Here is a 54,440-nt window from a genome sequence, read left to right as displayed (position 1 = left end):
GCCGGAAAGACCTTCGCCGAAATGGAGAGCGGCAACCCGGCGATGAAAGTGCTGATCGCGAGGGTCGAAGCCTGCGTTGCCGCCGGTAGGCTCAAAGGCGATCCACGCGCCATCGCCACCATGCTATGGGCGGTCGGCCACGGCGCCATCTCGCTGCTGATCACCTTCCCGTTCTACCCGTTCGGCGACCAGACGACGTTCATCACACGGATCGGCGACATCATGCTCGAAGCCATCGCCGCGCACGAGATTGCGCCGCTCACGCCGCCGGTCAACTGCTGAAGAGCGGCGCTCCTCCCGATCTGCAGGATCTTCTCCGAACGATCTGCGCTGCGGCGCCAAGCGTTCGGCAATTCTCCGTACGCATACGATTTTGCTTGAACACCGGGAGTCCAGGGCGTATCTGTACGCAATGCCGTACATGTACGAATCCAATAACTGGAAACCGGAGACAGACCATGAAGAAGGCAATCCTCACGCTCGCCGCCCTGCTGGCGCTCTCTGGCGCCGCATTTGCCGGCAGCAATCAGTCAGCCAAGCAAGAAGTGACCTGCATCGATACCAAGACCGGTGCGAAGCTCGATTGCGCGCCGACCGGATCGCTTGAAAACGCCGATGTCGCGGCCCACCAGGCCGGCAGCAAGGGCCCGAGGCTCGGCATGGGCATCGACCCGTGGATCGTGCCAAGCAGCTTCTGAGCCGATCGGGTGACAATACGCGGTGAGGAAACGAAAGGGCGGCAGCAATTTCCGGCCGCCCATCGTGCCGGCCTCAGCCCTGCTTTTTGTCACCCCGCGCAGATCATTTCTTGCGCTTCTGTCCCAACACGCTTTTGGGCTTGCCGGGTCTTGCCGGTGCGCCGGGAATGGCCGTTCCGGTGATCGACACCGGATCGCTGGCCGGGAATGTATCCTCGAGGCCTTCCTCGAGTTCCTCTTCGATATCCGTCCCAGTGCGCTGCTCGTCTTCGAAAGAGCGCACGGCCGGCGTCTTGACCGGCGACTTCGGCGCGGAGTTCGGCGGCATTTGCATTCTCCCTCGGCTCGCTGTCGCAGAACGGTCGGGCGCGGCGAACATGCCTATGCTGCCGCGTCGCGCGCTGCCTCCGACAGAAAAGTAAAGACATAATCGGAAAAGGAACGCCAGCATTCGACGCGGAACGCGTCGGCCGCCGTGCGCAACAGCACGATTTCGACCTTGCCGAGAATGGTACGCGACGCCGCCCCGACCGGAAAGGCGTCGAGCGACAGATCCTGCGGGCAGCCGGCATTGATCGTCGCCGCGGCAGCCGGACCGGTAACCGACATGGCGACGTTGCGGTGCGAGATGCCGACCGCCGAATGCAGTACGGAAATGCTGGCGCAGTCGGCGAGCGGATCTTTTCCGCTCTCGTCGATGACCAGCCATTCGTCCGGCCCGAGCCATAAGGCCGTGCGTCCGGCCTTTGCCGCCGAGGTTTTCGGCCTTTGTGGCAGGACGACGCCGAGCGCTTTCGAAAGTGCCGCAATCGAGGCTTCCGGCGCGCGCAGCGATATGCGCTCGGCCGGCGGCAGCACGGCAAGTGTAACGCCGGCTGCGGAAAGCGACTGGCCGGCGAGAGCCGGACGGCGTTCGACTGAGGGTCCGGCGGCGTCGGTTTTCAAAGCGGCCTTAGCCATTGAGGCGCTCCCCCTTCTCGTCGAAGAACACCATGCCGGTGACCTCCACCTCGATCACCCCGTTCGGCATCGGCACATAGAGCGTCTCGCCCGTGCGATCGCGGCCGCCGGCGACCAGCCCCAGCGCGATCGAGCGGCCGCAATTTTGCGACCAATAGCTCGAGGTGACATGGCCAATCATCTTCATCGGGATTGCCTGCTTCGGGTCCGCGACGATCTGCGCGCCCTCCTCCAGCACCACCTTGGGATCCCTGGTCTTCAGGCCGACAAGCTGCTTGCGGCCCTTGGCGACCAGATCCGGCCGCGCCATGCCGCGAATGCCGACGAAGTCGGTCTTCTTCTTGCCGACCGCCCAGTCGAGCCCGGCGTCGTTCGGCGTCACCGTGCCGTCGGTATCCTGGCCGACGATGATGTAGCCCTTTTCAGCGCGCAGCACATGCATGGACTCGGTGCCGTAAGCACAGGCGCCATGCTTCTGGCCCTCGGCCCATAGCGCTTCCCAGACTGCCTCGCCGTAATCCGCCGGCACGTTGACCTCGAAGCCGCGCTCACCGCTGAACGACATGCGAAACAGCCTGGTCGGCACGCCGCAAATCCGGCCTTCGCGCACCGACATATGCGGCAGCGCCTCATCCGACATGTCGATGCCCTCGACCAGCGGCGCAATGATGTCGCGAGACTTGGGTCCCTGCACGGCAATCACCGCCCACTGCTCGGTGATCGAGGTCAGCCAGACGTGGAGATGCGGGAACTCGGTCTGGAGATAGTCTTCCATATGGTTCATGACGCGCGGCGCGCCGCCGGTCGTCGTCGTCACATGGAAACGGTCGGGTGCAAGCCTGCCGACGACACCGTCGTCATAGATGAAGCCGTCCTCGCGCAGCATGATGCCGTAACGGCAGCGGCCGGGCTCGAGCTTCTCCCATGGATTGGTGTAGAGCAGTTCCATGAATTTGGCCGCATCCGGCCCGACCACCTCGATCTTGCCCAGCGTCGAGGCGTCAAACAGGCCGGCCGTCTTGCGCACCGTGACGCATTCGCGGTCGACGGCGGCATGTATGTCCTCGCCCGGCTTCGGGAAATACCAGGCGCGCTTCCATTGGCCGACATCCTCGAACATCGCGCCTTGACGCTCTGCCCAGGGATGGATCGCCGTCTTGCGGGTCGGGTCGAACAGCGGACCCCGCGCGTGGCCGACGATCGAGCCGAATGTCACCGGCGTATAGGGCGCGCGGAACGTCGTCAGCCCGACCTGCGGGATCGGCTTGCCCAACGTCTCGGCGGCAATCGCCAGGCCGTGCATGTTGGAGGTCTTGCCCTGGTCGGTCGCCATGCCATTGGTGGTGAAGCGCTTGACGTGCTCGATCGAGCGCATGCCCTCATGCACTGCCTGGCGGATGTCCTTGGCGGTGACGTCGTTCTGGAAGTCGACAAAGGCCTTGACCGTCGTATCCGATCCGGCACCGGGTGCTGCACCCAGCATGCCGCGCGACCAGCTCTCGCCGGCGTCGACCTTCGGCTTGGTGCCCTTGGCCGGCCTGCTGCCGGCGTCCTTGGCCGCCTTGGCGCCGGCCGCGTAGGCCTCGTCGATCGTCGCCGACAGCCCGTCGGTGCCGTTGCAGGCGCCGACCGAGACGCAGTCCTGCGCATAAATTCCGGGCACGAAGCGCTTGCTCTCGTCGTTGAAGGCAACTTTGCCGCGCGATTGCGAGAACAGATGCACCGACGGCGTCCAGCCGGCCGACATCAGGATTGCGTCAACCGGCATGGTGCGTTCGCCGCCGCCATTCTTCGGCTGCACAGTCATCGACGACACCCGCAATTTGCCGCCGGCGCGGATCACCGCGCGGCCGAAATTGACCTCGATGCCGAGCGCCCTCGCCTCGTCGATCGCCGGCCCGGTCGGGTTGTCGCGCAGGTCGACAATCGCCGCCACGTTGATGCCGGCCTTTTTCAGGTCGATCGCCGCCGCATAGGCGGAATCGTTCGCCGTATAGACGCCGATATTCCTGCCGACGGCGACGCCGTAATGGTTGAGATAGGTGCGCGCCGCCGACGCCAGCATGATGCCGGGCCGGTCGTTTTCGGCAAACACCATGTGGCGCTCGATGGCGCCGGTCGCCAGCACCACGCGGTTGGCGCGAACCTGCCACAGCCGCTCGCGCGGCAGGTCGCGGCCGGGATTCTGCAGATGGTCGCTGACGCGCTCGACCAGCCCGACGAAATTCTGCGCGTAATAGCCGAAGGCGGTGGTGCGCGGCAGCACGCGGACATTGTCCATCGTCCGGAGCTTGGCAACAGCGGACTGCGCCCAGGCAAAACCGTCCTGGCCTTCGATCCTGGCGCCGCTCTCGAAGCGCAGGCTGCCGCCGAATTCCGCCTGCTCGTCGGCAAGGATGACGCGCGCGCCGGTCTCGGCCGCGGCCAATGCCGCGGCGATGCCCGCGGCACCGCCGCCAAGCACCAGCACCTCGCAATGGGCGAAGCGCGCCGAATAGTGGTCGGGATCCGGCTGGTCAGGAGCGACGCCGAGACCGGCGGCGGCGCGGATCTTGGGCTCGTAGAGGTTTTTCCACGCGGCCTTCGGCCACATGAAGGTCTTGTAGTAGAAGCCGGCCGAAAGCATCGGCGAGGCAATACTGCTGACGGCACCGATGTCGAAAGCGAGCGACGGCCAGCAGTTCTGCGACTGTGCGGTCAATCCGTCATAGAGTTCCTGCACCGTGGCACGAACGTTCGGCGTCTTGCGTGCCGCGTCGCGCTTGATCTCGACCAGCGCGTTCGGCTCTTCGGCGCCGGCCGACAGAAAACCGCGCGGCCGGTGGTACTTGAACGAGCGGCCGACGAGATGGACGCCGTTTGCAAGCAGCGCCGAGGCCAACGTATCGCCCTCGATGCCGGTATAGGGGCGGCCGTCGAAGCTGAAGCCAGCTATCTTTGCCTGTTTGAGCCGCCCGGCGCCGGCAATGCGGAACGTGGCGCTCATTTGGCGGCTCCCGGCAGCTTGGTGGGCTTCGGTTCGCCGGCCTTGTAGGTCATCAGGAACCTGTCGCTGACGGTGTCGCGCACGGCATTGAAGAACCGCGCACAGCCATGCATGTGCCGCCAGCGCTCATAGATGATCCCCTTGGGATTGGAGCGGATGAAAAAGAACTTTTCAAAATCGTCGTCGCTCTCGCCGGCGATGTTTGGGGAACGCGCGATATGCGCCTCGCCGGCGTTGCGGAATTCGAGCTCCGGACGCTCTTCCTCGCAATAGGGGCAGCGGATGAGAAGCATGGTCGGTCCTACAGTTCGCCGTGGCCGACGCGAGCGCCGGCAGGTTGGTCGCAAAGCCTCTGGCCCATCGTCACGAAGGGCGCCACCAGCCGGATGCGCTCCTCGATGCTGGCTACCGGGCGGAAAAGGTCGCGATACGCCATATTGCCGACCGAAAGCGTCATCGGTTCGGTCGTCACGATGACGTAGCGCCGCTCGAATTTTTCGCCTTCCTCGAGATCGGCTGGCCGGTTCTCCATAAAGGTGACCACTCTCTGACCGGCGCTCCAGGCGCAGGCGAGTACACCCTCGTCGACGGAAAACGGCCAATCTGCTTCATTGCCGGCCCGGCTGATGGGCTGCAGGCGCACCTCCTCTGGCGTGGGGATATGGAACAGGCCTTGCTCGCCGGCGAGCATCAGCGGCATAGCGATGGCCATCTCGGTCATCATCAGTGCGCCACCGCTGCCGCCGCCGCCTCGTCGATGAGGCGGCCGGTGCGGAAGCGCTCGATGGTGAAGGGCGCGTTGATCGGGTGCGGATCGTCCCTGGCGATCGTATGGGCAAAGACATGGCCCGAACCCGGCGTCGCCTTGAAGCCGCCTGTGCCCCAGCCGCAATTGACATAGAGGCCGGGCACCGGCGTCTTGGCCAGGATCGGCGAACGGTCCGGCGTCACGTCGACGATGCCGCCCCATGAGCGCAGCATCTTCATGCGGGTGAAGATCGGGAACATCTCGCAGATGGCGTCGAGTGTGTGCTGGAGGATGTGCAGGCCGCCGGTCTGCGAATAGGAGACATACTGGTCGGTGCCGGCGCCGATGACCAGCTCGCCCTTGTCGGACTGTGAGATATAGGCATGCACCGTGTTCGACATCACCACGCAAGGCACCACCGGCTTGACCGGCTCCGATACCAGCGCCTGCAGCGGATAGCTTTCCAGCGGCATGCGCACGCCGGCCATGTTCATGATCACCGACGAATGCCCGGCGGCAACCACGCCGACCTTCCTGGCGCCGATGAAGCCGCGCGTCGTCTCGACACCGGTTACCGCGCCGTTCGGCGCCCGCTTGACGCCGGTGACCTCGCAATTCTGGATGATGTGGACGCCACGCGCCGAGGCGCCGCGCGCATAGCCCCAGGCGACCGCATCGTGGCGCGCCGTGCCGCCGCGGCGCTGCAGGGAGGCGCCCATAACCGGGTAGCGTGCATCGCGCGAAATGTTGAGCGGCGGGCAGAATTCCTTGGCCTGCTCCGGCGTCAGCCATTCATTGTCGATGCCGTTCAGCCGGTTGGCGTGGACGTGCCGCTTCAGCACCTGGATGTCATGGATGTTGTGGGCGAGCATCATGACGCCGCGCGGCGAATACATGACGTTGTAGTTGAGCTCCTGGCTGAGCCCGTCCCACAGCTTCAGCGCATGGTCGTAGATGCCGGCGCTCTCGTCGTAGAGATAGTTCGAGCGGATGATGGTGGTGTTGCGCCCGGTATTGCCGCCGCCGAGCCAGCCTTTTTCCAATACCGCGACGTTGGTGATGCCGTGCACGGTGGCGAGATAATAGGCGGTGGCCAGGCCGTGGCCGCCGGCGCCGACGATGATGACGTCGTACTCCTTCTTCGGCTCCGGCGAGGACCACTGTTCCTCCCAGCCTCTATGACCGCGCATGGCCTCGCGGGCGATGGCGAATACCGAGTATTTCTTCAACGTCGCAGGCCTCGCAAATGGCGGCAGGGCAGATCAGCCAGCCCCGGCGCGCGAGCTTGTATCACTAGCGAAACCGTGCTGCCAGCCTTGCACTGTTTGCGACGGCGCTTGCCGTTTTGCGCCGTGGTGAAAAAGCCGCATCCGGGCAGGTTGATGCAATTGCCTTCCACCGCTATCCGTCGCCTGACGATCGGAGGATTATGGCGGTGGCTAACGTCTGGTGGAATCTGACATTGCGCTTCTTGCTGGAGCTCGCCGCTTTGCTCGGCCTCGGCATGGCGGGCTGGAGCCTCTCAGCGGGCATGTGGCGCTGGATCCTTGCCGTGGCATTGCCGTTCGTTGCCGCCGCGCTCTGGGGAATCTTCGCGGTGCCGAACGATCCGAGCCGCTCGGGGCGGGCGCCGGTTCCGGTGCCGGGCGGTTTGCGGCTGGTGCTCGAACTCGTCATCCTGTTCGGCGGCGCTGCCGGATTCCACCTGGCCGGCTACACGACGGCCGGCATGGCCGTCGCCCTGCTGATCGCCGTCAGCTACGCATTTTCGCTCGATCGGCTCGGCTGGCTGCTTAGGCAATAGTGGCCTTGCACCGTTTGCGACGGCGCTTGCCGTTTGCGCCGTGCTTTCACTGGTCGCTGTTCTGAGCTTCGCTTTTCGTTGGGTCAGCCGGAGCACGCTTCACGATGCACGGCCCGATTGCATAGATCGATCGCAAATAACCCTCACGGCAATCGGCCGCGATTTTGCGAACTTCCGCGTCGTTCGACTGCTCCGCCATGGCAACGAAGCGCTCGACGATCACCTCGCGTGGCCTGATCGCCACTGCCGCCGCAAAGCGCCGCAAAACCGCATCCGGATGTTCGAGTAACCGTGGCAGGTCCTTGGAACTCGGCATGACATAGTGACCATAGGCGTCGACCAGTGTCGTGAAAGCTGAGTCCAGACGAAGCGCGGCGGCATTTTCCACCGCAAGCCTTAGCTGCCAGCGCTGTGCAAGGCAGATGAATTGGACGACCCTCCACCGAACGCCGGCATGTTCGTCATCCAGCCGCAGCATCACGCGGCCGAGAATGGTGCCGTCCGCAGGCGTGGTGCACCCTAGAAGCGCCTCGATCGCGTCGCACCGGATGCCCGAAGATTCGCTGTCGAGCAGATCGGCTATTTCCGCGACAACGCAATTCATCTTGTAGCTTGTTTTGGGACTGGCTTCGGCCACCAAGAAAGCGGCGGCGGCTTGGGTATGAAGGTTGCCGGACGTCAGCAGCGGCCGGAGATTTTCTATCGGAAAGCCTTTGCCAAATTCCGATTGAAGGGCGGACGTCAACTCGCTGTCGCCCTCGAAGCCGGGGGCCAACAACCTGCTCATTATGTCTTGGGGGGTCATTGGAATGGGTGGCGCGTCCACCCGCGAGTTTTGGATGACGATCCGTAGCCTGGTGGCAAGCGGACGTCAAGAAGGGCTGTCGAGGGCAGCGCAGGTATCGGGTGGCTCGCGCCGCCCCGATTTGCGACCAAGCATCCCGATTGCCGGCCAGAGCCGGCGCGAAAAAAGGATGCAGAAAATGTTCGCACTCACCAACAAGGTCGCCATCGTCACCGGCGCCAGTTCCGGGATCGGCCGCGCCACGGCAAAACTCTTTGCCGAGCAAGGCGCCAGGCTCGTCGTCGCCGCCCGCCGCCGGGCGGAACTCGATGCGCTGGTTGCCGAAATCGAAGACGCCGAGGGCACCGCCATTGCGCTTGCCGGCGACGTCCGCGACGAAGCCTACGCGAAAGTCCTGGTCGACCTGGCGGTCGAGAAATTCGGCGGGCTCGACATCGCCTTCAACAATGCCGGCTCGGTCGGTAAGATGGGGCCGGTTTCTGAGCTGTCGCTGGAGGGCTGGCGCGAGACGCTCGATACCAATCTGACCAGCGCCTTTCTCGGCGCGAAATACCAGGTGCCGGCGATGGTCGAACGCGGCGGCGGGTCGTTGATCTTCACCTCGACCTTCGTCGGCCACACGCTCGGCATGCCCGGCATGACCAGCTATGCCGCGAGCAAGGCCGGACTGATCGGATTGACGCAGGTGCTGGCCGCCGAATTTGGCGCCAAGGGCGTCCGGGTCAACGCGCTGCTGCCGGGCGGCACCGACACGCCTTCGGCGACATTCAACACACCTGAATCGCGGGCGTTCGTCGAAAACCTGCATGCCTTGAAGCGCGTCGCCGAGCCAGAGGAGATCGCCCGCTCGGCGCTTTACCTGGCTTCCGATGCATCGAGCTTCACCACCGGCACGGCACTGTTCGCCGACGGCGGTGTCTCGATCACCCGCACGTGAAGCGTTTCGCGGTTGGCGTCGGCCCGCCAGCCGCAATGTCAGCCCGCCAGCCGCAATGCCGGAAAAACCGGTCTTGCTTTTCCCGGCGATTTGACGATTCCGTCTTCGCCTCGAAGACGGATTGGAAACATGCTGCTGATCAGAACCTATATCGCCGCGAGCGCAATCGAAGGCGTCGGCGTGTTCGCCGCCGAGCCGATCCGGAAAGGGGCGCAGATCTGGCGGCTCGATCCGGACTTCGACCGGCTGATCCCGATGGAAAGATACGAGACGGCGCCGCCGCACCTCAAGGAATTGCTCGACAGATATGCCTATCCCAGTCCGGACCGGCCGGGCTTCATGGTCTATGAGGTCGACAATGGCCGCTTCATGAACCACGCCGACAAGCCGAACACCGACTTTTCGCAATATGGCGGGGCCACCGCAACCCGCGACATCGCCGCCGGCGAGGAGATAACCTGCGACTACGGCGAGTTCTTCGAGGGTTTCGAGCAGCTCCACCTGGCCACCGCGTAGCGGCGCCTATCTGGCCCGAGGCGAATTTTGTTCTTGCTTTGTGCCGGCAGCTATGCTACTAAACTCGATATGGTGCTGATTCACACCAACGACCCCCGCCGAGGCGGGTTTTTCGTTTCGGGATCGGCACCGCCTCTCAATCGGCTGTGGACAGCGCCCCTTGATTCTGCTATCAGCCGCCCCAATTCGTGGTGTAACGCGCCGCGGAGGCTTGCGGCTATGGCCGCTTGCCTGTTGATTTCAAACCCGAAAGACAGGATTGCACGTGCAGGTACTCGTCCGCGACAACAATGTTGATCAGGCGCTTCGCGCGCTCAAGAAAAAGATGCAGCGCGAAGGCATCTTCCGCGAAATGAAGATGCGCGGACATTACGAGAAGCCCTCCGAGAAGCGCGCCCGTGAAAAGGCGGAAGCCGTGCGCCGCGCCCGCAAGCTGGCCCGCAAGCGCGCCCAGCGTGAAGGCCTGCTGCCGATGACGCCGCGTCCGGTCGCGGCCGGTGCTGCCGGTGCCGGTGCTCCGCGTCCGCCGCGGTTCTGACGTCAATTTTTCGTCCTTTTCCAAGGATATCCAAGGTGGCGCGATGCGGAATCGCCGCCACCTTTTTGTTGTGAGTTCGACCCGGTCCGAGAGGACCGGTTGGGAGAGATGCCGGTTCGGAGGGGGAACGGACCAGACGGCGCAGTAAGGACAGGGCAGACATGGACGCAATCACCGTAGAGCGCAGAACCGCGTGGCGCGGCCTCGCCCTGACGGCAGCCCTGCTTTCCGGGATGGCGCTTGCCAGCTGCCAGAGCGTTCCGACCGGCGAGTTCAACAACATCGACAAGGCGCAAGCCTCGACCGAGAACATCTCCTCACTGTCGGCGGTGATCCAGCGCAACCCCCAGGATCCGGAAGCCTACAATGTGCGCGGCTCGGCCTATGGCCGCGGCGGCCAGTACCAGGCGGCGCTCAAGGACTTCAACACCGCCATCCAGCTCAATCCGAATTTCTACCAGGCCTATTCCAACCGGGCGCTCATCCAGCGCTTCCTCGGCGATCAGGCAAGCGCGCTTGCCGACTACAACCGCTCGATCCAGATCAATTCCAACTATGACGCCGCCTATATCGGCCGCGGCAATCTCTACCGCAGGGCGGGCCGGGTCCAGGAAGCCTTCAACGATTTCCAGAAGGCCATCCAGCTCGACACGACCGATGCGCGCGCCTATCACAATCGCGGCCTGATCTACCAGAGTCAGGGCCAGCACGCCTTTGCCATCGAGGATTTCTCGACCGCCATTTCGCTGGCGCCGGATGCCTCCGAGCCTTACAACGGGCGCGGCCTCTCCTACCTTGCCATGAACGACGAGGACAATGCCTTCGCCGACTTCAACATGGCCATCAAGCTCGACGGCAAGAATGCCGAGGCCTGGTCCAACCAGGCATTGATCTACGAGCGGCGCGGCGACAAGGTCAGGGCCGCGAAATCCTACCGCGAAGCCGTGCACCTCAATCCGACCTACCAGCCGGCCAAGGACGGCCTGGCCCGCACCAGTGCCGGCTGAGCGGCCGGTTAATCGGGCCTCCGTTTCCGCACTCCGACAACCCTGCGTTTAGCTTCGCCTTGCTGGCGCCAAGTTTTCGGCGGAACGCTCGGCGTGCTCAGCCGTTTGTACAAGGCAATTTCGAAAGGACCCTGCCATGATCAAGAAACTCGCTTGTGCCGCTGCTCTCGCCACGACCGTCGTTGCCGCTCCCGCCAGCGCCAGCAAGCTCCAGCTCGGCGTGCTCGACTGCACCATCGACGGCGGCACGGCCTATCTCGTCACCTCCAACAAGGGTGTTTCCTGTGTCTTTCGTCCGCATCGTGGCGGCCCCTCTGAAGTCTATACAGGGGTGATTTCCAAGCTCGGCGTCGATGTCGGCCGGACGCATCAGGGCCAGCTGGTATGGGCGGTTCTGGCGGCGACCCGCAACCACGATGAAGGCGACCTTGCCGGCAGCTATTATGGCGTGAACGCCGAGGCCAGCGTGGTCACCGGTGGCGGCGCCAATCTCCTGGTCGGCGGCCTCGACAGCGCCTTTTCGCTGCAGCCGCTCAGTGTCCAGGCACAGACCGGCGTCAACCTGGCGGTCGCCGTCACCTCGCTGGACCTGATCCACTCGTTCAAATAACGGCCTCTGGCAAATACGGCCCGTGGCCTTTCATCATGCGCCGGGATAGGACGGTTCCGCGCCGCGTAGTCGCCGGCGCGTGGCAGCCTTTTGATTGGGCGCCTTGCGGCTTCGAAATTGACCGATGATCGCGCGGTGGCGCCAAACTCATTCTGCGCGCAGCGCTTCGATCGGCTGTAGGCTTGCGGCCTTGCGGGCGGGATAGTAGCCGAAAAAGACGCCTACAGCCGCGGCAAAGCCGATAGCCAGCAGGACGGCGCTGAGATCGATGATCACCGGCCATTGAGCGATAGACCCAACGGCGATTGCAGCAACAATCCCAATACCAGCACCTAGAATACCCCCGAGCAGGGCAAGCGTTGCTGCCTCAACGAGAAACTGGGCAAGGATATCTCGCCGTCGCGCGCCCACCGCAAGCCGCAGTCCGATCTCGCGGACCCGCTCCGTCACCGTCGCCAGCATGATGTTCATGATGCCGATCCCGCCCACGACCAGCGAAATTGAGGCCACCGCCGAAAGCAGCAGCGACACCACGCGTGTGGTCGAACCTTCGACATTCGCAGCTTCGGCGAGGTTGCTCACCATGAAGCTGTCTTCCTGACCTGTCCGCAACCGGTGACGCTGCCACAGGAGTTGGCGGATCGCTGCCATCGTGCCCTCGGCCGAGGTCCAATCGGCGAACTTGACGGTGATGTTGTGTACGAAGGTCGGATTGGCACGGCTCGTGCCAATGAACTGACGTCGCGCCGTCCTCAGCGGCACAAGTGCCACATCGTCCTGATCATCGCCCCACACGCTCTGGCCCTTCCGCTCCAGCAGTCCGATCACCGTGAACGGCACGTCGCGGATGCGGATCGCGGCCCCCAGCGGATCGGCTTTTCCGAACAACTTCTCCCGCATCGTCGTTCCGAGGAGCACCACGTTGGCGACGCGGTTGTTGTCCTCCGGGGTCATCTCCTGCCCGGCAATAACCCGCCACTCGCGCGCTGAGAAATATTCCGGCGTCACGCCGCGAAGCACGCCTTGCCAATTGGCGGAGCCGATCGTGAACTGCTCGCGGGCGTAGAGGAGTGGCGCCGCCACCACGACGCCGGGGATTTCCATTCCGATCGCCGCCGCGTCCTCTTCACTCAGCCGCGGCGCGCCACCGGCCCCAAGGCGGACGCTGCCCATCTTCGCACTGCCCGGACTGACGCTGATGAGGTTGGCGCCGAGGCTGCGGATCTGCGCGGTGATCCGTTCGCGCGCACCAACCCCGATCGCGATCATCACCACGACAGCGGCCACACCGATGATGATGCCCAACATGGTGAGCGCGCTGCGCATATGATGGGAGCGTAATGATCGCAGGGCGGTTCTTGTGCTACCGGACATTGTTGTACGCCAGCGCTAGACGGCGAGTGTCATCCAAAGGTCGGACCTGCTGTATGACAGGGGTGTCTGACAGAACGCGGCCGTCTCGAAAGGCTACAATGCGATCCGTATGGGCAGCTATCTCAGCCTCATGGGTGACCAGCACAATGGTCAGGCCCTCTCCATTGAGTCGGCGGAAAATTGCCATGATCTCCAGCCCTGTCTGGCTGTCGAGCGCACCAGTGGGTTCATCGGCCAGTAGAAGTAAAGGCTCCGTCACCAGGGCGCGGGCAATGGCAACGCGCTGCTGTTGTCCGCCCGAGAGTTCGGCAGGAGTATGTCTGGCCCGATCGGCGAGCCCTACCTTGGCCAGCATCGCCAGCGCTGCGCGCCGCCGCTCACCAGCCCACATGCGGCGATAGACAAGCGGCAGTTCCACGTTTTCTAGTGCGCTGGCCCGCGGCAGCAGATTGAACGACTGAAACACGAAACCGATGTTCCTATTGCGGATCGCAGCGAGTTCATCGTGATGGAGTCCACCGACGTCTACCCCGTTCAGCCGATAACGGCCTTCACTCGGACTGTCGAGGCAGCCCAGTATGTTCATGAAGGTAGACTTGCCCGATCCTGAAGATCCGATCACCGCGACGAATTCGCCTCGTTGAATCGTCATGCTCACCCCTTCGAGCGCCCACACCGGCTCTCCGCCAACACGGTAGCAATGGCGCAGCCGGTCGACGTCAATCAGAGCCATGGATACCTGACCTCACCACAACCGGAACTTGACCAGGACGGAAGACGCGTCTTCGTCCCGACGCGGAGCAGTGGCAAGCCCCGTAATGACCTGCTGCCCCTCAGTCAGGTCGCCTGCCAGCACCTCTGTTGCACGACCGTCGGTGATTCCAAGCCGGAGCGAGACAAGCTTCGGCTCGCGGTCTGGCCCAAATACAAATACCTCGCCCGGGCTTCCCGCCTCTACGCCCGTTTCGGCAATGGCCGGCGCGGTTGGTCGCGCCTCGTCCCCGGTATCGCTCGGCGGCCGAAAACGCAGGGCCGCATTGGGCACTTTCAAGACTCCCTGTCGCTTGGCCATTACCACGCTCAGATTGGCGGTCATGCCGGGCAACAGCAGCTCATCGGAATTTTGCGTACCGACCACCACTATGTATGTGACGACGTTTTGAACGACCTGCGGTGCCTTGCGTATCTGTTTTACCGTGCCGGTGAAAATTCGGTCGGGATAGGCATCGGCGGTGAAAGTAACCGGCTGCCCAAGCGCAAAACGGCTAATGTCGGCTTCCACCACGGAAGCTTCCACCTGCATCTCAGCCAGGTCTTGAGCTATGGTGAACAGTATCGGGGTCTGCAGGCTAGCCGCCAGGGTCTGACCGCCACTGACGGCGCGATTGACCACCGTGCCGGTGACCGGCGCGCGTACATAGGTGCGGTCAAGATCAATTTGGGCCTGCTGAAGCACCGCTTCCTTCTGCTTCACCTGGGCAAGCGTGTTGGCGAGTTCCGCTTCTGCCATGTTGAGTGTCGCCTTGGCGGCTCGAACGACTGCCGATTGCGACAGTTCCTCGGCCTGGGCGGCAGTCGCCTGCGCCTTGGCAGAATTGTGTGCGGTATTCTCCCGCTCCCATTCTCCCACCGCGATGATCTTCTGTTTAGCCAGGGAACGTTTGCGGTTCACTTCCTGCGCCGCACCATCGAGCGCGATTTCGGCGCGTGTAGTCTGTGCGGCTGCAGAATCATATCTGGCCTCGGCGGTCTCCATCTCTGCCCTGGCCCGCTCGATCTGCGCCCGATGTACCGAAACCTGCGTTTGCGCCATCTCCCGTTCGGCAAGGGCTTGCGCTACTCTCGCTTCGTAAATCTCCGGCTCAACCCGGGCTATCACCTGGCCTTTGGTGACCTTGGAGTTGAAGTCGACATAGAGGTCCTTCACCCGACCCGAGAGCTGAGAACCGACTTCCACCATAACTAGCGCGTTCAGCGTGCCAGCCGCCTGCACCGTTGTGACGATATCGCCGCGCTCCACGGCTTGCGTGCGATAGGCGGGGGTATCGGGCCGGATGGAGGACGGCTCGAGGAGAGCTGAGAGCTGATTGAAGGCCGACAAAACCTGGCCGGAAGTCACCGATGGTGTCGGTCCCATGGAACTCCCGGGCGTTACCGCCGCGCCGAGGATTACCGTAACGAACAAAACGCTGCGCATCATGTTCTGACCACCTCTGAGCCGGAAGGGAAAGGTAGTCCCTTCCAGCTCTTTAATCTGCACTTGGCAGTGCCGCAGAGGAATTCTACAAAACTATAGAATAAACCCGTCAACAGCCAAATACATAGATGTTTATTCTAAAATTTCGGATATTACTACTTGCAGTGGCCGGGATTACCCTCGCAGGCCGTCTCGGTCTTGTTGCCAATGTTGCCTTGGCCTTCAGCCGTATCCTGCGTTGCCGTGCCGAACGCATTGCCATTCACATCCTTCGTAGTCTCATTGCACACGCAGTCCGGAACCGACCCCGTCTTTGTACAGGAGGCCACGCCAGCGGTGCCGCAGAAGTCCGTGCACTGTGTCTGCGATACGCCGGGACAGGTCTGCGCTAGCGCTCCGCCTGTTCCAAGCAACAGTGCCCCACCCATGAAAGCCGCAGCCGCGGCCACCTTTAAACCACTACATCCAATAATCATGTTTTCCTCCGATTTTGCCAGAGCTAGAGTGTGCTGCGCAGGCCATCTCTGGCACTGGTCGGCAGCATGAGGGCGCAACAAAGCCCTCGATTCGGCTCGATCGATTATGCTGTGGGGGATGCGGAAGTTATGAGGCCGCCAGCAACGGCTTTAAGCCGCCGGGCCTCCCAAGACTCTTTCGGGTGACAAGACTCTTTCGGATGAAGGGCCCTCTGCGGCGCACAGAATCGCCGCAATACTTGGCCTGCGCAAATCGGCAGCGCCCATTGTCGTGCTCCAGTACGACTGTAAGCGGGAATATTTCTTCTTGCTAATATATTAACCATATTTGCGGAAGCTGGCAACCAGTATCTGGGATATACGTCGGTTGAGGTGCTGCTAAATCGATTGGTAGAACGGCGTGAACATCGCAATCGGCGTCAACCAGTATGAGTTGCGCCGCAGAGCGGGTTGATCGTGGAGCCGAGATGCACGATCACCCTGGCTTCCCGCCTACATCATCATCTCAGCACACCGGAAAAACCGCTTGAACTCAACTGCGGTTGAGGTTTTACAAGCCGTCCCCGAAGCGCCGCGTGCCCATTTGGAGACGAAGAGCGCTCCAATATTTTAGACCAGCGTCTAGGGAAGCTCGGGGGACTGGATGACCAAAACAAGCACAAACGGGGTCGATTGGCGCGCGCTGTGGGCGAGCGGCGATCTGGCGCGCTTCTGCTTCATCAGCCTCGGCATTCTGCTGCACGCCACCAACGAAACCATGGTAGCAACGGTCATGCCGGCCATGGTCGGCGAACTTGCCGGCGTGCAACTGGTCGGCTGGTCGCTGGCGATCTACGAGCTCGGCGCCATCGTTGCCGGTGCGGCCGCCGGACGGCTGGTGAGCTATGTCGCGCTGCGTACCAACATGATGGTCGCCGCAATGCTCTATGCCGCCGGCGCGCTGGTCTGCGCCACCGCGCCTTCGATGCCGCTGTTCCTCTGCGGCCGCCTGATCGAAGGGCTCGGTGGCGGCGCGCTGGTGTCGCTGGCCTTCGTCTCGGTCGAGCGGCTGTTTGCCCGCGCGATCTGGCCGCAGCTTTTCGGCGTCATGTCGGCGATCTGGGGTGTCGCCGCCTTCAGCGGGCCGGTGCTCGGCGCGGTCATGACCGAATTCTCGTCCTGGCGCTGGGCCTTCGGCGTCTTCACCCTCGGCGGCACGGCCATGGCGCTGGCAAGCTTCCTCGTGCTCGATACGCCTGAAGCAACGAGGCAGGCGAAGGGCGGCTCGGCGCCGCCCTTCCCCTTTGCGGCACTTGGCTGCCTCGCCGGCAGCGTCGTGCTGATTGCCACTGCCGGCGTCGACATCGCCCTGCTGCGCTCGTCGCTGCTACTCACCCTCGGCCTGATCGGCCTGGCGCTGTTTATCTATATCGACGCACTGAAGCCGCGCTCGCGCCTGTTCCCGTCGCGGCTGTTCTCATGGCGCTCGCCGGTCGGCGCGGGCATGACCATGGTCGCGGCGTTTTCGGTGGCGACCTGCTCGTTCGCGGTCTACGGACCACTGCTTCTGACCAGCCTGCACGGCATTCCGATCCTGACCACCGGCTACATCATCGCCGCCGAATCGATCGCCTGGTCGGTCCTGTCGATCCTCGTCGCCAATGCGCCACCGGAGCGCGAGCGGCTGATCATCGTCGGCGGGGCGCTGATGATCGCCACGGGCGTCGCCGGTTTCGCCTATACGGTGCCGGCCGGCTCGATCCCGCTGATCCTGTTTTGTGCTTTGTTGCAAGGCGGCGGCTTCGGCATAGCCTGGCCGTTCGTCACGCGTGTCATCGTGGCATCGGCCAAGGAAGGCGAGCAGACGATCGCCTCGGCCGCCGTGCCGACCATGCAGCGCATCGGCTATGCCGTGGGTGCGGCACTGACCGGCATCGTCGCCAACGCCAGCGGCTTTTCCGAAGGCCTGAACCGCGAGGCCGCGGCGAATGTCGCCGCCTGGCTGTTCCTGGCGTTTATCCCGCTCGGAATCCTGGGATGCCTTGCCGCTTTGCGGATTTCGGGGGCGCCGCCAGCGAAGCTGCCAATCTCCCCCCTCGTGGGGGAGATTGACTAGACGACGACCGTCTTCAGCCGCTCGGCGATCAGTGCCGCGAGCCGCGTCGCCACCTCGTCTTTGCTCATCTCCGGCCATTCCTCGACGCCGGCCTTCGAGACGATCCGCACCTTGTTGCGGTCGCCGCCCATCACGCCCGGGGAACCATCTTCATGCGAGACATCATTGGCGACGATAAGATCGGCACCCTTTCTTGCGAGCTTGGCCTCGGCATTCCTGACCAGATCCTGCGTCTCCGCAGCGAAACCGACCACCAGCATCGGCCGCTTTTTGTGATGCCCGACACCGGCAAGAATATCGGGATTTTCCACCATCTGCAGCGCCGGTGGCCCCTCGCCCGCCACCTTCTTGATCTTTTCCCCGGCCGAACTTTGTGTGCGCCAGTCGGCGACAGCCGCGACGAACACTGCCGCGTCGGCCGGCAGCAGCTGCTCGACCGCGTCCTTCATCTCGACGGCCGTTTCGACGTGCAGCGTGGCGACGCCGGCCGGATCGGCAATGCCGACCGGGCCGGAGACGAGACGCACGTCGGCGCCGAGCCTGGCCAGCGCCGCCGCGATGGCGTGGCCCTGCTTGCCCGACGAGCGGTTGGCGATGTAGCGGACAGGATCGATCGCTTCATGCGTCGGTCCGGAAGTGACGATGATCTTCCTGCCCGTCAGCGGCTTTGGCCGGCTGTCGAGCAGCGCCTCGATCGCGGCGACGATCTCCACCGGCTCGGCCATGCGGCCCTCGCCCACCTCGTTGCTCTCGGCCATCTCGCCCTTCGCCGGGCCGACGAATGCGACGCCGTCCTTGCTCAGCGTCGCGCGGTTGCGGCGGACCGCCGGATGCGCCCACATTTTCGGGTTCATCGCCGGCGCCATCAAAACTCGCTTGTCGGTGGCGATGAGCACGGTCGAGGCAAGGTCGTTGGCGTGGCCATTGGCGAGCTTTGCCATCAGGTCGGCGGTGGCCGGCGCCACGACCAAAAGGTCGGCCTCGCGCGACAGCCGGATGTGGCCGATGTCGTGCTCGTCCTGCCGGTCGAAGAGTTCGGTAGAGACGTGGTCGGCTGACAGTGCCCCGGCCGACAGCGTGGTGACGAATTCCTGCGCCGCAGCCGTCATCACCACGCGCACCGAAGCACCACGCTCGCGCAGCCGGCGGATCAGGTCGAGCGCCTTGTAGGCAGCGATGCCTCCGCCGATGATGAGCAGGATGCGCTTGCCGGAGAGGATGCCTCGCGGGCTGGAGACGGCGACCACCGGCGTTGCTGGACTCTGCGAACTCGTCAGTTCGCGCAGTGTTTTCTCGATCTGGTCGATGCGACCGGCCGAACCGAACTGACCTTCGACCGCTGCGCGGATCATCACCCGCGCCTGGTCTTCCATCGACCGGCCATTCTCCGCCGCCAGTCGGCGCAGCAGGTCCTTGACCTCGTCATCAAGGTTGCGGATCGTGATGCTGGCCATCTGATTGCACCTTGCCCGGAATTGCTGAGTGCAATGATAGCAATGCAATCACTTTGCAACAAGCGCTAGAATATACGCCAGGCGATGTATACCAGCGTCAATGCGATCAGCCACAGCGCCAGCCGGCCGGAGCGGGTGTAGCGCGCCTCGGCCTTGCCGATGGCGCGCGCGGTCCTTTCGTCGAAACGCAGGCCGTTTTCGGCCATCAGGTCGATTTCGCGCGACAGCCGCTCGGTGCGGGCGGCGAGGTCCGGTGCCTGGCGGGCCAGCGCCAGCAGCGCGGTGGCGCCGTCGCGCACGTCGGCCAGCAAGGCGCGCGGGCCGAGATTGCGGGCAATCCAGCCGCTGACCACCGGTTCCGACGTCTTCCACATGTTGAAGGCCGGGTCGAGCGTGCGGGCGACGCCCTCGACAACCACCATGGTTTTCTGCAGCAGCACCAGTTCGGATCGCGTCGCCATGTCGAAGAGGTCGGTCACTTCGAATAGAAGCGTCAGCAGCTTGGCCATCGAGATGGTCTCGGCCGGCTGGCCGTGGATCGGTTCGCCGATCGCCCGGATCGCCTGGGCGAAGGCCGCGACATTGTGCTGGCGCGGCACGTAGCCGGCCTCGAAATGCACTTCGGCGACGCGCTGATAATCGCGCGTGATGAAGCCGTAGAGGATTTCTGCGAGGAACCGGCGCTCCTTCCTGCCGAGCCGGCCGGCAATGCCGAGATCGACGGCGACGATGGTGCCGTCGGCCTCGATGAAGAGGTTCCCCGGATGCATGTCGGCATGGAAGAAGCCGTCGCGCAGCGTATGGCGCAGGAACGACTGAACGAGATTGGCGGCGATCGCCTTCAGATCGTGGCCGGCGGCGGTCAGGCCGGCAATATCGTTCATCTTGATGCCGTCGACCCATTCCATGGTCAGCACGTCACGGCCGGTGCGCTCCCAGTCGACCGAGGGCACGCGAAAGCCGGGATCGTCCTTGGTGTTTTCGCCGAGCTCCGAAAAAGCAGCCGCCTCCAGCCTCAAATCCATTTCGATCTTGGTGGTCTGGGCCAGTGTCTCGGTCACCTCGACCGGCCGCAGCCGGCGCGACGACGGGATGTATTTTTCCTGTAGCCGGGCGGCGAGGAAATAGCTCTCGAGATCGCGAAAGAAGCGGCGGCGCACGCCCGGCCGGATGACCTTCACCGCCACTCGCCTAACGACGCCGTCCTGCAGCGTTTCGGCGGTATGGACCTGGGCGATCGAGGCGGCGGCGACGGCCTCGCCGAAACTGACATAGAGCTCGTCGATCTTGCGTCCGAGCGAGGCTTCTATCGCTGCAACGGCCTCGGCCTTCGCAAACGTCTGCATCTTGTCCTGCAGCATGGCGAGATCGAGCGCTATGTCGTTGCCGACGACGTCCGGCCGTGTCGCCAGGAACTGGCCGAGCTTGACGTAGGATGGGCCGAGCCGCACGACCGCCTTGGCCAGCCTGTCGCCGCGCTCATAGGCAAGCGCGCGACGGCGGGTGAACAGCCGGGCCATGCGCCAGCCGAATTTCGGCAAGCCGAAGAGCTCGTCACCGGGCAAAGCCGCGATGACACCCTCGCGGACCAGCACCCAGCCGGCCCGTACGAGCCTGAAACCAGCGCCGATGCTGCTCATGGCTGGCTTTGCCCTGCCGGTTTCCTGAACTGGCGCAAGGCACGTCGGAAAATGCGGGCCAGCCTCAAAGCTTCCAGCCCGAATGAAGCGCGGCGATGCCGCCGGAATAATTGCGGAATGAGGCGCGCTCGAAGCCTGCGCGCGAAATCATCGCCGCGAAATTCTGCTGATTGGGAAACTTGCGGATCGATTCGACCAGATAGGAATAGGGCTCGTCATCGCCGGTCACCACCTTGCCGATCCGCGGAATGGCGTTGAACGACCATGCTTCATAGACCTTGTCGAGCAGCGGCATCTCGACCTCGGAGAATTCAAGGCAGAGAAAGCGCCCGCCAGGCTTCAGCACGCGATAGGCTTCGGCAAGCGCCACATCGATGCGCGGCACGTTGCGGATGCCGAAAGCGATGGTGTAGGCGTCGAAAGTAGCGTCGGCAAAAGGCAGTTCCTCGGCATTGGCTTCGACGAAATCGGTATTTGCCGACAGGCCTTTTTTCTCGGCCCGGTCGCGGCCGACGGCGAGCATCGAGCCGTTGATATCGAGAACCGTTGCATGAGAGTGCCTGCCGCTCGCCTCGACGATGCGGAAGGCGACGTCGCCGGTGCCGCCGGCAACGTCGAGAACGCTCCAGCCCGGCCGCTTCGGTGGATTGAGCCAGGCGACCATGGCGTCCTTCCACAACCGATGCAAGCCGGCCGACATCAGGTCGTTCATCAGGTCGTAGCGGTTCGCCACCTTGTGGAAAACATCATTGACCAGGGACTGCTTGTCGCCTGGCCCTACCCGCTTGAAACCATAGGAGGTTTCCATGCCGCCCGCAGCAGTGGTTCTTTCAACCGACATCGTTTTGATCCGCCATAAAATCGGCGGGACCATAGCCGATCGATGGTGCGGGCGCTATTGTTTAAGGCGCGGTGTTCGGCCGCGCTTCGAAGCAGGTTCCGGAAAAGTGTCACACGGTTTTCCGACAGGAACTTGCGTCATAAGAAAAAGCCTGACGGGATAATTGAATGCCTTTGAAAGCAGAACTGCACTGCCACATCGAAGGGGCAGCGGCGCCTGAACTCGTCCTCCGCCAGGCTGAGAAATACGGCAAGGATGCCTCGCCCTACATCCAGGACGGCTCCTTCGTCTGGCACGACTTCACCTCTTTCCTCGCCGCCTACGACTTCTCGTCGGACCTGTTCCGCACCGAAGAAGACTATGCGCGGCTGGCCGATCATTACCTGACCAGCCTCGCCCGCGACGGCGCCATCTATTCCGAGGTTTTCACCTCGCCCGACCATGCCAGCAAGGCCGGGCTGTCGCCGAAGGCCTATACCGACGCGCTCGGCGAAGGCATGGCCCGCGCCAAGGCGAAGACCGGCATTGAAGGCCGCATGATCGTCACCGGCGTGCGCAATTTCGGTGTCGAATCGATCGAGCGAGCGGCGCGTTTCGCCGCGCGCTGCGGGCATCCGCTGGTCACCGGTTTCGGCGTCGCCGGCGACGAGCGGATAGGCGACCTGGAAGATTATGTCAGGGCCTTCGAGATCGCCCGCGAGGCCGGCCTCGGCATCACCGTCCATGCCGGCGAATTGATGGGCTGGGAGAGCGTCGAGGCGGCACTCGACCACATCCGCCCGTCTCGCATCGGCCATGGCGTGCGCGCCATCGAGAACCCCGAGCTTGTGCGGCGCATCGCCGACGAAGGCGTCGTGCTCGAATGCTGCCCTGGCTCCAACATCGCCCTGAAAATCTTCGACAGCTTCGCCGACCATCCCTTCCCCGCCTTGCGGGCAGCGGGCTGCAAGGTGACGCTCAACTCCGATGACCCACCCTATTTCTGGACCTCGCTGAAACGCGAATACGACATCGCTGCCGAGCATTTTGCGATGGACGACAAGGCGCTCACCGCCGTCACCAGGACGGCCATCGAGGCAGCCTTCGTCGACAGGAAGACCAGGGCGGCGCTGCTGGGCAGGCTCGGCGCCAAGGGCAGGTGAATGGTGAATGGTTCACCCGGCGCTTTGGTCCGTCAACCGCGAGTTTTTCCGCGCAACCAAGGACTCGCAAACCAGTTCACTATTCACTATTCACCATTCACCATTCATTTGCGCAGTTGGAGAACACCATGAAGGGCGTCACCGTCGTCGACCATCCGCTTGTCCAGCACAAGCTGACCATCATGCGCAAGAAGGAAACCTCGACGGCCGGCTTCCGGCGGCTGCTGCGCGAGATCTCGCTGCTGCTCGGCTACGAGGTCACCCGCAACCTGGAACTGACGACGACGACCATCGAGACGCCGATCGAAACGATGGAGGCGCCGACGCTGGAGGGCAAAAAACTGGTCTTCGCCTCGGTGCTGCGCGCCGGCAACGGCTTGCTCGAAGGCCTGCTCGATCTGGTGCCGGCGGCGCGTGTCGCCCATATCGGCCTCTATCGCGACCATGAGACGCTGGAAGCGGTCGAGTATTTCTTCAAGGCGCCAGGCGACCTCGCCGACCGGCTGGTGATCGTCGTCGATCCGATGCTGGCGACCGCCAATTCGGCGATCGCGGCGATCGACAAGCTGAAAGGCCGCGGTGCCACCAACATCCGCTTCCTCTGCCTGCTGGCGGCACCAGAGGGCCTCGAGCGGTTTACCCAGGCGCATCCCGATGTTCCGGTCTTCACCGCTTCCATCGACCGCCAGCTCAACGAAAAGGGCTACATCATGCCGGGTCTCGGCGATGCCGGCGACCGCATGTACGGCACCAAATAGACCCGTTTACCGATTGTTTACGCAAACGGCTGGTTTCCGCACTCGTTAAAGCGGCAATCACCTTGTGGGGCTAAGGATCGGCAACCAGGAAGGCCGGTCCATGCTGCGCAAGCTTCTCATCCTTGGCGTGTTTGCCGGAACGTCGGCATCGCTGCCGATCGTGTATCAGTCCAATTCACAGGTAATCGAGCGGCTGTTGAAATCCGCCATCGGAGCCAGGCCGGCCGACACACAAACCGACCTGAATCTCGCCGCCGTTCGGGACAGGCCGGCGACGCCGCAGCCGCTCGGCCGCAAGGTCGTCGTCACCGCGGACGCGCGCGGCCATTTCATGTCGGCCTTCAAGTTGAACGGCCACCAGATCGACGGCATGATCGATACCGGTGCCACGCTCGTCGCCATCAACACCTCGACTGCGCGCAGGATCGGCATCTCGCTCAATTCGACGGACTTCAGCCATCAGGTCAACACCGCCAATGGTGCGATCAAGGCCGCCGTGGTGACGATTGATCGCCTGCAGATCGGCAAGATCACCGTCGAGGGCGTCGAGGCCGTCGTGCTCGACGACAGGGCGCTGCACACCAACCTGATCGGCATGAGCTTTCTGCAGCGGCTCGAAAAATACCAGGTCGAAGACGGCAAGCTGCTGCTGGTTCAGTGATTACCCGCGCGGCAGGATCCGCCGGATGACGGTTTTCTCCGTGGCCGGTCTGGAAGTGCCGATCATATAGGCCGAAAGCACGGCGGCCGCGGCCGCTTCGGCATCCCCGGTATTACGGGCATGGACCAGCGCCAGCGCTTCGCCGGCCCGCACTTCAGCACCGACCGGCAACAGCCTGGTGATGCCAACGGCGTGATCGATCCTGTCGTCGGGCCGCGTCCGCCCGCCGCCAAGCCCGACCACGGCAAGCCCGATCTCGCGGGTCGCGATGCCGGTGACAAAGCCGTTCGCGCTCGCCTTGACCGCGAATTCCGTTGCCGCTTTCGGCAAATATTTTTCCGGATTGTCGACAAAGTCGACGGGACCACCCAGTGCCGCCACCATGCGCGCGAAGACGGCAGCGGCGCGGCCGCCGGCCAGCGTTTCGGCGGCGCGGCGCAGGCCGTCCTGGTTGGACGACACCAGGCCTGCCGATTGCAGCATCTCGGCGGCCAGCGCCAGCGTCACGTCCTCCAGCCGCCGGTCGCGAAAGCGGCCGGTGAGAAAATCGACGGCGTTGCGCACCTCGACCGCGTTGCCGGCGGCGGACGCCAGCGGCTCGTTCATGCCGGTGACCAGCGCCGAGGCCTTAAGGCCGGCGCCATTGGCGACGTCGACCAGGCTGTTGGCCAGTGCGGTTGCGTCGCGCGATTTCTCCATGAAGGCGCCGTTGCCGACCTTGACATCGAGCACCAGCGAACCAAGGCCGGCCGCCAGCTTCTTCGACAGGATCGAGGCGGTGATCAGCGGCACCGATTCCACCGTTCCCGTCACATCGCGGATCGCGTAGAGCCTGGCGTCGGCGGGTGCCAGATCGGCGGTCTGGCCGATGATGGCGCAGCCGGTTTCGAGCACGGTCTTGCGGAAGCGCGCAACATCCGGCTGGCTGATATAGCCGGGGATGGCATCCATCTTGTCCAGCGTGCCGCCGGTATGGCCGAGACCCCTGCCGGAAATCATCGGCACATAGGCGCCGCAGGCAGCGACGATCGGCGCCAGCATCAAGGAGACGTTGTCGCCGACGCCGCCCGTCGAATGCTTGTCGGTGACCGGGCCGGGCAGATCCGACCAGTCGAGCACATCGCCGGAATCGCGCATCGCCATAGTCAGCGCCACCGCCTCGTCGCGGCTCATGCCGTTGAAGAACACCGCCATGGCAAAGGCGCCGACCTGCGCGTCGGTGACTGTGCCGGCGGTCAGACCCTCGATGAAGAACGCTGTCTCCTCAGCCGAGAGCTTCTGGCCATCGCGCTTGCGGCGGATGATTTCCTGTGGAAGCATCAGGCGTCGACCCTGTGCTCCGGAAGCCCGTCCTGAAAAACACGCTGCAGAATGGTCGCCAGCCGCGCGCCGCCGACCGGCGCCATGTCCTTGGTCTCCTGGTGCGACAGCTCGGCTCCGGTCATGCCGGCGGCAAGGTTGGTCACGACCGAACACGCGGCGACGCGCAGCCCAAGGAAGCGGGCGAGAATGACCTCCGGCACCGTCGACATGCCGACCGCGTTGGCGCCCATGACGCGCGCCATGCGGATCTCGGCGGGCGTCTCGAAGCATGGGCCGGAGAACCACATATAGACGCCCTTGTGCAGCGTGGTACCGGTGGCCTTCGCCGCCTGCTCGATGGCGGAGCGGAGACCGGCGTCGTAGGCTTCGGTCAGGCCGACGAAACGGCGGTCGCTCGGTTCGCCGATCAGCGGGTTGGAGCCCGAGAAATTGATGTGATCGGTGATCAGCATCACCGAGCCCGGGCCCATCCCGGGATCGACCGAACCGGCGGCGTTGGTGAGGATCAGCCTGGAGATGCCGAGGCCGGCGAGCACCTCGAGTGCCGGCCGCATCGCCGCCGCGTTGCCGTGCTCGTAATAATGCGCCCGGCCGGACAGCATCAGCACCGGCGTGCCGGCAAAGAGCCCCGCCACCACCTCGCCGGCATGGCCGCTGACTCCGCTTCGGGGAAACCCCGGCAAGTCGGCGTAGGAGATGCGCACCGCATCCTCGACCTGGTCGACAAGCCCGCCAAGCCCTGACCCCAGCACCAAGGCGGTGGTCGGCGCCAGCCCGTCCAGCCTTTCGACGAGGTGATCGAGCGCTTCCTTCATTTCAGCACATCGCCTTCAAACCCGTATGGCAGCAACTCGCCCATGGTCACGGTCTCAACCACGCCGCTATCATCGCAGAGATAGAATTTCGTCTCCGGCCGGCAGAATTCCGCCAGCCGCTGCCGGCAGCCGCCGCAGGGCGAGCATTTTGCCACGCGTTCGGCGATCACGGCGATTTCCGTGATCTTGCCGCCGCCGCCCATGACGTAGTGGCCGAGCGCGGTGGTTTCGGCGCACCAGCCCTCCGGATAGGACGCGATCTCGACATTGGCGCCGGTGAAGACACGGCCGTCCTCGGTGCGCAACGCCGCGCCGACCGGAAATTTCGAATAGGGCGCATAGGCCTTGGCCATGGCGGCTTTCGCCGCTTCGAACAGATCATGAGCCATGATAGATCAGCGTTCCTTGACATACGGCACGCCGCCGGCGCGCGGCGGGATTGCCTTGCCGATGAAGCCGGCAAGCAGGATGACGGTCAGCACATAGGGCAGCGCCTGCATGAATTGCACCGGCACCTTGCCGATCATTGGCAGTGGCGTGCCTTGCAGGCGGATCGACGCCGCGTCGAGGAAGCCGAACAGCAGGCAGGCGAACATGGCGTTGACCGGTTTCCATTTGGCGAAGATCAGCGCGGCCAGCGCGATGTAGCCCTTGCCGGCGGTCATGTCCTTCACGAAGCCGCCATTCTGCACCATCGACAGATAGGCGCCGGCAATGCCGGTGAGCACGCCGGTGCAGATCAGCGCCCGGTAGCGCAGCCAGGCGACTGATATGCCGGCGGTGTCGACGGCGGCGGGGTTCTCGCCGACGGCGCGCAGGCGCAAGCCGAAGCGGGTGCGAAACAGCACCCACCAGGTGAACGGCACGGCCAGGAAGGCGAGATAGACCAGCACGGAATGGCCGGAGATGAGTTCCGAATAGATCGGCCCGAGGATCGGCACGCTCCTGAACGCCTCCGCGCCCGGCCAGGTGATTGCCTCGAACCGCTCGCCGGCGGCCAGCGCCGGCGTGCGCCCGCCTTGCTGGAACCAGGCTTGGCCGAGCATGATCGTCGATCCGGCGGCAATGAAATTGATCGCGACACCCGAGACGATCTGGTTGCCGCGATGGGTGATCGAGGCAAAGCCGTGGATCAGCGCGAAGGCAACCGAAATGAGGATGGCCATGCCGAGGCCGAGATAGGCCGAGTGGAAGACCGAGGCGGCGGCCGCACCGGCGAAGGCGCCGACCAGCATCTTGCCCTCGAGCCCGATGTCGAAGACGCCGGCGCGCTCCGAATAGAGGCCGGCGAGGCAGGCGAGCAGCAAGGGCACCGACAGGCGGATGGTCGAGTCCAGGACCTGCACGATGGCGTTGAAGAAATCCATCTCAGGCGCCCTTCCCCTTGACCGCTTCCATGCCGACCGATTTCGGGCTGAGCGAGGCGAACAACGCCTGGACGTAGGGCCGGAACATATGCTCGAGCGCGCCGGCGAACAGGATGACCAGGCCCTGGATGATAACGATCATGTCGCGGCTGATCGCCGGCATCTCGAAGGCGAGTTCGGCGCCGCCCTGGTAGAGCATGCCGAACAATATTGCCGCCATGACGATGCCGACCGGATGCAGGCGGCCCATCAGCGCCACCGCGATGCCGACGAAACCGGCGCCCGAAACGAATTCGAGTGCGACATTGTGCTGGTCGCCCATCGTCGGGTTGAGCGCCATCATGCCGGCTAGCGCGCCCGAGATCATCATCGCGATGATGATGATGCGGATCTCCGAAATGCCGGCATAGCGCGCCGCTTTCGGGCTGTGGCCATAGGTGCGCATCTCGTAGCCGAGCTTGGTGCGCCAGATCAGCACCCACACCAGGAAGGCCATAGCTAGCGCCAGCAGGGAACTGACGTTGAATGGCGCCGAACGGATTTTGGCGCCGAACAATTCGATGACCCAGTTGAGCTTCGGCAGTTGCGCGCCTTCGAGGAAGGTGCGCGTCTGCGGTGCCATCGAGGCGGGGGGCTTCAAGTACCCGACCAGCGCACGGACCATGACGCTGGCGGCGATGAAATTGAACATGATGGTGGTGATGACGATGTGCGAGCCGCGCTTGGCCTGCAGATAGGCCGGGATCAGCGCCCACAGCGCGCCCATCGCCGCGGCGGCGATAATGGCGATCGGGAAGGTCAGCCACCAAGGCAGCACGCTGTCGAAGGCCAGGCAAACGATGCCGATGCCGAGACCGGCGATATAGCCCTGGCCCTCGCCACCGATGTTGAACAGGCCGCAATGCGCCGCAACCGCCACCGAAAGCCCGCTGAAGATGAAGGTGGTGGCATAGAAAAGCGTGAACGCGATGCCTTGGCCGCGGCCGAAGGCACCCTCGACCAGGACGACGGCTGCGCGCAGTGGGTTCTCGCCAACCAATATGACGACGAAGCCGGCAACGACGAAGGCGACGAACAGGTTGATCAGCGGGATCAGGACGTAGTCGGCCCAGGCCGGCAGCTTGGCATAGGGAGTGCTCATTCCGCCGCCTCGCGCTGCTCGACGCCGGCCATCAGCAGGCCGAGCTCGCCCTCGGTCGCGTCGGGGCCGCGTTCGCCGACGATGCGGCCGGCAAACATCACCAGGATGCGGTCGGACAGCGAGCGGATCTCGTCGAGCTCGACCGAAACCACCAGCACCGCCTTGCCCTGGTCGCGCATGGCGATGAGGCGCTTGTGGATGAATTCGATGGCGCCGACATCGACGCCGCGCGTCGGCTGGCCGACGATCAACACGCCGGGATCTTGTTCCATTTCCCGCGCCAGCACGATCTTCTGCTGGTTGCCGCCGGAGAAATTGGCGGTCTTGAGGCGGCAGTCCGCCGGTCGGATGTCATATTTGACGATCTTGTCCCTGGCATCGTTACGGATGGCATCGATGTCAAGGAACGGCCCCTTCAGATAGCGCTCGTCGTCCTGATAACCGAGGATCGAATTCTCGTTCTCCTCGAAGGCCAGCACCAGCCCGACATGATGGCGGTCCTCCGGCACATGGGCGAGGCCGCGCTCGCGCAGTTCACCGGGATCGGCGGCGCCGGTGAGGTCGATCGGCTTTCCGTCGAGCATAACGGAGCCCGAAACGGCATGCCTGATGCCGGAAATCGCCTCGAGCAGTTCGGACTGCCCGTTGCCGGCGACGCCGGCAATGCCGACGATCTCCCCGGCATGGACATCGAAAGAGACGTCGTCGACCATGGTGACGCCGCGGGAATCCTTCACCGTCAGGTTCTTGACCGCGAGCTTGACGCCGCCGGCCTTCGCCTCGCCCTTCTCGACGCGCAGCAGCACGCGCCGGCCGACCATCAGCTCGGCCAGTTCCTCGACCGTGGTCTTCCTGGTTTCGCGTGTCGCCACCATCGTGCCCTGGCGCATCACCGAGACGGTGTCGGTGATCGCCATGATCTCGCGCAGCTTGTGGGTGATCAGCACGATCGTCTTGCCCTGCTCCTTCAGCTGCCTGAGGATGCGGAACAGATGGTCGGCCTCGGCCGGCGTCAGCACGCCCGTCGGCTCGTCGAGGATCAGGATCTCGGCGCCGCGATAGAGCGCCTTGAGGATTTCGACGCGTTGCTGCAGGCCGACCGGCAACTCCTCGATGATGGCGTCGGGATCGACTTCGAGCCCGTATTCGCGCTCGAGCCGCTCCAACTCGGAACGCGCCTTGGCGATGCTCTTCTTCAGCAGCGCATCGCTTTCGGCGCCGAGAATGACGTTTTCCAGCACCGAGAAATTGTCGACCAGCATGAAATGCTGATGCACCATGCCGATGCCGAGCGCGATCGCATCGTTCGGCGTCTTGATCGATGCCGGCTGGCCGCCGACACGGATCTCGCCGGAATCGGCCTGGTAGAAACCATAGAGGATCGACATCAGCGTCGACTTGCCGGCGCCGTTTTCGCCGACGATGCCATGGATAGTGCCGCGCATAATCTCCAGATTGATGTCGCGGTTGGCGCGCACGGCGCCAAAGCTCTTGTCGATGCCGATCAGCTCGATTGCGGCTTGCGCCATGCAGCCTGTTCCCACTGTTATTTTTTTACCGCTTGGTCAAACGCCTAGCATGACGCCCAGTCTGTGCCAATTGGGTCCGTACCAATTGGCCGGAGCAGGGTTCACTCTCGACAAATCCCGCCATGCTTGTCAATTTCCAACGTGGCCGCAGCCTGCACAATCGCCTGATCGAGGATTTCAAATGACCATGCCCGAGGACCGGCTGACGACGCTGGAAATCCGCGCCGCCGAGCAGGAGAAGACCATCGAGGAACTGTCCGGCCAGATCGCCGAGCAGTGGAAGGTGATCGAGCGCATGCAGCGCAAGCTCGACGCGCTGGCCGAGCGCTTCCTGGCGCTGGAGGAACAGGCCGCGCCCGACGTGCCGGTGACCAAGCCGCCGCACTGGTGAGCGGGCCGACAAGACAAAACCGCCGGGCTTTCACCCGGCGGCTCGTCAGTTCAGCAGTGCCAGTCGATCAATAACGGCAATCGATCAATACGGGCAGGCATTGTCCGACATGTAGTCGTGCACCTTGATGGTGCCGGCGATGATGTCGGCCTTGGCTTTTTCGACCGCCGCCTTCATCGCATCGTCGACAAGCGCCTTGTTGTTGTCGTCCATGGCGTAGTCGACGCCGCCTTCCTTGAGGCCGAGATCGTTGACGCCGGCCGTGAATTTGCCGTCCTTGGCATCCATGAAGGTGTTGTAGACGGCAACGTCGACGCGCTTGACCATGGAGGTCAGCACCTTGCCGGGCTGTAGGCCGTTCTGGTTGGAATCGACGCCGATGCCGAGTTTGCCGGCGTCGGCCGCTGCCTGCAGCACGCCCACACCGGTGCCGCCTGCCGCCGCGTAGACCACGTCGGCGCCCTGGTCGATCTGCGTCTTGGCGATCTCGCCGCCCTTGGCCGGATCGTTCCAGGCTGCAGGCGTATCGCCGGTCATGTTCTGGATGACGTCGGTGGCGCCGGCCGCCTTTGCGCCGCCGACATAGCCGCAGCCGAACCTGCGGATCAGCGGAATGTCCATGCCGCCGACGAAGCCGACCTTCTTGGTCTTGGAAGCCATCGCCGCCATCACGCCGACGAGGTAGGAGCCTTCCTGCTCCTTATAGACCAGCGAGCGGACATTGGGCTTGTCGACGACCATGTCGATGATGGCGAATTTGGTGTCGGGGAACTCGGTGGCGATCTTGTCAAGCGCGTCAGCCCACGAGAAGCCCGCCATGACGATGGGGTTGCGACCGTCCTCGGCGAAACGGCGCAGCGCCTGCTCGCGCTGGGTGGCGTTGCTGACCTCGAATTCCACATAGGGGATGCCGGTCTCGGTCTTGAACTTTTCAGCGCCGTTGAACGACGCCTCGTTGAACGATTTGTCGAACTTGCCGCCGAGATCATAGAGGATCGCGGGTTGAATGTCCGCGGCGAAGGCCGGAAGAACCATTGCAGCTGCGGCCATAAGGCCGAGAACGATACGTTTCATGTGATCCACACCCCTGTCGGTTATTTGTCCATTATGCACCGCATGCCGGCCCGGTTCTCCGGCAGGCATATGGCGTCGGGCAGGAGTGTCTTCCTCCCGCTTCGGGTCAATCTGGCACGGCCCGAAACAAAATTCACGTGGAATTTTGACCCTTTGGAAAAGCATGGCGCCGCATCGCGGCGCCACAGCATATTCCTTGCGTCAGGAGCATAAAATCAGGCGGAGACGGCGGCCGGAATGGCGCAGGAGACGCCGGTTCCCTGCAGGCCGCAATAGCCGTAGGGGTTCTTCGCCAGATATTGCTGGTGGTCTTCCTCGGCGAAGTAGAATTCCGGCGCCGGCGCGATCTCCGTGGTGATCTTGCCGCGTCCGGCGCCGCGCAGCGAACCCTCGTAGGCGTCGCGCGAGGCGATCGCAGCCTGGTGTTGAGCGTCGTTGAGCGTATAGATCGCCGAGCGGTAAGTGGTGCCGACATCATTGCCCTGGCGCATGCCTTGCGTCGGGTCGTGGCTTTCCCAGAACAGCTTCAAGAGCTCGGCATAAGACACGATCTTGGGGTCGTAGACGACGAGCACGACTTCGGCATGGCCGGTGAGCCCCGTGCAGGTTTCCTGATAGGTCGGGTTGGGCGTGACGCCGCCGGCATAGCCGGCCGCCGTGACCCAGACGCCCTTGACTTGCCAGAACAGGCGCTCGGCGCCCCAGAAGCAGCCCAGGCCGAACATCGCCGTTTCCATCCCTTCGGGATAAGGACCCTTGAGCGGCCTGTTCGAGACAAAGTGCTTCGATGCGGTCGGGATCGGCCGGTCGCGGCCGGGCAACGCCTCGGAGGGTTTCGGCAGGTTGAGCTTCTTGTTCAGCATGTCGCTGAGAAACATGTGTGGGTTCCTTTTCTTCTTGGTTGAGCCTCCCCGGTACGGAACACCGGGTCAGGCTGGAAATGTCAGGTTGCGGCGAACCGCCCGCTGGGGCGCTGCCGCCTGTAACCGATGGCATAAAGAATGAACGCCAGGACCGCGAACACGGCAAAGCCGGGCTGGCTGAGCACCCAGGCGATGGCACCGTCCCACAGCAGCGGGTTGATCTTATCGCGGACGAAGCTTTCGAAGGCGCTGCGCGTATCCGGCGAGACAGCGAGCCAGCTGGTGTTGAGCGGGGTCATCACCAGCGCCGAAGCCGCCACCGAGCGGGTCGCATCGAGCACGGCCATGATGACCGAAACCGAAAGCGCGACCATTGCAGCGAGACGAAAGACGAAGCGGAACATCCGGACCCTTCCTCCCCAGGAGTTTATCAGAATGTCGTGTCGGACTGTTAAATAGGACCTGCGCGCTTTATCCGCAATCGCGACACGTGAAGTTGAACCCGTGACCGCCGGTTCGCCGGAACCGGTGGTGCGCCGGACGGCAAGCACAACCTCCGCCGATCGTTTCGATAGGCTCCGAACGGGTGCCCCAGCGGCATGGGCTGAGCATCCGTATCCGGCAAAGCGAATAGACTGCCGTTATGTCTTGGCATTCGGCACCGGATCGACTAGATGAGCCCCGCGCCTGTTGCTTTGACGGCTCGGGTGCGGGGAAAGGGTATCCGCTGGTTGACGGCGCCCACGGCCGGAATTCCGGCCGGAATCCCACAGGAGAGGCATCTCCCCAACCCGCGCGGCGAAACCGGCCGCGGCGAAAATGCTAAAGGATGGAGAGGTGGCCGAGTGGTTGAAGGCGCACGCCTGGAAAGTGTGTTTACGGGAGACCGTAACGCGGGTTCGAATCCCGCTCTCTCCGCCAGTTGCCTCGCCAAATTGCTGAAATACCTAATAAATTTCATGGCTCGCAGTATTTGACCCACTTTTTGCCCCACATAATTGTGTGGATTAAAATGGCTGTCACAGGCTTTCTCTGGACGCTATCTCTAGCAAGAGCGCTTCATTGTGGAGCGAAGTTGAGCGCCTCTCCAACTATGTGAGTCTGGGGCCGGATGGTCCTGTCACTACGGGGACGACGGCGACGTTGGCGGGTGTGTGGAGAGGCTTTGATTTTGGTGGGCGTGTTGACCTGTCGCCCGATCCTGTGGGGAGCGAAAGATGGTGACGATACTGAAGTGGATTGCCATCGCTGTACTTGGGCTGCTGGCATTGATGCATGCGGCACTGACTGCTTCACTGATCTGGCACATGTTCCGCTACGATGTACCCGGAGCTTGGATTGCGGAGCCCGAATTAGTCAGGCAATACCTGATTCCGCTGGCTTCCATTTTTGGTCTCTTGATACTGATGCGATACGCCAAGCCGACCGAAAGAAAGGCGTGCATCGCAGTTCTCGCTGCCGTTACTGTGTCCTTTGCGCTGTTTCTATTGTTGCATTTAACCGGTCGATTGACGATCAAATAGAGGGGACACTTGGGGCCCGCGCAGCGATTTTTGGCTGTTCTGCATGCTGATTTTTGCCTCTGATAGTGCTTCGCGCGGGTAGAATTTTGCGTTCGCGGCCTGCAAATTTTGTCATCGAATCCGGTTTGCGCGCACGAAATTTGGGCTCTTCTTGCGGTAAGCTAGCGCGGTTTCTCGTGCATCGGCGAGCGAGATGATCGGCGTGCCGCCCAATCCGATGTCTCTACGCCTGCCTTGGACGATGATCCGGAGGAGCCAACGCTTCGCTCCCGACGGGTCCACGACGAGGTAAAGGCCATTGCCATCGGCATATCGTCCCGGAGTCTTAGCCTGCCGCACCTCGATCGCGCTTAGCGCCTTGTCCGGGTGCTTTCCCGATTTTTGCATCGTCCGCCCAACTCACCCCACCCCACATTTTCACCCACATTGTATCGGCGATTTTGTTGGACGGCAATGAATGTCGTTGGACGAACTGAAAAATTAACGACTTGATTTCAAAGCGTTATTGGACGTCATTGGCCGCAGACGAACAGCCGACTGGCTGCCGCTCTCTCCGCCAAATAAATCTCACCGGTTCGCCAGCCTAAAGGGACGCTGGACGGCTACTGCCGCTGCGGTGCAGGTATCTTGGGGCAGGCAGAGGGGGCGCGAAGGCTACGGAGCGGCTTTCATCTTCGCCGCACCCTTACCTCAGATCAGCCTACAACCAATCGGCCCGCGCTTCACCAGAAGCACGGGCTTGGTCGACTCGGCGCCATCGCCGCCCCGTCTAGCGCGGGACCGCTTGTATTCCCGAGACCGAGCGCTCTGTTTCGGCGGAGAAAACCACGAAGGCAAAGATCAGCACGGCGACAGCGACAATCATTGAGCCGGTGGCGACGATCGGCTCGAGCGCCGGGTTTCCCTGCAGCATCAGGTAAAGAGCCGGCAGCATCACGACCAGGCCGAGATTGTAGACGCCGTAGTGGATCATGGCGCTCCTGCGGGCAGCCTTCGCCGGATTCAGCGCATAATAGCCGCCGAATATTGCACTGGTGACCCACCCCAGCAGGTTGATGTGCGCGTGAGCCGGAAACGCGCCGTGATCGCCTGAAATTGCCATCTGCAGGCCAGCTGCAATTCCCAGAATAAGAAAGATGATGGCTGTCTTGAAAAAGAGTTCCGAAACCTTAGGCATGTCATTCTCCCAAACCCGTTTTGCCGCCGCATCATGCTGTGGTTCCGGCGATCTTGCCAAGGGACCGTCGGGCCTGCGGAGCCATTTGTCGCCGGCCTGACAGCCCGTTGGCGGCCGGCCGCCGGGCCTGGCCGGTTGCGAGCCCAGCCAGAAAAAAATATGCACTCACGCTAATTTAATTGCAACATTACCGGGCAGGCTTCATGTCGTTCTCGCCAGGAAAGTGTCCTGCACGATGGTGGTACCATACGCGCCAAAGGTCTGCCCGTCAGTGTTGCAGCAAGGCCTCGCCGAACTTCTCCCACAGCTGTGCGCAATCTGTTGCTCTGAGGCTGGGGGTTCCGAGTGGGCCATATCTGATGACGGCGGCGTGAACATCATAGCCAACGATAGGTGCATTGGCGACAAAGTGGATAGCCTCGCCCAATCGGCGGGGGCCAATTGGCGCATCGGTTTTGTTGGTGATGTCGAAGACACCACGAATATCCGCTTCCTGATTCCTGGCTGCCAACGCAGCCGCCATTACCCTTTCTTGCATCATCGAAATCTCTCCTATCGGTCTAAGTCTAAGAACCGCGGCTTGTGCCGGTCCGGCAGCTGACAACCGGCAAATCGAAGTGCCTTTTGCAGCATCTCGATTGGCTCTTGCTGCGAGCCACTCCGCCCGCTCCCGCGGCAAGCCGATAAGGCAACTGCCAGCGAAATCCGCAGGCACGTCCACGGTCGCATCAAACACGGCCCACGTGCCAGTCGGCTCCTGAACGGGCAAAAACCTCATAACAGCGCCTGCTAATATACTATGCCGACTGTGAGGACGAGACTTTTTCCTGCATCAACTAAACGAATGAGAGCTGGTGTCGAAGTGCCGGGCGACGCTCGTCGAAAACAAATCGTCGGCGACATCGCCTGGATCGAAGGTGGGCCTGAGCAGCGATCCGGCCGCATTCGGGGCTCGCCGACAGGGACAAGCACAAGACGCAGCGCCGGCACGCTTCGTCAGATGTTACTTTCTGCCCTGCGGATAGATCGTCTCGCCGCGCTTCAGCATCTCCACGAACGCCGCGATCTTCTTCTTGCGTCCGGCTTCGGTTTTCATGTTGTGGATGCGGAAGGCGAGTGCGAAGCGGTTTTGCCCGCTGAGCTTTGCCAGCATCTCTTTCGCCTTGGGCTCGGCGTCTATTGCCGCCTGGAGGTCGTCGGGGATCTTCATCTCCTTGCCGCTCTTGTAGGCGAGCGCCCAGCGGCCGTCGGCCTTGGCCGCATCGACCTGCCTCAGCCCGTGCTCGGTCATCCGGCCCTCCTCGATCAGCCGGGCGACATTGTCGACATTGATCTGGCTCCAGGTGCTCTTCTTGCCGCGCGGGGTGTAGCGCTGCAGGTAGCTTTTGCCGTCCAAGGCCTTGCGCACCGCATCGATCCAGCCCCAGCACAACGCCACGTCGATGGCTTGCTTCGGAGTGATCGACGGCAGTCCCGAATCGAGCTTATGGATCTTGATCCAGACTTCGTCCTCACTGTCGTGATGCTCGCCAAGCCAGGCATGGAAGCTTTCGGCATCCCTGAACTCGCGCACCTTGGCGGGGTCGACCTTGACGGGCGCCATCAGCCGGTCCGCCCATGACGCGAGCGCGTAACGACGCCAAACCGCTTGCCGGCCGCGCGCGCGCTCATCTCAGCTCCGAGTCCGCAATCCGCAGGCCTGGTGATTCTCGCCGGCACGCATTCAGCCCGCACGATTGGGCGTGCCGAGGACATGGGATTTCGGCGGCAGCATGACGTTGTCGAATGTCTGCGTGAACATCGCCGCCGCAAAGAAAGCGACGGCGCGCAGGGTTTCGGTGCCGGTGTTGACGAGGTCGTGCCTGACCGGCGTCGGAAGTACCAGGACGCTGCCGGGCCCGACCGGGTGGGTGGTGCCGCCCTCAATGTGTAGCTCGCCGGTGCCGGCGATGATGTATTGCGTCTCTTCGGTGGCGTCGCTGTGCCAGCCGAGCCGCTTGCCGGGCTCGATCTCGTAGACAATGACCGAGGACTGGGTGGTGCCGTGCCCGCCGTAAACCGCGAAAGCGCCGGCCCATTTGACCGACGGATCGTCCTCTGCCCAAACCAGCGAACGTTCGAGCCTGTCGGATGCGACGACTGCTGTCATGGCTTCGTTCCTCTCAGCGAATTGCGAACACGAATCTAGATGATTTTTCTGGTCTGCGTCAGCAAAACTGGCTGCTGACCGTTCCCTCGCCCATTGCGCGTGACGATTTGTCGGGCCGCGATCCGACCTATTCTACTCTCGGGCCGGATCACTGAGCCGATTCCCCAATGCAACCAAGCCTTTACCTTTTAGCCAGTTTTAAGTTGCCCCTGCGTTGCGTTCGTGGTCCGGTACAACCAGGGCGCTCAATGCGGCATTCGGCAACGGTCGCCCCACCGACCGTCAAGGCAACACACCGTCGAGCCAACACAGGAGATAGCAATGGGCATTTTCGACAGTATCAAAGGTGCGATTTTCGGAAACGCGGTTGCGGCCGAAGCGCCGCCGGCGCAACCGTCTCCCGCGCCTGCTTCGAGCACGGCCACCCAGCCGACGGCGCCTACCCGATCCGCCCCGGCTGCAACCCCGGCTCCGGCCGCGCCGGCCGCGCCGTCCTCTGCCCCGGACATCGCTGCCATTCTCGACAAGGCGGTGGCCGCGAAGGGGCAGAAACTCAACTGGAAGAATTCGATCGTCGACCTGATGAAGGCTCTGAATATCGACAGCAGCCTCGGCGCCCGCAAGGAGCTTGCCCACGAGCTGAACTACACCGGCGATATGAACGACACTGTAACGATGAATCTGTGGCTGCACGACGCACTGATGAAAAAGCTGGCCGAGAATGGCGGCAAGCTTCCGAGCGACCTGGCCGCCTAGAGTCACAAGACAAGCAATTCCAGGAAAACGTGTGAACGGTTTTCCGTCCGGAATTGCGTCAAACAAAAAGACAGACCGGTTCGGCGTTTCCGTGAAACGACGAACCGTCCCGGTCCTGCCCGCACCGTGGTTCTTGCTGCGCTGGCTTCGGCCGCAACCGAGCAGACCACACTGCCAAGCATCAGACTGCCAGTAAATAAAATTGAGACCGATCCCGGCCGCCGGGATTGGGTCTATGGCGAAGTCGCATGGCACAAAAGCGCTGCCGCCTCGCGCCCGGATTGCCTCCCGCAAAACCGACGATTTCGGTCGCTGCCCACGCGCTGGTAGGACCACCATTTCGCTGGCGAAACGCGACGTTCGGCGTATCATTCTCCCGGGAGAGGGTTCATGGTGGGAGGAAGCCAATGAACGTGGTGCAGCGGGTGACCGTCGCCGACTTGACGGCCCAAGAGCTTGTTTCATCTGCGCTTTCACGGTTCGGTGCCGGCGACACCATATCGACGAGGGCGATGCTGGACATCGTTCGCAGGACGGCCCCGGCCTGCGGCAACAGTGACGACGATCTGGTCGAGCTTATCGTCATGACGGCCGTTGGTAGGACCATGGGCGTCGTGTTCGACCATCGCTCCCATTAGCAATCCGGAACGAATACCAGGCTGCGCCCAGGAGCAGTGGCGGGCGGTTGGCAGCGCCGCCAAAGAGGCCAGCCTGTTTGTGCGCGAAGGCCGGCCTGACGCCAAGCCCCTGCTTTGAGCAAACCGCCGCGCATGCCCGGTCATGCCCGAGGGCAGGCAACTGGGCGACACGCTCGAAGGAACTCGCTGAAATCTTGCCCGTTATGCTCTCGTCGAGATGAGGAGAGCTGCCATGGCCGACGACAAAACCAAGACCGACAGTCGCGACCGCTCACGAATGGCGGGCGGCGAAGACTACGAGGTACGTCACTTCGCCGAGGAAGCGGGCATCACCCCGGATCAGGCACGCACGCTGATCAAGCGCCACGGCACCGACCGCAAGGTGCTGAACGAAATCGCCGAAAGCATAAGAGCGTCGTAATGGCTGACAAGAAAACCGCAATGGCCGACCGCAAGACGCGCGATCCGGACGAAAAGGAGGCTCTGCGCCTGGCCGAAACCACCGACGTTTCGCCGAAGCAGGCGAAGGATCTGATGCGCAAGCACGGCAAGGACAGCCCGAAGGTCGAGAAGGAAGCCAAGAACTTCAAGGCCGAGGGCTGAGCCGCCGAGCCGGTTGGACGCGCGGCACAGGGTTGTGGCCGCAATCCTGCAGCTTATCGGTTTTCTAACAAATTCGGCCTATCCCTTCCGCTATCGCGGCTCAGGGATGCCATATGCGCGGGATATCTGGTGAGGCGAGGCCGTCGATAGACGACATACGGCATGTGAGGCTGATGTTTTGCCTGCTGGCGGCGGTCGTGATGGCGGCGGCGCTCCTCGCCTTTGCCACCTCCCTCCTGCAGGATCCTGATAGCTGGTGGCACATCAAGATCGGCATGGATATGCTGGCAAGCCGCACATTCCCCACCGTCGACATCTATTCCTATACTTTTGCCGGCCAGCCATGGATCGCCAAGGAATGGCTTAGCCAGGTTCTCCTTGCAATTGCCTTTGAAGCCGGCGGCTGGAACGGCGTGGTGCTGCTGGCGACTGCAATAATCGCGCTGACGGTCTTTTTGACGTCGTGGTATCTCAGCGCGTGGTTGAAGCCGACGCTGGCGATAGGACTGACGCTGGTTCTCGCGCTCTTGATCGGGCCAGTCTATGTCGCCCGGCCGCACATCTTTACCTTGCCCATCATCGTCGTCTGGACCGCCGGTCTTTTCCAGGCCGCACGCAACGAGAAAGCACCGCCCTTATGGCTGCTGGCGCTGCTTTGCCTGTGGGCCAATCTCCATGCCACCTTCACCTTCGGTTTCGTCATCGCCGCCTTCGCCGGCCTCGATCTCGTCACGCGCACACGCTTGTCGAACGCCTGGCTGCTGGCCAAGTGGATCGTTTTCGGGCTGCTTTGCCCGCTGGTCAGCCTGCTCAATCCCTATGGCGTCAAGGCCATACTCGCCACATTCACCGTGGCCTATGGCAATGAGGCGGTGCCTTACATTGCGGAGTGGCAACCCTTCGACGCCTCGCGGCACACCCTCCAGGAGGTGGCCCTGCTGGTGGCGTTTTTCGGGCTGCTCGTGTCGAGATTGCGCATTGGCTGGGCCAAGGCGCTGTTCCTTGTCTTCACGTTGCACGTCTATCTCACCCACATACGGTTCATGTACCTGTTCTTTCTTCTCGTGCCGGTGGTCCTTGCCGTCGAGGTCGCGCAACAATATCCAGCGCTTTCAGCCGAGAAATGGGCGGCGGAAAAGCGTGACGGACTTGAACAATTTTTCGCACGGCAATTTTCCAGGATTTGTGCTGGACTTGCCGTTTTGCTGGTTTTGGCGGCTGCCGCCTTCACGACCTATCCGGTCGCGCCGAGCCAGAAGACCTCGGCGAGGGACGCACTGGCCTTTGCCCAAACCCATAATCTGTCGGGCAATCTGCTGAACTCCTACGATTTCGGCGGCACGCTGATTTTCCACGGCATCAGGACGTTTATCGACGGCCGCGCGGATCAGCTCTTCCTGAATGGCTTTACGGAAACGGATGAGCAGACGGGGCACAGCCGGGGCAAGCCGATCCTGAAAGCCCAACTCGACAAATATACGATAGGCTGGGCATTGTTGACCGCCGACGACAGCCGCATTCCGTTCTTCGACGAACTGGGCTGGAAGCGGGCGTATGCGGACGATTACGCGGTGATCTACACCCGCGCGGACTGAGCCCCGGCAGCTTCGCGCGCCGGTGCGCACTTCCCCCCCTGAAGCTTCGGCCAGCGCCGAGGCGGCGAAATCCTTATGGGATTTTGATTTCTTTGCTCCGCGTCCCGTCTCGAACCTTTATGGCGCTTTGATCCATATTCACAGGAGCGGTGTATCCAGCCGCCGATATGATGCGGCGACGGGTTTGGATAGTTTGTTAAAGTAAACAAACAAATACAACATAAGGAAAACGCGCGGTGGACATAGTTGTTGTCGCGATTGGAATCGCGTTCTTTGCTCTATGCTTCGGCTACATCAAAGCTTGCGACAAGCTGTAAGTTTAGGGGATCGCAACATGCTTTTAGACTATATCCTCGGCGGCGCCGTGACCTTGTTTCTTCTCGCCTACTTGACATACGCCCTCGTTCGCCCGGAACGCTTCTGATCTCCGCTGGCAAGGAGCCAACCCCATGACAATCAACGGATGGCTGCAGATCCTCGTCTATTGCGGGATCGTCGTTCTGCTGGCCAAGCCGCTCGGCGGCTACATGCATCGCGTTTTCAGCGGCGAGCGCACATTCCTGTCGTCAATTCTGGCCCCGCTCGAGCGCGGGCTCTACCGCATATCAGGGACCAGCGAGCGCGAGGAGCAGCACTGGACCTCCTATGCGGCGGCCCTGCTGTTCTTTAACCTGGCCGGCTTCCTGGTGCTCTATTCGCTGCAACGGCTGCAAGGCGGCCTGCCCTACAATCCGGCCGGCATGACCGCCGTCGAACCTGGGCTGGCCTTCAACACCGCCGCCAGCTTCATGACCAACACCAACTGGCAGAACTACGGCGGCGAAAGCACGATGTCCTATCTCGTGCAGATGGCCGGCTTGACCGTGCAGAATTTTCTGTCGGCGGCGACTGGCGTCGCCATTGCGGTCGCATTGATCCGCGGCTTTGCCAGGGCCTCAGGCAAATCGATCGGCAATTTCTGGGTCGATATGACCCGCGGCACGCTCTACCTGCTTTTGCCCTTTTGCATCGTGTTGACTCTGGTCTATGTCTATCTCGGCATGCCGCAGACGCTCGCTGGCTACGTCAACGCGACGACGCTCGAAGGCGCCCAACAGACTATCGCGGTCGGGCCGGTCGCTTCCCAGGTTGCCATCAAGATGCTCGGCACCAATGGCGGCGGTTTCTTCAACGCCAATGCAGCGCATCCCTTCGAAAATCCCGATGCAATCTCCAACCTGATCCAGATGGTGACGATCTTCGCCCTCGGCGCGGCGTTGACCAATGTCTTCGGCCGCATGGTAGGCAACCAGCGCCAGGGCTGGGCAATTCTGTCGGCTATGGGCGTGCTGTTCATCGCCGGCGTTGCCGTCTGCTACTGGGCGGAAGCCGCCGGCAATCCGCTCGTCCATGCGCTGGGCGTCGACGGCGGCAACATGGAGGGCAAGGAGAGCCGCTTCGGCATCGCCCTGTCGGCAATGTTTGCCGTCATCACCACGGCCGCATCCTGCGGCGCGGTCAACGCCATGCATGACAGCTTCACCGCACTCGGCGGCATGATCCCCATCATCAACATGCAGCTCGGCGAGGTCATTGTCGGCGGCGTCGGCGCCGGCTTCTACGGTATCCTGATGTTCATCGTCATTGCCGTTTTCGTCGCCGGGCTGATGGTCGGACGCACGCCCGAATATCTCGGCAAGAAGATCGAGGCCAAGGAGGTCAAGATGGCTATGCTGGCCGTGCTCTGCCTGCCGCTTGCAATGCTGATCTTCACCGCTATCGCGGTGGTGCTGCCGACCGGCGTTGCTTCCATCGCCAATGCCGGCCCGCACGGCTTCTCCGAGGTTCTCTATGCCTACACCTCGGCCGCGGCGAACAATGGCTCCGCCTTTGGCGGCCTCAGCGGCAACACGCCCTGGTACAACGTAACGCTCGGCATCGGCATGCTGATGGGCCGGTTCCTGGTCATTATTCCGGCATTGGCGATTGCTGGCTCGCTGGTTGCGAAGAAGACCGTCCCTGCCTCCGCCGGCACCTTCCCGACCGACGGTCCGCTGTTCGTCGGGCTGCTGGCCGGTGTCATCCTGATCGTCGGCGGCCTGACCTTCTTCCCGGCCCTGGCGGTCGGACCGATCGTCGAGCACCTGGCGATGATTCACGGTCAGACATTCTGAAACGACGATGCCCTGGTTCGAGATCATACCTCGAAAGGTCCGGCATCGCCCCGAGCCGGAGGGGGAGAAAACGCCTCCTCCTTTCCCGACGCTGTCCACATTCCTCGCTATTGCGGCAGCCTTGATCATGATCTGGCTGCTGGCTTACGGGCCGCCGCACCTTCGTTCGGCACACGATCGACCGGTCAACAACATCGACACTGGAGCTACCAAATGAGCCCGTCGAAATCCGTGAGCATCATGGATACCCGCATTCTGTGGCCCGCTATCGGCGGTTCCTTCAGAAAACTGAACCCGCGCACCTTGATGCGAAACCCGGTAATGTTTGTCGTCGCCGTCGTCTCGGCGCTCACCACCGTGCTGTTCGTCAAGGATCTCGTTACCAGCGGCGGCGATCTTGGCTTCACGCTGCAGATCATCATCTGGCTGTGGTTCACCGTGCTCTTCGCCAATTTCGCCGAAGCGGTGGCCGAAGGCCGCGGCAAGGCGCAAGCTGACTCGCTGCGTCGGGCGCGAACCGAGACGCAGGCCAAGCTGTTGAACGGTGGCGACCGCAGCAAGTTCAAACTGGTGCCCGGCACCAGCCTGAAGGTCGGCGACATCGTGCTTGTCGAAGCCGGCGACATCATCCCCTCGGACGGCGAGGTGGTCGAAGGCGTGGCGTCGGTCAACGAGGCGGCCATCACCGGCGAATCCGCACCGGTCATCCGCGAATCCGGAGGCGATCGTTCGGCGGTGACCGGCGGCACGCAGGTCTTGTCCGACTGGATCCGCGTGCGCATCACCGCGGCTGCCGGTCATACGTTCCTCGACCGCATGATCTCGCTGGTCGAGGGCGCCGAGCGCCAGAAGACACCCAACGAGATCGCGCTCAACGTCCTGCTCGTCGGCATGACGCTGATCTTCGTGCTGGCGACGGCGACGATCCCGAGCTTCGCCTCGTATTCGGGCGGCTATATCTCGGTGACCGTGCTGGTCGCCCTGTTCGTTACCCTGATTCCGACCACAATTGGCGCCCTGCTGTCGGCTATCGGCATTGCCGGCATGGACCGCCTGGTGCGCTTCAACGTGCTCGCCATGTCGGGCCGCGCCGTCGAGGCGGCCGGCGATGTCGACACGCTGCTGCTCGACAAGACCGGAACCATCACGCTGGGCAACCGTCAGGCGACGGCATTTCGTCCGGTCAAGGGCGTCACCGAACAAGAACTGGCCGACGCGGCTCAGCTTGCCTCGCTTGCCGACGAAACGCCGGAAGGCCGCTCGATCGTCGTCCTGGCGAAGGAAAAATACGCCATCCGCGCCCGCGACATGGCAAGTCTGCATGCGACTTTCGTGCCCTTCACCGCGCAAACCCGCATGAGCGGTGTCGATCTGGAAGGCTCCTCGGTCCGCAAGGGCGCAGTCGATGCGGTACTTGCCCACGTCAACCTCTCGACCGTTGCCACAGGCAGTACGCGCCCCGGCAGCGACACCGTCCGCGACCTTCAGGCGATCGCCGACGAGATCGCCAAATCGGGTGGCACTCCACTCGCGGTAGAGCGCGACGGGCGCCTGCTCGGCGTCGTCCATCTGAAGGACATCGTCAAGGGCGGCATCGCAGAACGCTTTGCCGAATTGCGCCGCATAGGCATCCGCACGGTGATGATCACCGGCGATAATCCGATGACCGCGGCGGCGATCGCGGCGGAAGCCGGCGTCGACGACTTCCTTGCCCAGGCGACGCCCGAGGACAAGTTGAAGCTGATCCGCGACGAGCAGGCCAAAGGCAAACTGGTCGCGATGTGCGGCGATGGCACCAACGATGCGCCGGCCCTTGCGCAGGCCGATGTCGGCGTTGCCATGAACACCGGCACGGTCGCGGCGCGCGAGGCCGGCAACATGGTCGATCTCGACAGCGATCCGACCAAGCTGATCGAGATCGTCGAAATCGGCAAGGCGCTCCTGATGACGCGTGGCTCGCTGACCACCTTCTCCATCGCCAACGACGTGGCCAAGTATTTTGCCATCATCCCGGCAATATTCGCCGTCTTCTACATCGCCCCGGGCCAGACCGCCGGGCCGCTGCAATCGCTCAATGTCATGCATCTGGCGACGCCGCAGAGCGCTATCCTCTCGGCCATCATCTTCAACGCGCTGATCATCATTGCGCTGATCCCGCTGTCGCTGAGGGGCGTCAAATACCGCGCGGTCGGCGCCGGTGCGCTGCTCAGCCGCAATCTCATTGTCTATGGCCTTGGCGGCGTCGTAGTGCCCTTCGTCGGCATCAAGATGATCGACATGGCCATCACCGCTCTCGGTCTCGCCTAAGGAACCACGTCGATGCTCAATCAAATCAGGCCCGCGATCGTCATGATCGTCTTCTTCACCATTCTGACGGGTTTGGTCTATCCGATCGGCATGACCGGCATTGCCCAGGCGCTGTTTTCGCGCCAGGCCAATGGCAGCCTGATCGAGAAGGACGGCAAGCTCGTCGGTTCCGAGCTGATCGGCCAGGCTTTCGAAAGCGACCGCTACTTCCATGGCCGCCCGTCGGCTGCCGGCGACGGCTACAATGCCGCCGCCTCGGGCGGCTCGAATCTCGGCCCGACCAACCCGAAGCTCATCGACAGGATCAAGAGCGACGCCGAAAAGCTGAGAGCCGAAAACCCGAGCCAGCCGGTACCGATGAATCTGGTCACCACGTCCGGCAGCGGCCTCGATCCGCATATCAGCCCCGATGCGGCCTATTTTCAGGTTGCCAGGGTGGCCAAGGCCAGGGGCGTCGATGAATCCAGGATCAAATCGCTTGTCGACAGCCATGTCGAAGATCGCGAATTGGGATTCATCGGCGAGGCGGTGGTCAATGTGCTGGCCCTCAACCTTGCGCTGGACGATGCGATGAAACAGTGAAGGACCGGCGCCGGGATCGACACCGAAGCCGGCGCCGTTCATGATTGACCCTTATGCCAGACGACAGCCGCACCGCCGAAACCAGGCCCTCTCCCGACGCGCTGCTTGAGCACGCCGAGCGGGAGGAGCGCGGTCGCCTGAGGATATTTCTCGGCGCCGCCCCCGGTGTCGGCAAGACCTACGAGATGCTGATGTCGGGCCGCGCCAGGCTGGCCGACGGGGTCGACGTGGTGATCGGCATCGTCGAGACGCACGGCCGCAAGGAAACCCAGACGCTGGTCGAAGGCTACGAGGTCATTCCTCGCCTTGAGATCGATTACAAGGGGCGGATCCTTGAGGAGATGAATCTCGACGCCATCCTCGCCCGGCACCCGGCCCTAGTTCTGGTCGACGAACTCGCCCACACCAACGTCGCCGGCAGCCGTCACCCCAAGCGCTATCTCGACGTCCAGGAAATCCTGACGCACGGCATCGATGTCTACACGACGCTGAATATCCAGCACGTCGAGAGCCTGAACGATGTCGTGGCGCAGATCACCCGCGTCAGGGTGCGGGAAACTGTCCCCGACTCCATAATCGACCAGGCCGACGACATCGAGATCATCGACCTCACCCCCGACGATCTGATCAAGCGGCTTGAGGAAGGCAAGGTCTACATCCCCAGCACAGCCCAGCGCGCCATCGAGAACTATTTCTCGCCGGGCAATCTGACGGCGCTCCGGGAATTGGCGCTCCGCCGCACTGCCCAGCGGGTCGACGAGCAGTTGCTGACCCACATGCAGGCCCACGCGATACCCGGGCCTTGGGCGGCGGGGGAAAGGGTTCTCGTCTGCGTCGATGCGCGTCCGGGCGGGGCGGCCCGTGTACGCTATGCGCGGAGGTTGGCCGACCGGCTCCGCGCCCCTTGGACGGCGCTTCATGTCGATACCCCTCATTCAGCGGCCATGCCCGAGGAGGACAAGGATCGGCTGGCGACGCAGCTGCGCCTTGCCGAGCAGCTCGGTGCCGAGGTGACGACCATTCCGGGTCAGAACGTCGCGCAAGACATCGTTCGGCATGCGACGGCGAACAACTTCACCCATATCGTGATCGGCAGGCCGACCCGATCGCGCTGGCGGGAATTGATCGAAGGCTCGCTCACTTACGATCTCATCCGCAATGCCGGCGACATCAGCGTCCATGTCATTTCGGGAAACGAACGCAACGCCGAGGCGACGTCGAGGACCGTCAAGGCGGCGGACGAGCAGTGGCAGTTCGAGATCTGGCCCTATCTCAGGGCCACGGCCTATGTTGTTGGCTCGCTCGCCTTCGCCGTTCTTCTCGACCAGTTTCTCGACGTCCGCAATCTGGCGATCATCTTTCTCATTGGGGTCCTGACGTCGGCGGTGACCGGCGGTCTCTGGCCGGCTTTGTATGCCTGCCTCATCAGCGCCATTGCCTTCAACTATTTCTTCCTGGAACCACGCTACACGCTGACGATCGAGGATCCGGAGAGCATCGTTGCGCTGGCTGTCTTCCTGGTTGTTGCGGTCATTGCCAGCAATCTAACAGCGCGCGTGCAGCGTCAGGCGGTCGCTGCGCGCTCGCGGGCACGCGCCACAGAAGATATTTATCTCTTCTCAAAGAAGCTCGCCGGCGCTGGGACGCTTGATGACGTTCTCTGGGCGACTGCCTTCCAGATCGCCTCGATGCTGAAGCTGCGCGTGGTGCTGCTTCTGCCGGAGAACGGCACAATTGCGGTCAAAGCCGGCTACCCACCCGACGACACGCTGGCCGAGGCCGACATCGCAGCAGCCCGCTGGGCCTGGGAGCATAACCGCGCCGCCGGGCGCGGCGCCGACACGCTGCCCGGAGCAAAGCGCCTCTATCTGCCCTTGCGGACCGGACGCACGGCGGTGGGCGTTGTCGGCCTCGACAACGACAAGCAAGGTCCGCTGCTGACACCCGAGCAGCAGCGTCTGCTCGATGCGCTCGCCGACCAGGCGGCGGTCGCCATCGAGCGCATCCAGCTCGTCGCCGATGTTGACCGGGCCAAGCTCGCGGCCGAGGCAGACCGTCTGCGCTCGGCCTTGCTCACCTCCATTTCCCACGATTTGAAGACGCCGCTTGCCGCCATCATGGGCGCGGCCGGAACACTCAGGGACTTCGAGGCCGCACTTCCCGAGCAGGACCGGACGGAACTGCTGTCGACCGTGCTCGATGAAGCGGAGAGGCTTAACCGCTTCATTGCCAATCTGCTCGATATGACCAAGATCGAATCCGGCACGATGGAGCCGAACTATGCGTTTCACTATCTCGGCGACATTGTCGGTTCAGCTCTGTATCGGGCCCGCAAAATCGTCGGCGAGCATAAGACCGAGATCGACATTCCATCGGATCTGCCGATGTTGCGGGTCGACCCCGTTCTGTTCGAACAGGTGCTGTTCAACCTCCTCGACAATGCTGCAAAATACGCGCCGCCAGGTTCGACGATCCGCCTGCAAGCCTGGGCCGACAACGGCTTCGTCATCCTGCAGATCATGGATGAGGGACCAGGCATTCCGCCAGCGGATCTAGAGCGCGTTTTCGACACTTTCTACCGTGTGCGCAAGGGTGACCAGGTGCGTGCCGGCACGGGGCTCGGCCTGTCGATTTGCCGCGGCTTCATCGAAGCGATGGGCGGGACGCTCTCGGCGGCAAACAGGTCCGACCGCTCGGGGGCGGTTTTCACCATCAGGATGCAACTGGTGCCGGCGGAACTGCCCAACCTCGGCGAACCCGATGCGGGCCATCAAAATATGGACGATCTGGCATGACGAGCCTGGACGTCAGGATATTGGTGGTCGACGATGAACCGCCGATCCGGAAACTGCTTCGCGTCGGGCTTGGCAGCCAAGGCTATGCGATCAGCGAGGCGCCGAACGCCAGGGCGGCGATTGAACTCATCGAGACGGAAAAGCCGGACCTTGTCCTGCTCGATCTCGGCCTCCCCGGCATGAGCGGCCATGATTTGCTGCGCAAATGGCGGGATGATGGCCTGGACATTCCCGTGGTTATTCTTTCCAGCCGCACTGATGAGGCCGGCATCGTGTCCGCCCTCGAACTCGGCGCCGACGACTATGTCACCAAGCCGTTCGGTATGAACGAGCTTGTCGCACGCATCCGCGTAGCGCTTCGCCACAAGTTTCAGCAGCAGGGTGAGAGACCGGTGTTCCAAACCGGCGACCTCTCCGTCGATCTGGTGAAGCGCGTCGTCAAGGTCGAGGACAAGGAGATAAAGCTCTCGCCGAAGGAATACGACATTCTTCGCACCTTGGTGCAGCACGCCGGCAAGGTTCTCACCCACCAGTTCCTGCTGAAGCAGGTCTGGGGCGATTCCACCGACGTTCAATATCTCAGAGTCTATGTCCGGCAACTCAGGCTAAAGATTGAGAAGACGCCCGACCAGCCCCGCTATATCACGACCGAGACCGGCGTCGGATACCGGCTGCGCGAAGTCGATTGACGCGAGGAGCATCCGAAGCCGAAATGCCTCTTCCAATCCGCTTCAAATCAGCGGCGGCCATGGTGTCGTCGGACAAAAGCCCTATATTAAGGAAAGATCGGTTTTGTGCGGGAAAGATCGGTTTTGTGCGGGAATGAATGGATGTCACGGCTTCGTCTATTGACGTTTTTAGGGTCGGCAATGCTGACCGCGGCGATGCTGTCGGGCGTAAATCCTGCTGCATCGGCACAGGTCGTCAGTCCCGCCGACCGCAACGTGTTGATCCAGCAAGACCAGTTGCAGATGTTGGAGAACAGGCTGCGGCGGCAGCAATACCAGCAGCAGCAACAGCAGTACCGTGCCCAGGATCGCCAAATCCCAACACCGCAACGGCAGGAGGTGCCGCAGATGAGGCCAACTTGCCAGTTGCTGCCGTCGGGGAGCGGCTTTGTCAGCACCTGCCGCTGACGACCGGCCCTTTCCATTTATTTAGCCGACTTATATATTGTGGAAACCGCTCCGCTTGCGCCCCATTGAAAGCGGCCGACTTTGCAACGCTGCCCTTGCCGTTTGGGCACCGCCTCGACTGGATTATCGAATGGCAGCCAGCAAGAAGAAGGTCGTACGCAAGGCAAGGGAGGGCGACCGGATTCGCCAGGTCGCGGCGATTCCGTTTCGGCTGAACGAGCATGGCGAAGTCGAGGTGATGCTGGTCACATCGCGAACGACAAGGCGCTTTATTGTGCCGAAGGGCTGGCCGATGAAGGGCAAGAGCGGCCGCAAGGCGGCCACCATCGAAGCACAGGAAGAAGCCGGCGTTCTCGGCAAGACACTGAAACAGCCGGCCGGCACCTATTGCTACTGGAAGCGGCTGGCGAACCGCTTCGTCCGTGTCGACGTCGTCGTCTATTTGCTGGAGGTAACCGAGGAACTTGCCGACTGGCAGGAATCCAAGAGGCGTCAGCGTGCGTGGCTGGCACCAGCCGACGCGGCGTTGCTCATCGACGAGCCGGATCTTTCGACGCTGGTGAGGAACATCAGGATTGCCGAGCTGGAGCATAATCCCAAAAAGCAGGGTCCGGCGTTCGGAAAAGATCCCGCTCAATAGAAGATGGAGGCCTGCCCCGACTGTGTCGGGATGGAATTGGTTCCAGCGCCCGCCGCCGCCGTCTCTTGAACCGATGCCTCACTGACTGCCATCGTCTTCCTCGGGCAGAGGCCGCGCCGGCGTGCCGGTATAGGCCCACAGCCATTCGCGCGGCAGCGGCCCCTTGTTGCGGTCGCTTTCCTGCGACTGTTCCCACGCATGTGCGAGGATGCCGACCGAGCGCGACAGCACGAAAAGGCCGCGCGTCAGCGGCGGCGGAAAGCCGAGCTCGCCGTAGATGACGGCCGTGGCGCCGTCGATATTGAGCGGGATTTTTTTGCCCTTGCGCCGCGCCACCTCGGCCTCGATCGCCTCGGCGATATCGGCGAAGCGCCCGCTGACGATGCCGCGCGCGGCAAAGTCGCGGGTTAGCTCGATGAGGCGGGGCGCCCGCGGGTCGACCGGATGGAAACGATGGCCGAGCCCGGGCACATAACCGTTTTCCCCGGCAAGGAAACGATCGAGCCGCGCCGACACGGCGTCCGCAAGCGGCATGCCGGCGTCCAGTTCGGCAGCGATGTCTCCGTAGAAGGAAAGCGCCTGTTCGCCGGCGCCGCCATGCACATCGCCAAGCACGTTGACGGCTGATGCCATGGCGCTGTTGATGCCGACGCCGCAGGTGATCGCCATACGGGCGATGGCGATCGACGGCGCCTGCGGCCCATGGTCGACGGCAGCACCCAGCGCGATGCCAAGCAGCGCCGCCTGCTCCTCGCTTGGCGTTTCGCCGCGCAGCATGAGCCAGATCATTGCCGGAAAGCTGACGCGACCGATCAGATCCTGGATTTCATAGCCGCGCAGCCGGATGACGCCGGGGCGCATCTCGATGATGCCGGTCTGCCACCATTCCTCGCCGCGCGCGCGACCAGTCTTGTTTTGCGTTCCGCTCATGCCTTCGCTCTTTTCTTGGCGCGTGGCGGCAGGTCGGCAAAAACCTCGTCCATATGCTCGCCCAGCCCCGGCGGCGGCCTGCTCGGCAAAGGTGCCTTGCCATCGACCATGAAGCCGCCGCGCACCACGGTCAGCGGCTTGTCCATTCCGGACACAGCCTGGAAGCGCGCCGTCATGCCGCGCTCGATCACCTGTTGCTCCTGCAGAACCTGCGGGATCGTCAGCACCCGGCCGGCCGGCACGCCGGCGCGATTGAACGTCTCCTCCCAGGCGGCGGCCGAGCCGCTCGCCAGGGCGTCCTCGATCAACGCCTTCAATGCGATGCGGTTCTGCTTGCGCGTTTCGCGCTCGGCAAAGCGGACATCCGCCGCCAACTCCGGCCGGCCGATCAACCGGCACAGTGTGACGAACTGCTCTTGCTTGTTGGCGGCGATGTTGAGCAAGCCGTCGCCGGTGCGAAACGCGCCAGACGGTGCGGCCGTCATGTTTTCATTGCCCATCGGCTGCGGCTCGACGTCCGCCGTCAGATAGTTCGACACCGGCCAGCCGAGCGCAGAAAGCGTGCATTCGAGCATCGACACGTCCAGGAACGCGCCCTCGCCTGTCGTCTTCTGCTTGACCAATGCGGCGGTAATGGCGAACGCTCCGACCAGCCCGCCAAGCGTATCGGCAACCGGATAGCCGACACGCAGCGGCGCCGTTTCCGGTGTACCGGTGATGCTCATGATGCCGGAAAGACCCTGGATGATCTGGTCGTAGGCTGGATTGTCGCGCATCGGCCCGGTCTGGCCGAAGCCCGATATCGCACAATAGACAAGGCTTGGCCGGACCTCCTTCAGCCTGGCATGGCCAAGCCCCAGCCGGTCCATTACGCCGGGGCGGAAATTCTCGACCAGCGCGTCGGCCGAAGCGACCAGATCGAGGAAGCGTTCGCGGTCGGCCTCCTGCTTGAGATCGAGCGCCACCGAGCGTTTGCCGGCATTCTGCGCCAGGAACGAAGCGCCCATGCCCGCCCGGTTGAGCTCCGGCGAGGCGCCGAGCTGGCGCGCCAGATCACCGCCTTGCGGCGTCTCGACCTTGATGACGTCGGCCCCGAGCAACGCCAGCTGGTAGGCGCAATAGGGGCCGGCCAGCACATTGGTCAGGTCAAGGATGCGGATGCCGGAAAGCAGGTCTGTCATGACGTCACGAACAGCTCAGGCATCGCCCGGCACGTGCTCCGGTCCACGCATGCGTCTGTGCTCGATGTAGGCCCAGATATGCGGTCCAACCAGCCCGATGAAGGCCAGCGTCAGCAGCGTCAGCGACAGCGGATGCTTGTAGAACACCGTCCAATCGCCATTCGAGATGGTCATCGCGCGGCGGAACTGCGTTTCGGCAAGCGGCCCGAGAATCATGCCGATGATGACGGGCGCGGTCGGGAAATCGAAACGCCGCATCAGGAAACCGGCGGCACCGAGCAGATAGAGGATGACGAGGTCGATCGGCGATTGCGAGATGCCGTAGGTGCCGACCGTGGCGAACACCAGGATGCCGGCATAGAGCTGCGGCGCCGGGATCTTCAGCAATCGCACCCAGAGCCCGATCAGCGGCAGGTTGAGGACGACGAGGATGACATTGGCGATGAACAGGCTGGCGATCAGCCCCCACACCAGGTCGGCCTGCGTCGTCAGCAGCAGCGGCCCCGGATTGATGCCGTAGCTCTGGAACGCCGACAGCATGATCGCGGCCGTCGCCGAGGTCGGCAGGCCGAGCGTCAGCATCGGCACCAGCACGCCGGCCGCGGATGCATTGTTGGCCGCTTCCGGCCCGGCAACGCCCTCGATGGCGCCGACCGTGCCGAACTCCTCCTTGTGTCTGGAGAGTTTCTTCTCGATCGCATAGGAGAGGAAGGTCGGGATTTCGGCGCCGCCGGCCGGCATGGCGCCGATCGGGAAGCCGATCAGGGCGCCGCGCAGCCATGGCCTCCACGAGCGCGACCATTCGGCCGCGGTCATGTAGAGCGACCCTTTCAACGGCACGATGTCGTCCTTGCCGGCATAGCGGCGCGAGGCCATGTAAAGCGTCTCGCCAACGGCGAACAGGCCAACGGCGACGACGATGACGTCGACGCCGTCGAGCAATTCGCTCATGCCGAAGGTGAAGCGCGGCTGCCCCGTCTGCAGGTCGACGCCAATCATGCCGACGACGAAGCCGACGAACAGGCTGGTCAGGCCGCGCACCGACGACGAGCCGAGCACCGCCGAAACCGTGATGAAGGCCAGCACCATCAGCGAGAAATATTCGGCCGGGCCGAAGGCCAGCGCGAATTTGACGACGATCGGCGCCAGGAAGGCAACGCCGATCGTGCCCAGCGTGCCGGCGACGAAGGAGCCGATCGCCGAGGTCGCCAGGGCCGCACCGCCACGGCCGGAGCGGGCCATCCGGTTGCCTTCCAGCGCGGTGACGATGGTGGCGCTTTCGCCAGGCGTGTTGAGCAGGATCGATGTCGTCGAGCCGCCATACATGGCGCCGTAGTAGATGCCGGCAAACAGGATGAAGGATGCCTCCGGCGCCACCTGATAGGTGATCGGCAACAGCAGCGCGATGGTCAGTGCCGGCCCGAGGCCGGGCAGCACGCCGATCGCAGTCCCCAGCGTGGTGCCGACCAGGCACCATATGAGATTGATCGGCGAGAAGGCGACCGAAAATCCGTGCGCGAGATGG

Annotated in this window: 57 protein-coding genes and 1 tRNA gene (2 of these 58 running past the window's edge); 28 read left to right on the top strand and 30 right to left on the bottom strand. The window is 63.0% G+C overall.

What is annotated here, in order from left to right; translation table 11 throughout:
- A protein-coding gene (locus NKI52_RS15765) for a TetR/AcrR family transcriptional regulator (RefSeq protein WP_023675343.1) crosses the window boundary here: on the top strand, positions 1-282 show its end. The gene continues 360 nt to the left of window position 1, outside the view; 282 of the gene's 642 nt are visible here — the last part of the coding sequence; the start codon falls outside the window, past its left edge; it ends in the stop codon at positions 280-282.
- A 176-nt stretch (positions 283-458) separates the two neighbouring features.
- Positions 459-698, top strand: a complete 240-nt coding sequence (locus NKI52_RS15760) for a DUF680 domain-containing protein (protein WP_352698540.1) — start codon at positions 459-461, stop codon at positions 696-698.
- 103 nt (positions 699-801) lie between these two features.
- On the opposite strand, the gene NKI52_RS15755 is transcribed toward NKI52_RS15760, so the two are convergent.
- The 6 genes from NKI52_RS15755 to NKI52_RS15730 are packed head-to-tail and all read right to left on the bottom strand — an operon-like array spanning position 802 to position 6,621.
- Entirely contained in the window at positions 802-1,026 is a 225-nt protein-coding gene (locus tag NKI52_RS15755) for a hypothetical protein (RefSeq protein ID WP_352698538.1), read from the bottom strand.
- Between the two features lie 53 nt (positions 1,027-1,079).
- Positions 1,080-1,658, bottom strand: coding sequence for a sarcosine oxidase subunit gamma (locus NKI52_RS15750; protein WP_352698536.1), 579 nt, complete (start codon positions 1,656-1,658; stop codon positions 1,080-1,082).
- Complete coding sequence (locus NKI52_RS15745; protein WP_352698534.1) at positions 1,651-4,644, bottom strand: sarcosine oxidase subunit alpha; 2,994 nt, start codon at positions 4,642-4,644, stop codon at positions 1,651-1,653. The genes NKI52_RS15750 and NKI52_RS15745 overlap by 8 nt, the downstream gene beginning before the upstream one ends.
- Complete coding sequence (locus NKI52_RS15740) at positions 4,641-4,937, bottom strand: sarcosine oxidase subunit delta (protein ID WP_292519105.1); 297 nt, start codon at positions 4,935-4,937, stop codon at positions 4,641-4,643. Before NKI52_RS15740 ends, NKI52_RS15745 begins: the two co-directional genes overlap by 4 nt.
- A gap of 8 nt (positions 4,938-4,945) precedes the next feature.
- Positions 4,946-5,368, bottom strand: coding sequence for a hypothetical protein (locus tag NKI52_RS15735; protein WP_352588224.1), 423 nt, complete (start codon positions 5,366-5,368; stop codon positions 4,946-4,948).
- The gene (locus NKI52_RS15730) at positions 5,368-6,621 is read right to left on the bottom strand and encodes a sarcosine oxidase subunit beta (RefSeq protein WP_352588227.1); all 1,254 of its coding nucleotides are present in this window, start codon (positions 6,619-6,621) and stop codon (positions 5,368-5,370) included. The genes NKI52_RS15735 and NKI52_RS15730 overlap by 1 nt, the downstream gene beginning before the upstream one ends.
- Positions 6,622-6,827: 206 nt before the next feature.
- On the opposite strand from NKI52_RS15730, the gene NKI52_RS15725 reads away from it, so the two are divergent.
- A complete protein-coding gene (locus NKI52_RS15725; RefSeq protein WP_352698532.1) occupies positions 6,828-7,196 on the top strand; it encodes a YrdB family protein in 369 nt (122 codons plus the stop codon).
- 46 nt (positions 7,197-7,242) lie between these two features.
- Here the strand turns inward: NKI52_RS15725 and NKI52_RS15720 are convergent, their stop codons facing one another.
- A complete protein-coding gene (locus NKI52_RS15720; protein ID WP_352698530.1) occupies positions 7,243-7,971 on the bottom strand; it encodes a hypothetical protein in 729 nt (242 codons plus the stop codon).
- 208 nt (positions 7,972-8,179) lie between these two features.
- Between NKI52_RS15720 and NKI52_RS15715 the strand changes: the two genes are divergently transcribed.
- The 5 genes from NKI52_RS15715 to NKI52_RS15695 all read left to right on the top strand — a co-directional run bounded on the left by NKI52_RS15715 (position 8,180) and on the right by NKI52_RS15695 (position 11,609).
- Positions 8,180-8,938 (top strand): SDR family oxidoreductase, encoded by a 759-nt coding sequence (locus tag NKI52_RS15715; RefSeq protein WP_352698528.1) that lies wholly within the window; start codon positions 8,180-8,182, stop codon positions 8,936-8,938.
- Between the two features lie 129 nt (positions 8,939-9,067).
- Entirely contained in the window at positions 9,068-9,454 is a 387-nt protein-coding gene (locus NKI52_RS15710; protein WP_352454023.1) for an SET domain-containing protein, read from the top strand.
- Positions 9,455-9,719: 265 nt separating this feature from the next.
- Entirely contained in the window at positions 9,720-9,992 is a 273-nt protein-coding gene (gene rpsU, locus NKI52_RS15705) for a 30S ribosomal protein S21 (protein ID WP_023675331.1), read from the top strand.
- 161 nt (positions 9,993-10,153) lie between these two features.
- Positions 10,154-10,999 (top strand): tetratricopeptide repeat protein, encoded by an 846-nt coding sequence (locus NKI52_RS15700; protein WP_352454022.1) that lies wholly within the window; start codon positions 10,154-10,156, stop codon positions 10,997-10,999.
- Positions 11,000-11,135: 136 nt separating this feature from the next.
- Positions 11,136-11,609: a DUF992 domain-containing protein gene (locus tag NKI52_RS15695; RefSeq protein WP_023675329.1), complete on the top strand. Its 474-nt coding sequence runs from the start codon at positions 11,136-11,138 to the stop codon at positions 11,607-11,609.
- Between the two features lie 147 nt (positions 11,610-11,756).
- Here NKI52_RS15695 and NKI52_RS15690 read toward each other — a convergent pair whose 3' ends face one another.
- Genes NKI52_RS15690 through NKI52_RS15680 form a run of 3 tightly spaced genes read right to left on the bottom strand, consistent with a single transcriptional unit; the run spans position 11,757 to position 15,183 of the window.
- On the bottom strand, positions 11,757-12,935 hold the full coding sequence (locus NKI52_RS15690; RefSeq protein ID WP_352682564.1) for an ABC transporter permease: 1,179 nt from the start codon (positions 12,933-12,935) through the stop codon (positions 11,757-11,759).
- 37 nt (positions 12,936-12,972) lie between these two features.
- Positions 12,973-13,716, bottom strand: coding sequence for an ABC transporter ATP-binding protein (locus NKI52_RS15685; protein ID WP_352454020.1), 744 nt, complete (start codon positions 13,714-13,716; stop codon positions 12,973-12,975).
- A 12-nt stretch (positions 13,717-13,728) separates the two neighbouring features.
- The gene (locus NKI52_RS15680) at positions 13,729-15,183 is read right to left on the bottom strand and encodes an efflux RND transporter periplasmic adaptor subunit (protein WP_352698526.1); all 1,455 of its coding nucleotides are present in this window, start codon (positions 15,181-15,183) and stop codon (positions 13,729-13,731) included.
- A 1,116-nt stretch (positions 15,184-16,299) separates the two neighbouring features.
- Between NKI52_RS15680 and NKI52_RS15675 the strand changes: the two genes are divergently transcribed.
- On the top strand, positions 16,300-17,751 hold the full coding sequence (locus tag NKI52_RS15675) for an MFS transporter (RefSeq protein WP_352698524.1): 1,452 nt from the start codon (positions 16,300-16,302) through the stop codon (positions 17,749-17,751).
- Here the strand turns inward: NKI52_RS15675 and coaBC are convergent.
- The 3 genes from coaBC to ubiE form a co-directional block, all read right to left on the bottom strand.
- Positions 17,748-19,205, bottom strand: coding sequence for a bifunctional phosphopantothenoylcysteine decarboxylase/phosphopantothenate--cysteine ligase CoaBC (coaBC, locus tag NKI52_RS15670; protein WP_352677535.1), 1,458 nt, complete (start codon positions 19,203-19,205; stop codon positions 17,748-17,750). The two genes, NKI52_RS15675 and coaBC, sit on opposite strands and share 4 nt — an antisense overlap.
- A gap of 65 nt (positions 19,206-19,270) precedes the next feature.
- A complete protein-coding gene (gene ubiB, locus NKI52_RS15665; protein ID WP_352677537.1) occupies positions 19,271-20,845 on the bottom strand; it encodes a 2-polyprenylphenol 6-hydroxylase in 1,575 nt (524 codons plus the stop codon).
- Positions 20,846-20,909: 64 nt separating this feature from the next.
- Entirely contained in the window at positions 20,910-21,686 is a 777-nt protein-coding gene (ubiE, locus tag NKI52_RS15660; protein WP_352698522.1) for a bifunctional demethylmenaquinone methyltransferase/2-methoxy-6-polyprenyl-1,4-benzoquinol methylase UbiE, read from the bottom strand.
- A gap of 167 nt (positions 21,687-21,853) precedes the next feature.
- On the opposite strand from ubiE, the gene NKI52_RS15655 reads away from it, so the two are divergent.
- The 3 genes from NKI52_RS15655 (at position 21,854) to NKI52_RS15645 (ending at position 24,247) form a co-directional block, all read left to right on the top strand.
- A complete protein-coding gene (locus tag NKI52_RS15655; RefSeq protein WP_352698520.1) occupies positions 21,854-22,828 on the top strand; it encodes an adenosine deaminase in 975 nt (324 codons plus the stop codon).
- A gap of 128 nt (positions 22,829-22,956) precedes the next feature.
- The gene (upp, locus tag NKI52_RS15650; protein WP_023675320.1) at positions 22,957-23,586 is read left to right on the top strand and encodes a uracil phosphoribosyltransferase; all 630 of its coding nucleotides are present in this window, start codon (positions 22,957-22,959) and stop codon (positions 23,584-23,586) included.
- A 100-nt stretch (positions 23,587-23,686) separates the two neighbouring features.
- Positions 23,687-24,247 (top strand): TIGR02281 family clan AA aspartic protease, encoded by a 561-nt coding sequence (locus tag NKI52_RS15645; RefSeq protein WP_352677542.1) that lies wholly within the window; start codon positions 23,687-23,689, stop codon positions 24,245-24,247.
- Here the strand turns inward: NKI52_RS15645 and deoA are convergent, their stop codons facing one another.
- From deoA to NKI52_RS15615, 6 genes are read right to left on the bottom strand one after another with little or no spacing between them, the layout of a single operon-like run.
- Complete coding sequence (deoA, locus tag NKI52_RS15640) at positions 24,248-25,567, bottom strand: thymidine phosphorylase (protein ID WP_352568188.1); 1,320 nt, start codon at positions 25,565-25,567, stop codon at positions 24,248-24,250.
- On the bottom strand, positions 25,567-26,385 hold the full coding sequence (locus tag NKI52_RS15635; protein ID WP_352448279.1) for a purine-nucleoside phosphorylase: 819 nt from the start codon (positions 26,383-26,385) through the stop codon (positions 25,567-25,569). Before NKI52_RS15635 ends, deoA begins: the two co-directional genes overlap by 1 nt.
- Positions 26,382-26,774, bottom strand: a complete 393-nt coding sequence (gene cdd, locus NKI52_RS15630) for a cytidine deaminase (protein ID WP_023675315.1) — start codon at positions 26,772-26,774, stop codon at positions 26,382-26,384. Before cdd ends, NKI52_RS15635 begins: the two co-directional genes overlap by 4 nt.
- A 6-nt stretch (positions 26,775-26,780) precedes the next feature.
- A complete protein-coding gene (locus NKI52_RS15625; RefSeq protein ID WP_352576206.1) occupies positions 26,781-27,752 on the bottom strand; it encodes an ABC transporter permease in 972 nt (323 codons plus the stop codon).
- A gap of 1 nt (position 27,753) precedes the next feature.
- Complete coding sequence (locus NKI52_RS15620) at positions 27,754-28,893, bottom strand: ABC transporter permease (RefSeq protein ID WP_023675313.1); 1,140 nt, start codon at positions 28,891-28,893, stop codon at positions 27,754-27,756.
- On the bottom strand, positions 28,890-30,422 hold the full coding sequence (locus NKI52_RS15615; RefSeq protein WP_352616400.1) for an ABC transporter ATP-binding protein: 1,533 nt from the start codon (positions 30,420-30,422) through the stop codon (positions 28,890-28,892). The genes NKI52_RS15620 and NKI52_RS15615 overlap by 4 nt, the downstream gene beginning before the upstream one ends.
- Positions 30,423-30,603: 181 nt before the next feature.
- On the opposite strand from NKI52_RS15615, the gene NKI52_RS15610 reads away from it, so the two are divergent.
- Entirely contained in the window at positions 30,604-30,813 is a 210-nt protein-coding gene (locus tag NKI52_RS15610; RefSeq protein WP_031211352.1) for a SlyX family protein, read from the top strand.
- Between the two features lie 84 nt (positions 30,814-30,897).
- Here NKI52_RS15610 and NKI52_RS15605 read toward each other — a convergent pair whose 3' ends face one another.
- The 3 genes from NKI52_RS15605 to NKI52_RS15595 all read right to left on the bottom strand — a co-directional run bounded on the left by NKI52_RS15605 (position 30,898) and on the right by NKI52_RS15595 (position 33,154).
- Entirely contained in the window at positions 30,898-31,887 is a 990-nt protein-coding gene (locus tag NKI52_RS15605; RefSeq protein WP_023675310.1) for a BMP family lipoprotein, read from the bottom strand.
- Between the two features lie 215 nt (positions 31,888-32,102).
- Positions 32,103-32,765 (bottom strand): peptide-methionine (S)-S-oxide reductase MsrA, encoded by a 663-nt coding sequence (gene msrA, locus NKI52_RS15600; protein WP_352633718.1) that lies wholly within the window; start codon positions 32,763-32,765, stop codon positions 32,103-32,105.
- Between the two features lie 65 nt (positions 32,766-32,830).
- A complete protein-coding gene (locus NKI52_RS15595; RefSeq protein WP_023675308.1) occupies positions 32,831-33,154 on the bottom strand; it encodes a hypothetical protein in 324 nt (107 codons plus the stop codon).
- Positions 33,155-33,581: 427 nt separating this feature from the next.
- Here NKI52_RS15595 and NKI52_RS15590 point away from each other — a divergent pair.
- Positions 33,582-33,671, top strand: a tRNA-Ser gene (locus NKI52_RS15590).
- Between the two features lie 296 nt (positions 33,672-33,967).
- On the top strand, positions 33,968-34,273 hold the full coding sequence (locus tag NKI52_RS15585) for a hypothetical protein (protein ID WP_352448285.1): 306 nt from the start codon (positions 33,968-33,970) through the stop codon (positions 34,271-34,273).
- Between the two features lie 111 nt (positions 34,274-34,384).
- On the opposite strand, the gene NKI52_RS15580 is transcribed toward NKI52_RS15585, so the two are convergent.
- From NKI52_RS15580 to NKI52_RS15560, 5 genes are all read right to left on the bottom strand, one after another.
- A complete protein-coding gene (locus NKI52_RS15580) occupies positions 34,385-34,660 on the bottom strand; it encodes an Arm DNA-binding domain-containing protein (protein WP_352698518.1) in 276 nt (91 codons plus the stop codon).
- A 382-nt stretch (positions 34,661-35,042) separates the two neighbouring features.
- Positions 35,043-35,450 carry a hypothetical protein gene (locus NKI52_RS15575; protein WP_023675307.1) on the bottom strand — a complete coding sequence of 136 codons (408 nt, stop codon included), beginning with the start codon at positions 35,448-35,450 and terminating at the stop codon, positions 35,043-35,045.
- A gap of 268 nt (positions 35,451-35,718) precedes the next feature.
- Complete coding sequence (locus NKI52_RS15570; protein ID WP_031211351.1) at positions 35,719-35,991, bottom strand: hypothetical protein; 273 nt, start codon at positions 35,989-35,991, stop codon at positions 35,719-35,721.
- Between the two features lie 462 nt (positions 35,992-36,453).
- Complete coding sequence (locus NKI52_RS15565; RefSeq protein WP_352465922.1) at positions 36,454-37,053, bottom strand: YdeI/OmpD-associated family protein; 600 nt, start codon at positions 37,051-37,053, stop codon at positions 36,454-36,456.
- Positions 37,054-37,173: 120 nt separating this feature from the next.
- Entirely contained in the window at positions 37,174-37,599 is a 426-nt protein-coding gene (locus NKI52_RS15560) for a cupin domain-containing protein (protein ID WP_352465923.1), read from the bottom strand.
- A 321-nt stretch (positions 37,600-37,920) separates the two neighbouring features.
- Here NKI52_RS15560 and NKI52_RS15555 point away from each other — a divergent pair, with 321 nt between their 5' ends.
- From NKI52_RS15555 to NKI52_RS15495, 13 genes are all read left to right on the top strand, one after another.
- Complete coding sequence (locus tag NKI52_RS15555) at positions 37,921-38,355, top strand: DUF3597 domain-containing protein (protein ID WP_023675304.1); 435 nt, start codon at positions 37,921-37,923, stop codon at positions 38,353-38,355.
- Positions 38,356-38,762: 407 nt separating this feature from the next.
- On the top strand, positions 38,763-38,993 hold the full coding sequence (locus tag NKI52_RS15550) for a hypothetical protein (RefSeq protein ID WP_023675303.1): 231 nt from the start codon (positions 38,763-38,765) through the stop codon (positions 38,991-38,993).
- Positions 38,994-39,225: 232 nt separating this feature from the next.
- The gene (locus NKI52_RS15545; RefSeq protein WP_023675302.1) at positions 39,226-39,414 is read left to right on the top strand and encodes a DUF3606 domain-containing protein; all 189 of its coding nucleotides are present in this window, start codon (positions 39,226-39,228) and stop codon (positions 39,412-39,414) included.
- Positions 39,414-39,596: a hypothetical protein gene (locus NKI52_RS15540; RefSeq protein ID WP_254816845.1), complete on the top strand. Its 183-nt coding sequence runs from the start codon at positions 39,414-39,416 to the stop codon at positions 39,594-39,596. Before NKI52_RS15545 ends, NKI52_RS15540 begins: the two co-directional genes overlap by 1 nt.
- Positions 39,597-39,709: 113 nt before the next feature.
- A complete protein-coding gene (locus NKI52_RS15535) occupies positions 39,710-41,191 on the top strand; it encodes a hypothetical protein (protein ID WP_352698515.1) in 1,482 nt (493 codons plus the stop codon).
- A gap of 280 nt (positions 41,192-41,471) precedes the next feature.
- Complete coding sequence (gene kdpF, locus NKI52_RS15530; RefSeq protein WP_352698513.1) at positions 41,472-41,615, top strand: K(+)-transporting ATPase subunit F; 144 nt, start codon at positions 41,472-41,474, stop codon at positions 41,613-41,615.
- Positions 41,616-41,640: 25 nt separating this feature from the next.
- Positions 41,641-43,344: a potassium-transporting ATPase subunit KdpA gene (gene kdpA, locus NKI52_RS15525; RefSeq protein ID WP_352698511.1), complete on the top strand. Its 1,704-nt coding sequence runs from the start codon at positions 41,641-41,643 to the stop codon at positions 43,342-43,344.
- A gap of 213 nt (positions 43,345-43,557) precedes the next feature.
- Complete coding sequence (gene kdpB, locus NKI52_RS15520) at positions 43,558-45,651, top strand: potassium-transporting ATPase subunit KdpB (protein WP_352698509.1); 2,094 nt, start codon at positions 43,558-43,560, stop codon at positions 45,649-45,651.
- A gap of 12 nt (positions 45,652-45,663) precedes the next feature.
- A complete protein-coding gene (gene kdpC / locus NKI52_RS15515) occupies positions 45,664-46,233 on the top strand; it encodes a potassium-transporting ATPase subunit KdpC (protein ID WP_023675296.1) in 570 nt (189 codons plus the stop codon).
- Positions 46,234-46,286: 53 nt separating this feature from the next.
- A complete protein-coding gene (locus NKI52_RS15510; protein WP_352588308.1) occupies positions 46,287-49,028 on the top strand; it encodes a DUF4118 domain-containing protein in 2,742 nt (913 codons plus the stop codon).
- Positions 49,025-49,717 carry a response regulator transcription factor gene (locus NKI52_RS15505; RefSeq protein ID WP_023675295.1) on the top strand — a complete coding sequence of 231 codons (693 nt, stop codon included), beginning with the start codon at positions 49,025-49,027 and terminating at the stop codon, positions 49,715-49,717. Before NKI52_RS15510 ends, NKI52_RS15505 begins: the two co-directional genes overlap by 4 nt.
- Positions 49,718-49,858: 141 nt before the next feature.
- Positions 49,859-50,164, top strand: a complete 306-nt coding sequence (locus NKI52_RS15500) for a hypothetical protein (protein WP_023675294.1) — start codon at positions 49,859-49,861, stop codon at positions 50,162-50,164.
- A 130-nt stretch (positions 50,165-50,294) separates the two neighbouring features.
- Entirely contained in the window at positions 50,295-50,804 is a 510-nt protein-coding gene (locus tag NKI52_RS15495; RefSeq protein WP_352465927.1) for an NUDIX hydrolase, read from the top strand.
- A gap of 78 nt (positions 50,805-50,882) precedes the next feature.
- On the opposite strand, the gene NKI52_RS15490 is transcribed toward NKI52_RS15495, so the two are convergent.
- The 3 genes in view from NKI52_RS15490 to NKI52_RS15480 are tightly spaced (at most 15 nt apart) and all read right to left on the bottom strand, a layout consistent with a single transcriptional unit that may run on beyond the window.
- Positions 50,883-51,734, bottom strand: coding sequence for a citryl-CoA lyase (locus NKI52_RS15490; RefSeq protein WP_352465928.1), 852 nt, complete (start codon positions 51,732-51,734; stop codon positions 50,883-50,885).
- Entirely contained in the window at positions 51,731-52,915 is a 1,185-nt protein-coding gene (locus NKI52_RS15485; RefSeq protein WP_352698507.1) for a CaiB/BaiF CoA transferase family protein, read from the bottom strand. The genes NKI52_RS15490 and NKI52_RS15485 overlap by 4 nt, the downstream gene beginning before the upstream one ends.
- A gap of 15 nt (positions 52,916-52,930) precedes the next feature.
- On the bottom strand, positions 52,931-54,440 hold the 3' portion of the coding sequence (locus NKI52_RS15480) for a tripartite tricarboxylate transporter permease (RefSeq protein WP_023675290.1). The gene runs 14 nt beyond the window's last position; the window shows 1,510 of its 1,524 coding nt (coding positions 15-1,524); its start codon lies off the right edge, out of view — the gene reads right to left on this strand; it ends in the stop codon at positions 52,931-52,933.

It is taken from the genome of Mesorhizobium sp. M0590, assembly GCF_040320905.1.
Taxonomy (GTDB): Bacteria; Pseudomonadota; Alphaproteobacteria; order Rhizobiales; family Rhizobiaceae; genus Mesorhizobium.
The sequence above is the reverse complement of the archived record's forward strand: the minus strand, read 5'-3'. Positions and strand labels throughout refer to the sequence as shown.

What these genes read in the sequence shown, in the direction of transcription:
- NKI52_RS15760 (WP_352698540.1), top strand. Translation starts at nt 459, where the DNA reads ATGAAGAAGGCAATCCTCACGCTCGCCGCCCTGCTGGCGCTCTCTGGC.
- NKI52_RS15755 (WP_352698538.1), bottom strand. Translation starts at nt 1,026, where the DNA reads ATGCCGCCGAACTCCGCGCCGAAGTCGCCGGTCAAGACGCCGGCCGTG.
- NKI52_RS15750 (WP_352698536.1), bottom strand. Translation starts at nt 1,658, where the DNA reads ATGGCTAAGGCCGCTTTGAAAACCGACGCCGCCGGACCCTCAGTCGAA.
- NKI52_RS15745 (WP_352698534.1), bottom strand. Translation starts at nt 4,644, where the DNA reads ATGAGCGCCACGTTCCGCATTGCCGGCGCCGGGCGGCTCAAACAGGCA.
- NKI52_RS15740 (WP_292519105.1), bottom strand. Translation starts at nt 4,937, where the DNA reads ATGCTTCTCATCCGCTGCCCCTATTGCGAGGAAGAGCGTCCGGAGCTC.
- NKI52_RS15735 (WP_352588224.1), bottom strand. Translation starts at nt 5,368, where the DNA reads ATGATGACCGAGATGGCCATCGCTATGCCGCTGATGCTCGCCGGCGAG.
- NKI52_RS15715 (WP_352698528.1), top strand. Translation starts at nt 8,180, where the DNA reads ATGTTCGCACTCACCAACAAGGTCGCCATCGTCACCGGCGCCAGTTCC.
- NKI52_RS15710 (WP_352454023.1), top strand. Translation starts at nt 9,068, where the DNA reads ATGCTGCTGATCAGAACCTATATCGCCGCGAGCGCAATCGAAGGCGTC.
- NKI52_RS15700 (WP_352454022.1), top strand. Translation starts at nt 10,154, where the DNA reads ATGGACGCAATCACCGTAGAGCGCAGAACCGCGTGGCGCGGCCTCGCC.
- NKI52_RS15695 (WP_023675329.1), top strand. Translation starts at nt 11,136, where the DNA reads ATGATCAAGAAACTCGCTTGTGCCGCTGCTCTCGCCACGACCGTCGTT.
- NKI52_RS15690 (WP_352682564.1), bottom strand. Translation starts at nt 12,935, where the DNA reads ATGCGCAGCGCGCTCACCATGTTGGGCATCATCATCGGTGTGGCCGCT.
- NKI52_RS15685 (WP_352454020.1), bottom strand. Translation starts at nt 13,716, where the DNA reads ATGGCTCTGATTGACGTCGACCGGCTGCGCCATTGCTACCGTGTTGGC.
- NKI52_RS15680 (WP_352698526.1), bottom strand. Translation starts at nt 15,183, where the DNA reads ATGATGCGCAGCGTTTTGTTCGTTACGGTAATCCTCGGCGCGGCGGTA.
- NKI52_RS15675 (WP_352698524.1), top strand. Translation starts at nt 16,300, where the DNA reads ATGACCAAAACAAGCACAAACGGGGTCGATTGGCGCGCGCTGTGGGCG.
- coaBC (WP_352677535.1), bottom strand. Translation starts at nt 19,205, where the DNA reads ATGGCCAGCATCACGATCCGCAACCTTGATGACGAGGTCAAGGACCTG.
- ubiB (WP_352677537.1), bottom strand. Translation starts at nt 20,845, where the DNA reads ATGAGCAGCATCGGCGCTGGTTTCAGGCTCGTACGGGCCGGCTGGGTG.
- ubiE (WP_352698522.1), bottom strand. Translation starts at nt 21,686, where the DNA reads ATGTCGGTTGAAAGAACCACTGCTGCGGGCGGCATGGAAACCTCCTAT.
- NKI52_RS15655 (WP_352698520.1), top strand. Translation starts at nt 21,854, where the DNA reads ATGCCTTTGAAAGCAGAACTGCACTGCCACATCGAAGGGGCAGCGGCG.
- upp (WP_023675320.1), top strand. Translation starts at nt 22,957, where the DNA reads ATGAAGGGCGTCACCGTCGTCGACCATCCGCTTGTCCAGCACAAGCTG.
- NKI52_RS15645 (WP_352677542.1), top strand. Translation starts at nt 23,687, where the DNA reads ATGCTGCGCAAGCTTCTCATCCTTGGCGTGTTTGCCGGAACGTCGGCA.
- deoA (WP_352568188.1), bottom strand. Translation starts at nt 25,567, where the DNA reads ATGCTTCCACAGGAAATCATCCGCCGCAAGCGCGATGGCCAGAAGCTC.
- NKI52_RS15635 (WP_352448279.1), bottom strand. Translation starts at nt 26,385, where the DNA reads ATGAAGGAAGCGCTCGATCACCTCGTCGAAAGGCTGGACGGGCTGGCG.
- cdd (WP_023675315.1), bottom strand. Translation starts at nt 26,774, where the DNA reads ATGGCTCATGATCTGTTCGAAGCGGCGAAAGCCGCCATGGCCAAGGCC.
- NKI52_RS15625 (WP_352576206.1), bottom strand. Translation starts at nt 27,752, where the DNA reads ATGGATTTCTTCAACGCCATCGTGCAGGTCCTGGACTCGACCATCCGC.
- NKI52_RS15620 (WP_023675313.1), bottom strand. Translation starts at nt 28,893, where the DNA reads ATGAGCACTCCCTATGCCAAGCTGCCGGCCTGGGCCGACTACGTCCTG.
- NKI52_RS15615 (WP_352616400.1), bottom strand. Translation starts at nt 30,422, where the DNA reads ATGGCGCAAGCCGCAATCGAGCTGATCGGCATCGACAAGAGCTTTGGC.
- NKI52_RS15610 (WP_031211352.1), top strand. Translation starts at nt 30,604, where the DNA reads ATGACCATGCCCGAGGACCGGCTGACGACGCTGGAAATCCGCGCCGCC.
- NKI52_RS15605 (WP_023675310.1), bottom strand. Translation starts at nt 31,887, where the DNA reads ATGAAACGTATCGTTCTCGGCCTTATGGCCGCAGCTGCAATGGTTCTT.
- msrA (WP_352633718.1), bottom strand. Translation starts at nt 32,765, where the DNA reads ATGTTTCTCAGCGACATGCTGAACAAGAAGCTCAACCTGCCGAAACCC.
- NKI52_RS15595 (WP_023675308.1), bottom strand. Translation starts at nt 33,154, where the DNA reads ATGTTCCGCTTCGTCTTTCGTCTCGCTGCAATGGTCGCGCTTTCGGTT.
- NKI52_RS15585 (WP_352448285.1), top strand. Translation starts at nt 33,968, where the DNA reads ATGGTGACGATACTGAAGTGGATTGCCATCGCTGTACTTGGGCTGCTG.
- NKI52_RS15580 (WP_352698518.1), bottom strand. Translation starts at nt 34,660, where the DNA reads ATGCAAAAATCGGGAAAGCACCCGGACAAGGCGCTAAGCGCGATCGAG.
- NKI52_RS15575 (WP_023675307.1), bottom strand. Translation starts at nt 35,450, where the DNA reads ATGCCTAAGGTTTCGGAACTCTTTTTCAAGACAGCCATCATCTTTCTT.
- NKI52_RS15570 (WP_031211351.1), bottom strand. Translation starts at nt 35,991, where the DNA reads ATGATGCAAGAAAGGGTAATGGCGGCTGCGTTGGCAGCCAGGAATCAG.
- NKI52_RS15565 (WP_352465922.1), bottom strand. Translation starts at nt 37,053, where the DNA reads ATGGCGCCCGTCAAGGTCGACCCCGCCAAGGTGCGCGAGTTCAGGGAT.
- NKI52_RS15560 (WP_352465923.1), bottom strand. Translation starts at nt 37,599, where the DNA reads ATGACAGCAGTCGTCGCATCCGACAGGCTCGAACGTTCGCTGGTTTGG.
- NKI52_RS15555 (WP_023675304.1), top strand. Translation starts at nt 37,921, where the DNA reads ATGGGCATTTTCGACAGTATCAAAGGTGCGATTTTCGGAAACGCGGTT.
- NKI52_RS15550 (WP_023675303.1), top strand. Translation starts at nt 38,763, where the DNA reads ATGAACGTGGTGCAGCGGGTGACCGTCGCCGACTTGACGGCCCAAGAG.
- NKI52_RS15545 (WP_023675302.1), top strand. Translation starts at nt 39,226, where the DNA reads ATGGCCGACGACAAAACCAAGACCGACAGTCGCGACCGCTCACGAATG.
- NKI52_RS15540 (WP_254816845.1), top strand. Translation starts at nt 39,414, where the DNA reads ATGGCTGACAAGAAAACCGCAATGGCCGACCGCAAGACGCGCGATCCG.
- NKI52_RS15535 (WP_352698515.1), top strand. Translation starts at nt 39,710, where the DNA reads ATGCGCGGGATATCTGGTGAGGCGAGGCCGTCGATAGACGACATACGG.
- kdpF (WP_352698513.1), top strand. Translation starts at nt 41,472, where the DNA reads ATGCTTCGGCTACATCAAAGCTTGCGACAAGCTGTAAGTTTAGGGGAT.
- kdpA (WP_352698511.1), top strand. Translation starts at nt 41,641, where the DNA reads ATGACAATCAACGGATGGCTGCAGATCCTCGTCTATTGCGGGATCGTC.
- kdpB (WP_352698509.1), top strand. Translation starts at nt 43,558, where the DNA reads ATGAGCCCGTCGAAATCCGTGAGCATCATGGATACCCGCATTCTGTGG.
- kdpC (WP_023675296.1), top strand. Translation starts at nt 45,664, where the DNA reads ATGCTCAATCAAATCAGGCCCGCGATCGTCATGATCGTCTTCTTCACC.
- NKI52_RS15510 (WP_352588308.1), top strand. Translation starts at nt 46,287, where the DNA reads ATGCCAGACGACAGCCGCACCGCCGAAACCAGGCCCTCTCCCGACGCG.
- NKI52_RS15505 (WP_023675295.1), top strand. Translation starts at nt 49,025, where the DNA reads ATGACGAGCCTGGACGTCAGGATATTGGTGGTCGACGATGAACCGCCG.
- NKI52_RS15500 (WP_023675294.1), top strand. Translation starts at nt 49,859, where the DNA reads ATGTCACGGCTTCGTCTATTGACGTTTTTAGGGTCGGCAATGCTGACC.
- NKI52_RS15495 (WP_352465927.1), top strand. Translation starts at nt 50,295, where the DNA reads ATGGCAGCCAGCAAGAAGAAGGTCGTACGCAAGGCAAGGGAGGGCGAC.
- NKI52_RS15490 (WP_352465928.1), bottom strand. Translation starts at nt 51,734, where the DNA reads ATGAGCGGAACGCAAAACAAGACTGGTCGCGCGCGCGGCGAGGAATGG.
- NKI52_RS15485 (WP_352698507.1), bottom strand. Translation starts at nt 52,915, where the DNA reads ATGACAGACCTGCTTTCCGGCATCCGCATCCTTGACCTGACCAATGTG.